The 55,461-nt window shown below is 67.6% G+C and carries 53 protein-coding genes (1 of these 53 only partly in view); 22 read left to right on the top strand and 31 right to left on the bottom strand.

All coding sequences use genetic code 11. The annotated features are described in order from the left end of the window. Both AC0IY1_RS17065 and mnmA read right to left on the bottom strand, forming a co-directional pair. Positions 1-321 carry the 5' end (the start) of a class I SAM-dependent methyltransferase gene (locus AC0IY1_RS17065; RefSeq protein ID WP_055958025.1) on the bottom strand. The gene continues 333 nt to the left of window position 1, outside the view, so the window shows 321 of its 654 coding nt (coding positions 1-321); the start codon lies at positions 319-321; its stop codon lies off the left edge, out of view. Positions 322-373: 52 nt separating this feature from the next. After that, on the bottom strand, positions 374-1,525 hold the full coding sequence (gene mnmA, locus AC0IY1_RS17070) for a tRNA 2-thiouridine(34) synthase MnmA (RefSeq protein WP_055958022.1): 1,152 nt from the start codon (positions 1,523-1,525) through the stop codon (positions 374-376). Positions 1,526-1,799: 274 nt separating this feature from the next. Between mnmA and AC0IY1_RS17075 the strand changes: the two genes are divergently transcribed. From AC0IY1_RS17075 to flbD, 8 genes are all read left to right on the top strand, one after another. Next, a complete protein-coding gene (locus AC0IY1_RS17075; protein WP_471771106.1) occupies positions 1,800-3,263 on the top strand; it encodes a flagellar hook-length control protein FliK in 1,464 nt (487 codons plus the stop codon). A 12-nt stretch (positions 3,264-3,275) separates the two neighbouring features. Then, positions 3,276-3,953: a flagellar hook assembly protein FlgD gene (locus AC0IY1_RS17080; protein ID WP_471771108.1), complete on the top strand. Its 678-nt coding sequence runs from the start codon at positions 3,276-3,278 to the stop codon at positions 3,951-3,953. 101 nt (positions 3,954-4,054) lie between these two features. Beyond that, positions 4,055-4,330, top strand: a complete 276-nt coding sequence (gene sciP / locus AC0IY1_RS17085; RefSeq protein ID WP_018044452.1) for a CtrA inhibitor SciP — start codon at positions 4,055-4,057, stop codon at positions 4,328-4,330. A gap of 226 nt (positions 4,331-4,556) precedes the next feature. After that, positions 4,557-6,170, top strand: coding sequence for a flagellar basal-body MS-ring/collar protein FliF (gene fliF, locus AC0IY1_RS17090; protein ID WP_055958180.1), 1,614 nt, complete (start codon positions 4,557-4,559; stop codon positions 6,168-6,170). A 42-nt stretch (positions 6,171-6,212) separates the two neighbouring features. Next, positions 6,213-7,265 (top strand): flagellar motor switch protein FliG, encoded by a 1,053-nt coding sequence (fliG, locus tag AC0IY1_RS17095; RefSeq protein WP_055958014.1) that lies wholly within the window; start codon positions 6,213-6,215, stop codon positions 7,263-7,265. Beyond that, positions 7,262-7,861, top strand: coding sequence for a FliH/SctL family protein (locus tag AC0IY1_RS17100; protein WP_103709655.1), 600 nt, complete (start codon positions 7,262-7,264; stop codon positions 7,859-7,861). The genes fliG and AC0IY1_RS17100 overlap by 4 nt, the downstream gene beginning before the upstream one ends. 53 nt (positions 7,862-7,914) lie before the next feature. Further along, positions 7,915-8,259 (top strand): flagellar motor switch protein FliN, encoded by a 345-nt coding sequence (gene fliN, locus AC0IY1_RS17105; protein WP_055958008.1) that lies wholly within the window; start codon positions 7,915-7,917, stop codon positions 8,257-8,259. A 65-nt stretch (positions 8,260-8,324) separates the two neighbouring features. Continuing rightward, a complete protein-coding gene (flbD, locus tag AC0IY1_RS17110) occupies positions 8,325-9,692 on the top strand; it encodes a sigma-54-dependent transcriptional regulator FlbD (protein WP_471771111.1) in 1,368 nt (455 codons plus the stop codon). Positions 9,693-9,730: 38 nt separating this feature from the next. Here the strand turns inward: flbD and AC0IY1_RS17115 are convergent, their stop codons facing one another. Both AC0IY1_RS17115 and AC0IY1_RS17120 read right to left on the bottom strand, forming a co-directional pair. Further along, entirely contained in the window at positions 9,731-10,009 is a 279-nt protein-coding gene (locus AC0IY1_RS17115) for a hypothetical protein (RefSeq protein WP_103709657.1), read from the bottom strand. 52 nt (positions 10,010-10,061) lie between these two features. After that, entirely contained in the window at positions 10,062-11,375 is a 1,314-nt protein-coding gene (locus AC0IY1_RS17120; protein ID WP_471771114.1) for a KpsE/RkpR family capsule polysaccharide export protein, read from the bottom strand. Positions 11,376-11,643: 268 nt separating this feature from the next. Here AC0IY1_RS17120 and AC0IY1_RS17125 point away from each other — a divergent pair, with 268 nt between their 5' ends. From AC0IY1_RS17125 to AC0IY1_RS17135, 3 genes are all read left to right on the top strand, one after another. Further along, a complete protein-coding gene (locus AC0IY1_RS17125; RefSeq protein WP_103709659.1) occupies positions 11,644-12,021 on the top strand; it encodes a (2Fe-2S) ferredoxin domain-containing protein in 378 nt (125 codons plus the stop codon). Between the two features lie 100 nt (positions 12,022-12,121). Further along, on the top strand, positions 12,122-13,228 hold the full coding sequence (locus AC0IY1_RS17130) for a lysylphosphatidylglycerol synthase domain-containing protein (protein WP_471771116.1): 1,107 nt from the start codon (positions 12,122-12,124) through the stop codon (positions 13,226-13,228). 10 nt (positions 13,229-13,238) lie between these two features. Further along, on the top strand, positions 13,239-14,153 hold the full coding sequence (locus tag AC0IY1_RS17135) for an EamA family transporter (RefSeq protein ID WP_471771118.1): 915 nt from the start codon (positions 13,239-13,241) through the stop codon (positions 14,151-14,153). A gap of 30 nt (positions 14,154-14,183) precedes the next feature. On the opposite strand, the gene AC0IY1_RS17140 is transcribed toward AC0IY1_RS17135, so the two are convergent. The 10 genes from AC0IY1_RS17140 to AC0IY1_RS17185 all read right to left on the bottom strand — a co-directional run bounded on the left by AC0IY1_RS17140 (position 14,184) and on the right by AC0IY1_RS17185 (position 24,784). Beyond that, positions 14,184-15,581 carry a dihydrolipoyl dehydrogenase gene (locus tag AC0IY1_RS17140; protein ID WP_471771120.1) on the bottom strand — a complete coding sequence of 466 codons (1,398 nt, stop codon included), beginning with the start codon at positions 15,579-15,581 and terminating at the stop codon, positions 14,184-14,186. Positions 15,582-15,681: 100 nt separating this feature from the next. Beyond that, positions 15,682-16,344 carry a guanylate kinase gene (gene gmk, locus AC0IY1_RS17145; RefSeq protein ID WP_055957988.1) on the bottom strand — a complete coding sequence of 221 codons (663 nt, stop codon included), beginning with the start codon at positions 16,342-16,344 and terminating at the stop codon, positions 15,682-15,684. 12 nt (positions 16,345-16,356) lie between these two features. Then, on the bottom strand, positions 16,357-17,235 hold the full coding sequence (locus AC0IY1_RS17150; RefSeq protein ID WP_471771122.1) for a YicC/YloC family endoribonuclease: 879 nt from the start codon (positions 17,233-17,235) through the stop codon (positions 16,357-16,359). Positions 17,236-17,271: 36 nt separating this feature from the next. Further along, entirely contained in the window at positions 17,272-18,633 is a 1,362-nt protein-coding gene (mltG, locus tag AC0IY1_RS17155) for an endolytic transglycosylase MltG (RefSeq protein WP_471771124.1), read from the bottom strand. A 425-nt stretch (positions 18,634-19,058) separates the two neighbouring features. Next, positions 19,059-20,012, bottom strand: a complete 954-nt coding sequence (locus AC0IY1_RS17160; RefSeq protein WP_471771126.1) for a hypothetical protein — start codon at positions 20,010-20,012, stop codon at positions 19,059-19,061. A gap of 204 nt (positions 20,013-20,216) precedes the next feature. After that, positions 20,217-21,479, bottom strand: a complete 1,263-nt coding sequence (gene fabF / locus AC0IY1_RS17165; RefSeq protein WP_471771128.1) for a beta-ketoacyl-ACP synthase II — start codon at positions 21,477-21,479, stop codon at positions 20,217-20,219. A gap of 87 nt (positions 21,480-21,566) precedes the next feature. After that, the gene (locus AC0IY1_RS17170; RefSeq protein WP_018044468.1) at positions 21,567-21,803 is read right to left on the bottom strand and encodes an acyl carrier protein; all 237 of its coding nucleotides are present in this window, start codon (positions 21,801-21,803) and stop codon (positions 21,567-21,569) included. 427 nt (positions 21,804-22,230) lie between these two features. Then, positions 22,231-22,971: a 3-oxoacyl-[acyl-carrier-protein] reductase gene (gene fabG / locus AC0IY1_RS17175; protein ID WP_055957977.1), complete on the bottom strand. Its 741-nt coding sequence runs from the start codon at positions 22,969-22,971 to the stop codon at positions 22,231-22,233. A gap of 30 nt (positions 22,972-23,001) precedes the next feature. Then, on the bottom strand, positions 23,002-23,943 hold the full coding sequence (fabD, locus tag AC0IY1_RS17180; RefSeq protein ID WP_471771130.1) for an ACP S-malonyltransferase: 942 nt from the start codon (positions 23,941-23,943) through the stop codon (positions 23,002-23,004). A 118-nt stretch (positions 23,944-24,061) separates the two neighbouring features. Next, a complete protein-coding gene (locus tag AC0IY1_RS17185; RefSeq protein ID WP_055957971.1) occupies positions 24,062-24,784 on the bottom strand; it encodes a carbonic anhydrase in 723 nt (240 codons plus the stop codon). A 231-nt stretch (positions 24,785-25,015) separates the two neighbouring features. Here AC0IY1_RS17185 and rpoZ point away from each other — a divergent pair, with 231 nt between their 5' ends. The 3 genes from rpoZ (at position 25,016) to AC0IY1_RS17200 (ending at position 28,944) form a co-directional block, all read left to right on the top strand. Next, positions 25,016-25,426 (top strand): DNA-directed RNA polymerase subunit omega, encoded by a 411-nt coding sequence (rpoZ, locus tag AC0IY1_RS17190; RefSeq protein WP_055957968.1) that lies wholly within the window; start codon positions 25,016-25,018, stop codon positions 25,424-25,426. A 184-nt stretch (positions 25,427-25,610) separates the two neighbouring features. Further along, the gene (locus AC0IY1_RS17195; protein ID WP_471771133.1) at positions 25,611-27,854 is read left to right on the top strand and encodes a RelA/SpoT family protein; all 2,244 of its coding nucleotides are present in this window, start codon (positions 25,611-25,613) and stop codon (positions 27,852-27,854) included. 415 nt (positions 27,855-28,269) lie between these two features. After that, on the top strand, positions 28,270-28,944 hold the full coding sequence (locus AC0IY1_RS17200; protein ID WP_471771135.1) for a LabA-like NYN domain-containing protein: 675 nt from the start codon (positions 28,270-28,272) through the stop codon (positions 28,942-28,944). A 318-nt stretch (positions 28,945-29,262) separates the two neighbouring features. On the opposite strand, the gene smpB is transcribed toward AC0IY1_RS17200, so the two are convergent. Both smpB and dapA read right to left on the bottom strand, forming a co-directional pair. Further along, positions 29,263-29,736, bottom strand: coding sequence for an SsrA-binding protein SmpB (gene smpB / locus AC0IY1_RS17205; RefSeq protein ID WP_055957959.1), 474 nt, complete (start codon positions 29,734-29,736; stop codon positions 29,263-29,265). 82 nt (positions 29,737-29,818) lie between these two features. Further along, complete coding sequence (dapA, locus tag AC0IY1_RS17210) at positions 29,819-30,718, bottom strand: 4-hydroxy-tetrahydrodipicolinate synthase (RefSeq protein WP_471771138.1); 900 nt, start codon at positions 30,716-30,718, stop codon at positions 29,819-29,821. 187 nt (positions 30,719-30,905) lie between these two features. On the opposite strand from dapA, the gene AC0IY1_RS17215 reads away from it, so the two are divergent. The 3 genes from AC0IY1_RS17215 to AC0IY1_RS17225 all read left to right on the top strand — a co-directional run bounded on the left by AC0IY1_RS17215 (position 30,906) and on the right by AC0IY1_RS17225 (position 34,920). Continuing rightward, entirely contained in the window at positions 30,906-33,176 is a 2,271-nt protein-coding gene (locus AC0IY1_RS17215; RefSeq protein ID WP_471771140.1) for a lytic transglycosylase domain-containing protein, read from the top strand. A 68-nt stretch (positions 33,177-33,244) separates the two neighbouring features. Beyond that, positions 33,245-34,003, top strand: coding sequence for a competence/damage-inducible protein A (locus AC0IY1_RS17220; protein WP_471771141.1), 759 nt, complete (start codon positions 33,245-33,247; stop codon positions 34,001-34,003). A 71-nt stretch (positions 34,004-34,074) separates the two neighbouring features. Next, the gene (locus AC0IY1_RS17225) at positions 34,075-34,920 is read left to right on the top strand and encodes a formate/nitrite transporter family protein (RefSeq protein ID WP_471771143.1); all 846 of its coding nucleotides are present in this window, start codon (positions 34,075-34,077) and stop codon (positions 34,918-34,920) included. Between the two features lie 7 nt (positions 34,921-34,927). On the opposite strand, the gene AC0IY1_RS17230 is transcribed toward AC0IY1_RS17225, so the two are convergent. Together AC0IY1_RS17230 and AC0IY1_RS17235 are read right to left on the bottom strand one after the other, a co-directional pair. Then, the gene (locus AC0IY1_RS17230) at positions 34,928-35,146 is read right to left on the bottom strand and encodes a hypothetical protein (protein ID WP_471771146.1); all 219 of its coding nucleotides are present in this window, start codon (positions 35,144-35,146) and stop codon (positions 34,928-34,930) included. A gap of 131 nt (positions 35,147-35,277) precedes the next feature. Beyond that, positions 35,278-35,457 (bottom strand): hypothetical protein, encoded by a 180-nt coding sequence (locus AC0IY1_RS17235; RefSeq protein ID WP_055957941.1) that lies wholly within the window; start codon positions 35,455-35,457, stop codon positions 35,278-35,280. Positions 35,458-35,687: 230 nt separating this feature from the next. Here AC0IY1_RS17235 and AC0IY1_RS17240 point away from each other — a divergent pair, with 230 nt between their 5' ends. After that, positions 35,688-36,572, top strand: a complete 885-nt coding sequence (locus AC0IY1_RS17240) for an outer membrane protein (protein WP_471771148.1) — start codon at positions 35,688-35,690, stop codon at positions 36,570-36,572. A 105-nt stretch (positions 36,573-36,677) separates the two neighbouring features. Here the strand turns inward: AC0IY1_RS17240 and AC0IY1_RS17245 are convergent, their stop codons facing one another. The 9 genes from AC0IY1_RS17245 to AC0IY1_RS17285 all read right to left on the bottom strand — a co-directional run bounded on the left by AC0IY1_RS17245 (position 36,678) and on the right by AC0IY1_RS17285 (position 47,662). After that, on the bottom strand, positions 36,678-37,112 hold the full coding sequence (locus AC0IY1_RS17245; RefSeq protein WP_471771151.1) for a GlcG/HbpS family heme-binding protein: 435 nt from the start codon (positions 37,110-37,112) through the stop codon (positions 36,678-36,680). Between the two features lie 221 nt (positions 37,113-37,333). Further along, positions 37,334-38,308, bottom strand: a complete 975-nt coding sequence (locus AC0IY1_RS17250) for an HpcH/HpaI aldolase/citrate lyase family protein (RefSeq protein WP_055957932.1) — start codon at positions 38,306-38,308, stop codon at positions 37,334-37,336. Positions 38,309-38,438: 130 nt separating this feature from the next. Then, entirely contained in the window at positions 38,439-41,198 is a 2,760-nt protein-coding gene (locus AC0IY1_RS17255; protein ID WP_103709671.1) for a phosphoenolpyruvate carboxylase, read from the bottom strand. Positions 41,199-41,430: 232 nt separating this feature from the next. Then, complete coding sequence (gene sucD / locus AC0IY1_RS17260) at positions 41,431-42,324, bottom strand: succinate--CoA ligase subunit alpha (protein WP_471771153.1); 894 nt, start codon at positions 42,322-42,324, stop codon at positions 41,431-41,433. A 20-nt stretch (positions 42,325-42,344) separates the two neighbouring features. After that, on the bottom strand, positions 42,345-43,535 hold the full coding sequence (locus AC0IY1_RS17265) for a malate--CoA ligase subunit beta (protein ID WP_055957924.1): 1,191 nt from the start codon (positions 43,533-43,535) through the stop codon (positions 42,345-42,347). Positions 43,536-43,775: 240 nt separating this feature from the next. Continuing rightward, positions 43,776-44,417, bottom strand: coding sequence for a methenyltetrahydrofolate cyclohydrolase (gene fchA, locus AC0IY1_RS17270; protein WP_471771155.1), 642 nt, complete (start codon positions 44,415-44,417; stop codon positions 43,776-43,778). Positions 44,418-44,422: 5 nt separating this feature from the next. Further along, positions 44,423-45,283, bottom strand: coding sequence for an NADP-dependent methylenetetrahydromethanopterin/methylenetetrahydrofolate dehydrogenase (locus tag AC0IY1_RS17275; protein ID WP_055957917.1), 861 nt, complete (start codon positions 45,281-45,283; stop codon positions 44,423-44,425). A 116-nt stretch (positions 45,284-45,399) separates the two neighbouring features. Then, positions 45,400-46,338 (bottom strand): D-2-hydroxyacid dehydrogenase, encoded by a 939-nt coding sequence (locus AC0IY1_RS17280; protein WP_471771157.1) that lies wholly within the window; start codon positions 46,336-46,338, stop codon positions 45,400-45,402. Positions 46,339-46,453: 115 nt separating this feature from the next. After that, positions 46,454-47,662, bottom strand: coding sequence for an aminotransferase class V-fold PLP-dependent enzyme (locus AC0IY1_RS17285; protein WP_055957910.1), 1,209 nt, complete (start codon positions 47,660-47,662; stop codon positions 46,454-46,456). Positions 47,663-48,253: 591 nt separating this feature from the next. Here AC0IY1_RS17285 and AC0IY1_RS17290 point away from each other — a divergent pair. The 3 genes from AC0IY1_RS17290 (at position 48,254) to AC0IY1_RS17300 (ending at position 50,876) form a co-directional block, all read left to right on the top strand. Continuing rightward, positions 48,254-49,105, top strand: a complete 852-nt coding sequence (locus AC0IY1_RS17290; protein ID WP_471771158.1) for a UDP-2,3-diacylglucosamine diphosphatase — start codon at positions 48,254-48,256, stop codon at positions 49,103-49,105. Next, positions 49,102-50,181: a glycosyltransferase family 4 protein gene (locus tag AC0IY1_RS17295; protein WP_471771160.1), complete on the top strand. Its 1,080-nt coding sequence runs from the start codon at positions 49,102-49,104 to the stop codon at positions 50,179-50,181. The genes AC0IY1_RS17290 and AC0IY1_RS17295 overlap by 4 nt, the downstream gene beginning before the upstream one ends. 65 nt (positions 50,182-50,246) lie before the next feature. Next, the gene (locus tag AC0IY1_RS17300; RefSeq protein ID WP_471771162.1) at positions 50,247-50,876 is read left to right on the top strand and encodes a ribonuclease HII; all 630 of its coding nucleotides are present in this window, start codon (positions 50,247-50,249) and stop codon (positions 50,874-50,876) included. On the opposite strand, the gene AC0IY1_RS17305 is transcribed toward AC0IY1_RS17300, so the two are convergent. Further along, a complete protein-coding gene (locus AC0IY1_RS17305; protein WP_471771164.1) occupies positions 50,842-51,966 on the bottom strand; it encodes a PA0069 family radical SAM protein in 1,125 nt (374 codons plus the stop codon). The two genes, AC0IY1_RS17300 and AC0IY1_RS17305, sit on opposite strands and share 35 nt — an antisense overlap. A 169-nt stretch (positions 51,967-52,135) precedes the next feature. On the opposite strand from AC0IY1_RS17305, the gene AC0IY1_RS17310 reads away from it, so the two are divergent. After that, a complete protein-coding gene (locus AC0IY1_RS17310; protein WP_471771166.1) occupies positions 52,136-52,657 on the top strand; it encodes a glycosyltransferase family protein in 522 nt (173 codons plus the stop codon). 30 nt (positions 52,658-52,687) lie between these two features. On the opposite strand, the gene moaB is transcribed toward AC0IY1_RS17310, so the two are convergent. From moaB to AC0IY1_RS17325, 3 genes are all read right to left on the bottom strand, one after another. Beyond that, positions 52,688-53,245, bottom strand: a complete 558-nt coding sequence (moaB, locus tag AC0IY1_RS17315; RefSeq protein WP_055958170.1) for a molybdenum cofactor biosynthesis protein B — start codon at positions 53,243-53,245, stop codon at positions 52,688-52,690. A gap of 85 nt (positions 53,246-53,330) precedes the next feature. Further along, the gene (gene ypfJ, locus AC0IY1_RS17320; RefSeq protein WP_471771169.1) at positions 53,331-54,242 is read right to left on the bottom strand and encodes a KPN_02809 family neutral zinc metallopeptidase; all 912 of its coding nucleotides are present in this window, start codon (positions 54,240-54,242) and stop codon (positions 53,331-53,333) included. Between the two features lie 103 nt (positions 54,243-54,345). Beyond that, on the bottom strand, positions 54,346-55,233 hold the full coding sequence (locus AC0IY1_RS17325) for a uracil-DNA glycosylase (RefSeq protein WP_471771172.1): 888 nt from the start codon (positions 55,231-55,233) through the stop codon (positions 54,346-54,348). Between the last annotated feature and the right edge of the window lie 228 nt (positions 55,234-55,461).

Below are 55,461 nucleotides of genomic sequence, written 5' to 3' on the forward strand. Positions count from 1 at the left end.
GCGGCAGACATCCATCACCTGGAGGCCGCGCACGTGGCGCAGGCCGCGGCGCAGCACCTTGGCGCGCGCCCGCTTGAGCATGTCCTCGGAGAGATCGACGCCGCAGACGAAGCTCGTCGGCGGATAGTAGCCCAGCGACAGGCCGGTGCCGACGCCGGCCTCGAGGATGCGCGGACCGCAGGCGACGGCCGCTTCCACCGCGTCGCGGGCGGCCGGCTCCGTCAGCTTGTCGTAGACGACGTCGTAGACCGGCGCCCAGCGCGCATAGGCCTTGCGCATCAGGGCGGTGCTCGGACCGGCCTCCCGCGGCTCGCTCAGCATGTCGATCTCGTCGTCCTGTTGTGGGATAGGGGTGGTTCGGGGCGTGATCCGGTCAGGCCGCTTCGGCCGCGCCGGTCGCCAACGCGTCGATGCGCCGAATGGTGCCACCGCCGAGGACGCGGGCGCGCGGGCCGTCATCGGCGTAGATCACGCAGGCCTGTCCGGGCGAGACGCCGTCCTCCGGCGTGGCCAGGACGATCTCGGCTCCGCCGCCCGCGGCCTCGCGGCTGAGGAGCGCCGGTCGCGGCTCCCGGGTCGAGCGCACGCGTACCGCCACGGGCAGGTTCTCGACCGGGCCGGCGCCGCCGAGCCAGTTCAGGTCGGTGATGCGGATGCGGCTGGTGGCCAGCGCCGCGCGCGGGCCGACCACGACCCGGGCGGTCTCGGGCTCGAGACGGATGACGTAGAGCGGCTCGCCCACCGCCAGGCGCAGGCCCCGGCGCTGGCCGACGGTGTAGTGGATGATGCCCTCGTGCTGCCCGAGCACCTGACCGCCGAGATCGACGATCTCCCCGGCCCGGGCCGCGTCCGGCCGCAGGCGCGCGATCACGTCGGCGTAGCGCCCCTGGGGCACGAAGCAGATGTCCTGGCTGTCGGCCTTCTCGGCCACGGCTAGGCCGAGGTCGCGGGCGAGGCGGCGGGTCTCGTCCTTGGGGAGCTCGCCCAGGGGGAAGCGCAGGAAATCCAGCTGTTCCGCCGTGGTGGCGTAGAGGAAGTAGCTCTGGTCCCGGGCCGGATCGAGGGCGCGGTAGAGCCCGCGCCCGCCGGTAGCCTCGGGCCGGCTCGCCACGTAGTGCCCGGTGGCGAGGCAGTCGGCCTCCAGGTCCCGGGCGGTGCGCAGGAGATCGCGGAACTTGATCGAGCGGTTGCACTCGACGCAGGGGATCGGCGTCTCGCCGGCAAGGTAGCTCTCGGCGAAGCGGTCGATCACCGATTCCCGGAAGCGGTCCTCGTAATCGAGGACGTAATGGGGAATGCCCAGGGTCTCGGCCACGCGGCGCGCGTCGTGGATGTCCTGCCCTGCGCAGCAGGCACCCTTGCGATGGGTGGCGGCACCGTGGTCGTAGAGCTGGAGCGTGATGCCGACGACGTCGTAGCCCTGCCGCTTCAGGAGCCCGGCCACGACGGAGGAATCGACGCCGCCCGACATGGCGACGACGACGCGCGTCTCGTGCGGGGCCTTGGGAAGATCGAGGGAATTCATCGCGCCAGGGTGTGCCGGGAGGGACCGGTCCGGCCCCGCGCGTGAGTCTATAGCGATCCTCGCCCGCGAGTTCCAGGGAGGCGGATGCGCCGGGTGTGTCCCCGCGCAGGGCGCCGGCGGACGGGCGAAAGCTGCCGGGCGCCCGGCAGGATTTGCCCTCCTGAGCCAGGGCGGGACAGGCCGCCTGGGAAAAAGCCGTTCTCTCTCAAGGGCTTGCGTTTCGGTTGCGCTGGCCTGCGCCTTGCTGAGGGAGGGATCGTAGAGGATTGTCGCCATGGCTGTCTCATCGATCGAGTGGAACACATCGTCCCGGCGCACGGCTTCGCCGAGCGCGGTTCCGTCACGGGGAGCGGCCGCCGCCGCGTTCCGTCTCGACCCGCCCGCACCCGATCCCCGTCCGCGGGCCGCCGACGCCCGCGCCCGGGACGACCGTGCGGCGGCCGAAGACCGCAACGACCGGATCGCCGCCCAGCGCGCCAACGACGCGGCGGCGACCCGTGAGGCGACGCAGGCCCGCGACAGCGCGAAGGCCGCCGCCGACGCCCGGGCGGCCAAGGCGGACAAGGCCGAGGCGAACCAAACCAAGGCGAACCAAGCCGAGGCGAACCAAACCAAGGCGGGCGAGGCCCGCGCTCCGGCAAATGCCAAGCCGGGCGCTGCCGGCGCCGAGGCCCGCGGCACGAGCGACTCCGCCGGTCCCGGCGTACCCGGCAAGGCGCAGGCCGCGCGCACCGACACGAATGCGGCGCCCGGGGCCAGCGCGGGCCAGGACACGACCGAGACCGGAACGCCCGGTGGCACCACCGCGGGCGTGGAGACCGCGGCCACCGATAAGCCGGACGAGACCCAGGCCGCCGCGCAGGCCGGGACCGCCACGCCGCTCATGTTCTTGCCGAACGCCCCGCCGCCCACCGCCCCGCCTCTCAATGCCCTTGCCTCGGCCGCGCAGGGCGCCGCGGCGGCCAGCGCCGGCGGAGCGGCTGCCGACGCGGACCCGTCCGGCACGGCCGCACCGGTGGTGGCCGTGGGCACGAACCCGAGCGGAAGCGCGGCCCAGGGGCTGCCCGGGCTGAAGGTCAAGGCACCTTCGGACGGCGACGAGGGGGCCGAGAGCGGTGAGCCGGGCAACGGCAAGCCACAGGGCGAATTCGCTGCCGGCCTCGCCCTTACCTCGGATGCCGCTCGCACCGACCTGACGCCCGCAGCCCCGGCGACGCCGTCCGCGGTGACGCCTGCCACGGCGCACGCGAAGGCCGCCGAGGCGTCCGCCCCGAGCGCACCGGGCACGCCGGCACCGGCACCGGTCCCCCTCGGCGCCGTGCCGATGACGATCGGCCTGCGCTCGCTTGCGGGCAGCAACCAGTTCGAGATCCGCCTCGATCCGAAGGATCTCGGCCGCATCGACGTCAATCTCGACATCGACAAGGAGACCGGCGCGGTCCAGGCAAGCCTCGTGGTCGACCGCCCCGAGACCCTGGCGCTGCTCCAGCGCGACGCCGGCAGCCTGCAGCAGGCGCTCAACCAGGCCGGACTGAACGCCGCCGATGGCAGCATCAACCTGTCGCTCCGCGGGGACGGCTCGGCCAATGGCCAGTCGAACGGTTCCGGCGCGGACGGGCAGCGGCCCGACGCGGGCGGGTCTGCGCGCTCCGGCGCCGAATCCCGCGAGCCCACCCCCATTTCCGCCGTTCCGCTGCGCCGCTACGGCGCCGTCCTCGGCATCGACATCCGCATCTGAGGATTGACCACGATGACAACGGGCATCAGCAGCCTCGCCAGCACGGCCTCGGCCGGCGTGGCGAGCACCAGTTCCTCGACGCAGGAGATCGCGGGCAACTTCACCCAGTTCCTGACGCTGCTGACGACGCAGCTGAAGAACCAGAACCCCCTCGACCCGATGGACACCAACCAGTTCACCCAGCAACTGGTGCAATATGCCGGCGTCGAGCAGCAGCTGAAGTCGAACGACCGCCTCGACTCGATCCTGAGCAACGCCAAGTCGTCGAGTGCCGCCTCCGCCACCGGATTCATCGGCCAGACGATCACGGCGGACGGGAAGTCCACCGCCCTCAAGGACGGGGCTGCGACCTGGACGCTAAATCCGGCCCGGGCGGCCAAGCAGGCGACGATGACGATCACCGACGCCAAGGGCAACGTGGTGGCCACGCAGACCAAGGCGCTCAACGCGGGCGAACAGGCCTTCACCTGGGACGGGCGCTCGTCCAGCGGCTTCACCGCGCCCAACGGAACCTACGCGATCAAGGTCGATGCCGTGGACGCCACGGGGTCGAAGGTGACCGTCGACACCAAGGTCAGCGGAACCGTCGACAGCGTCGATCTCAGTGGCACCGAGCCGGTGCTGTTGGTCGGCAAATCAAGGGTGCCGATCTCCACCGTCCGGGACATCGGAGCTGGGTTGTCCACATGACGAACAGGGCGAATCCAATGCGATCGATCCGCTTCAAGATATCTTAAGTGGGTACAAGTAGCTTCCAATCTCGACAGGTCAGTCGAGTTGTAGAGCGTATCATGACCGAACCAAGCCGCCCGAGAGTAAAGTACGTCATCGGGCCTGATGGAAGTCCGTTAACCATTGCGGACCTTCCGCCGACCACCACCCGTCGATGGGTGATCCGTCGCAAGGCCGAAGTGGTCGCCGCCGTCAGAGGCGGATTGCTCAGCCTCGAGGAGGCCTGCCAGCGCTACACCCTCACCACCGAGGAGTTCCTGAGCTGGCAGTTCTCCATCGATCAGCACGGTCTGGCCGGCCTGCGCACCACGCGCATCCAGCACTACCGCCACTGAGCCGGGCGACGGCCGGGGTCCCCGTCGGACCCCGTCGCCTCCCTTGCCGAACCCGGAAGCCGCGTCCCCTCACCCGGGCGCGGCTTTCGCGTTTTCCGGCGTGCATCCGTGCCCGCGACCCTGCTTCGTTCAGGAATGTTAACTCCGCGCTAACCACGACCCAGGCAAATTTTGCCGAGCGGGTGCCGGCAGTCCGGTGCCGCGTCTCGGGTGGGTGCGTCGCGTCGTGAAACCGGTCCTTGACCTCGTGACCAAGTTGGGCCCGGCGCGCCTCGCCGCCATGGCCGCCGTCACGATGACGCTGATCGGCTTCTTCGCCTTCGTGATCCTGCGCGTCTCCAAGCCCGATATGGGCGTGCTCTTCGCCGACCTGTCGATGTCGGATTCCTCGGCCGTGATCCGTGACCTCGACGCGCGCGGCATCAAGTATGAGACCAAGGGGGATGCGGGCCAGACCATCCTGGCCCCCCGGGCCGACCTGCCGCGCCTGCGCATGGACCTCGCCGGCAAGGGCCTGCCGAGCGCCGCGGGCGTCGGCTACGAGATCTTCGACAAGGGCGACGCCTTCTCGTCGACCAACTTCGTGCAGAACGTGAACCACCTGCGCGCCCTGGAGGGCGAGCTGTCCCGCTCCATTCGCGCCATCGGGCGAGTCCAGGCGGCGCGGGTCCACCTCGTCATCCCCGAGCGGCGCCTGTTCGAGCGCGACCGTGAGACGCCGAGCGCCGCCATCGTGCTCAAGCTGATGGGCGACCTCGACCCGTCCCAGGTCCGCGCCATCCGCCACCTCGCGGCCTCCGCCGTCGAGGGCCTGAAGCCGGAGCGGGTCTCCATCGTCGACGAGCGCGGGCGCCTGCTGGCGGACGGCGCCCGCGGGGCCGAGGCCGAGACCGGCGCCGGCATGGAGGAGAAGCAGGTCGGCATCGAGCGCCGCCTGCGCTCGCAGATCGAGGAGATCGTCGCCGGCATCGTCGGCGCCGGGCGCGCCCGCATCCAGGTCAGCGCCGAACTCGACCTGAACCGCATCGAGAGCAAGTCCGAGAGCTTCGATCCCGAGAGCCGGGTGGTGCGCTCGACCCAGACCCGGACCGAGAATTCGCTGACGGGGGGCGCCGAGGGCGCGGTCAGCGTCGGCAACGAACTCCCGGGTGCCAACCAGCCCGGCCAGACGCCGACCCAGAAGGACTCCACGAACAAGAACGAGGAGACCACGAATTACGAGATCTCCCGGGTGACCAAGACGGAGGTCGCCGAGGGCGGCCGGATCAAGCGCCTCTCCGTGGCGGTGGTCGTCGATGGCGCCTACGTGCCCGGCCCGGACGGCAAGCCGGTCTACCAGCCGCGCCCGGCGGCCGAGGTCGATCGCATCGCCGCCCTGGTGCGCTCGGCCATCGGCTTCGACAAGGCGCGCGGCGATCAGGTCGAGGTGGTGAACCTCCGCTTCGCCGAGACGCCGGTCCCGGCCGAGTTCGCCGAGCCGTCCCTGGTCCAGTCGCTGCTGAGCCCCTCGAAGGAGGAGGTGATGCGGATCGTCGAGCTCGGCGTCCTGACGATGCTGACCCTGATCGTCCTGATGGCGGTGGTGCGCCCGCTCCTGAAGAAGGTCCTGGCCTCGGAGCCGATCCAGATCGCCCTGGTCTCGGGCGCCGGAGCGGCCGGAGCGATGGCGGGCGCCGAGGCGCTGATGGTGCCGCCCGACAATCCGACCGCACGCCTCGTGGATTTCGCGCAGCTCAACGGCAAGGTCCAGGCCGAGACCGTCCAGCGCGTGGTCGACATGGTCCGGGCCAGCCCGAGCGAGACCGTGGAAGTGCTCCGCAACTGGATTCACGAAAGCTGATGCGCGTCCTGTTTCCCCACCCGACCGTGAGGCGTTGAGACCATGTCTTCGGGACTGAACATCCAGGCGGAACTCGCCAAGGGCAACAACGGTGCCTTCGGCGCCATGACCGGCGCCCAGCGCGCCGCCGCGCTCCTGCTCCTCCTCGGGGAAAGCGAGGGTGCGCCGATCTGGCAGATGCTCGACGAGGACGAGGTGAAGCTCGTCTCGCACGCCATGGTGCAGCTCGGCTCGCTCGAGGCCGAGACGGTCGAGAAGCTCATCGTCGACTTCGTGTCCCGCCTGTCCTCCGGCGGCGGCATCACCTCGAACTTCGAGCGGACGGAATCCCTGCTCCTCAAGATCTTCCCGACCGATCAGGTCTCCTCGATCATGGCGGAGATCAAGGGCGCCTCGGGCAAGCGCGTCTGGGCGAGCCTGACCCAGATCGATCCGGAGATCCTGGCGTCCTTCCTGCGCAACGAGTACCCGCAGACCGTCGCGGTGGTGCTCTCCAAGGTGCGCTCGGACTACGCGGCCCGGGTGCTCACCATCCTCCCCGAGGAATTCGCCATCGACGTCCTGAACCGGATGCTGCGGATGGAGACGGTGCAGAAGGAGGCCCTGCGCCACATCGAGGAGACCCTGCGGGTCGAGTTCGTCTCGACCATCGCGCAGACCACGCGCCGCGACGCCCACGAGCTGATGGCCGACGTGTTCAACGCCTTCGACCGCCAGACGGAAGGCCGTTTCCTGACGGCCCTCGACCAGGCCAATCGCGGCTCGGCCAAGAAGATCCGCCAGCTGATGTTCACCTTCGAGGACCTCCTCAAGCTCGATGCCGGCAGCGTCCAGACGCTGCTGCGCAAGGTCGACAACGAGACCCTGTGCCGGGCCCTCAAGGGCGCCGACGACCGGGTGCGCAACTTCTTTTTGAAGAATATGTCCACCCGCGCGGCCAAGAACATCACCGACGAGATGGGCTCCCTCGGGCCGATCCGCCTGAAGGACGTGGATGAGGCGCAGGCCAAGATGACCGAACTGGCCAAGGAGCTCGCCGAGAAGGGCGAGATCATGATCGCCAAGTCGAGCGGCGAGGAGGAACTGGTCTATTGAACGCGCGCCGCTTCCTCTTCGACACCGATTTCCGTCCCCGGCCCGACAGCCCGGTCGCCGCCCAGGAGGCGGCCGCCCTGGCGGAGACCGTCGCCCGCGCCGAGGCCGAGGGCTATGCGCGCGGCGTGCGCGAGGGCCAGGCCCTGGCCGAGCAGCAGATCCAGGCGCGCCTGTCCGACGCCCTCACCCGGGTCGGGCTCGCCGCGGCGGGCCTGATCGGGCAGTCGGACGCCCGGGACCAGGCGCGCGAGGACGAGGCGCTCGACTTCGCCATCCTGCTCGCCCGCAAGATCGCCGGCGAGGCCCTGGACGCGCAGCCCCTGGCGGCGATCGGCGACGCCGCCCGTGCCGCGCTCCAGCACCTGCGCGGCGTGCCTCACCTCGTCGTCCGGGTGCACGAGAGCCTGGTCGACGAGTCCGAGGCCCTGGTGAAGCGCCTCGCCCGCGAACGCGGCTTCGAGGGCCGCCTGGTGGTGCTCGGCGAACCCGATCTCGCGCCGGGCGACGCCCGCATGGAATGGGCCGATGGCGGCGTGGTCCGGGACCGGACCCAGATCGAAGCCGCGGTGCTCTCCGCCCTCGGCATTCCCGCCTGATCCGCCCGCCTGATCCGCCCGCCCGACCCGTATCCAGACCGAGAAGCCTCCGCATGTCCGATGATTTCAGCCTGCCCCAGCTCAACGGCGGCGATGCCTCCTTCGACGGCCTCGGCACCGAGTCGATCCGCGAGACGCCCACCACGCCGAAGAGCGCCGCCGACCTGGAGCAGGTCTTCGACGTGCCGGTGGTGGTCTCGGCGGTGCTCGGCTCCTCGCGCATGCCGATCGGCGACCTGCTCCGGCTCCAGCCCGGCGCGGTGCTGGAACTCGACCGCAAGGTCGGCGAGGCCATCGACATCTTCGTCAACAACCGCCTCGTGGCGCGCGGCGAGGTAGTGCTCGTCGAGGATCGCCTCGGCGTGACGATGACCGAGATCATCAAGAGCGATCACTGACCCCCCTCGCCTTTCCGGCCGCCGCGCCCCCGGCGCGAAGCCGAACCTGACGGAGACCCCGAGCCATGCGGCTACTCATCATCGGACGCCTCAACGGCGAGCTGATCACCGCCTCCAAGATCGCCATGAACCGGGGCGCGGCCGTCACCAACGCCGAGAGCCTCGCCCAGGGCCTCGCGGTGCTGCGGGCCAAGGGCGCCGATCTCATCATGATCGACGTGGCCCTGGCGATCCGCGACTTGGTGACGGCCCTGGCCGAGGAGCGCATCCGCACCCCCGTCATCGCCTGCGGCGTCACCACGGACGCCAAGGCGGCGGTGGCCGCGATCCAGGCCGGGGCCCGGGAATACATCCCCCTGCCCCCCGATCCCGAGCTGATCGCAGCGGTGCTGCAGGCGGTCTCCGAGGATGGGCGGGCCTTCGTCTGGCGCGACGCCTCCATGGAGAAGGTGGTCAAGCTCGCCGAGCAGGTGGCGCGCTCCGAGGCCTCCGTGCTCATCACGGGCGAGAGCGGCACCGGCAAGGAGGTCCTGGCCCGCCACCTCCACGGCAAGTCGAACCGCGCCAACCGGCCCTTCGTCTCGGTGAACTGCGCCGCGATCCCCGAGGCGCTGCTGGAATCCGAGCTGTTCGGGCACGAGAAGGGGGCCTTCACGGGCGCCGTGGCGCGCCGCATCGGCCGCTTCGAGGAAGCCCATGGGGGCACGCTCCTCCTCGACGAGATCTCCGAGATGGACGTGCGGCTGCAGTCGAAGCTCCTGCGCGCCCTGCAGGAGCGGGTGATCGACCGGGTCGGCGGGACCGCGCCCGTGAAAGTCGACATCCGCGTGCTCGCCACCTCCAACCGCAACCTGGTGGAGGAGGTGCGCAAGGGCACCTTCCGCGAGGATCTCTACTACCGGCTGAACGTCGTGCACCTGCGCCTGCCGGCCCTGCGCGAGCGCCCCGCCGACATCCTCGCACTGGCGGCGCACTTCGCCAAGAAATACGCCGAGGTGAATGGCGTGCCGGTGCGGCCCCTCAGCGTCGAGGCACAGGGCCTGGTGCGGGCCAATCCCTGGCGCGGCAACGTCCGCGAACTCGAGAACACCCTTCACCGCTCGGTGCTGCTGGCGTCCGGCCCCGAGATCGGACCCGACGCGATCCTCACCCCGGAAGGCGACAGCATCGCACCGGTCTCGGCCGGTCCGGCCGAGCGTGCCGCCCGGGTGGCGGAGGCCGCCACGCGCGGCCTCGTGGGGCAGACCGTGGCGCAGGTCGAGTGCGACCTCATCCTCGACACCCTGGACCATTGCCTCGGCAACCGGACGCATGCCGCCAAGATCCTCGGCATCTCGATCCGGACCCTGCGCAACAAGCTCAACGAGTACGTCGATGCCGGCCTGTCGGTGGCCGAGCCCGGCAGCGCCCGGGCCATGGCGGCCTACGGCTGATCACGGCGATCGGGATGGGGGCCGGACGGGGGCCCGCCCTACTGGCCACTGCTGGCGCGCTCGGCGGCCATCTGGGCTTCGTGGGCGCGCTCCAGCTTCTCCATCGAATGGAACCGGGCGATGTCGGCTTCCACGTCGCGGATCGTCTCCTCGACGAGATGCTGCTGCAGGGCGCTGCGCGGATCGTTCGGCTCCAGGCCGTCGCGGGCCTGCAACCGCTCGACCGCCTGCTTGACGACGCCGTAGACCGCCTCCCGCTCGTCGCGGGACATGGCGGGATTGACCGCGCGGGCGATGAGATCGGAGAATTCGGACATGCGTGCTGGCAGGACGTGCGTGCTGGCGGGAACGACCGGGGCGTGAGGCGAATCAGAGGCGCTGGTCGTTGATGCCCGCGAGGATGAGGGCGAACGAGCTCCAGACCACCAGGCAGCCGAAGAAGACGACCATGATGCTGTAGCCGCGTTGTGGGAAGATCGAATCGTCGGGCAGGGCGGGCTCGACGAAGGTCGCCAGGTAGATCTGCTGCTTGTTGGCGGCGATGCGGGCCCGGTCGACCATCAGGTTCGCGGATTCGTTGAGCTTGGTGGCGATGACGCGCTCGACCTGCAGGCCCTCGTATTCGAGCAGGGCGCGGGTCATGTTGTTCGAGGCGTCGGAGCCCGACAGGCCGTCGCTGGTGAGCTGGTCGGTCAGCTTCTTGATCTGCTGATCGAGGGCCGCCACGGTCGAGGCCAGATTCTGGATGCTGCGGGACTGCTCGCCGAGATTCGAACCGCGCAGGACCGCGAGGTCGGACTCGGCCTTGAGCCGATCCTTCCGCAACGTCGCGATCGTCGTCAGAGTCGATTCGGCGGCCTTGGCCGGATCGATGATGCCCCAGCGGTTCCGGAAGACCTGAAGGGCAAGGTGCGCGTTGCGCAGGCGCTCCTGCGCCTTCGCTGCCTCGGCCTCGGCATGCTTGACCATGTCGGCCTGGGCCCGGCGGGAGATGTCGTTGATGAGCGCTTCGCTGCGCTCCACGATCCCGCGATTGATCGCCAGGGCATCCTCCGGCGTGAAGGCGCGCACGCTCAGCGTGATGATGCCGGAGAGCACCTCGATCCGGGTGCCGACATGCTTGTTCCAGTACTTGACCAGTTCCTCCATGGACTGGTCGACCCGGTAGCGTGTCCAGAAATCCGCTTCCGGGCGGGAGAACATCTTCGAGACGTGAAGGCTCTCTTCCATCTTGGCGACGATCGCGCGGCTCTCGACGAAATCCCGGATGATGAAGCTGTCCTGGCTGTTGTGCTTCATGATCAGGTCGGAGAACTGACCGCCCGAGCTTTCCTCCATCGGCTCGACGTTGCCGCGCACGGCGAACTGCGACACGGCTACGTACTGGTCGGCGGCGAAGACGTAGAAATAGATCCCCGCGAGGGCCGTCGGCAGCAGGACGAAGAAGCCGAACTGCCGAAGCAAGCTACGGACGAGATTCACCGGCTTGCTCGACGGTGGCCGCAGGCCCGGGAGCTGGCGCCAGTCGAGCCGTTCCTGCGCCCGGCGCAGGAGGGCCGGGACGCGGCTCCGCGAAATCGGATCGACCGTCTCGGCGTTGCGACGCAGATCCGGCAGGGAACGCAGGGCGATATCGATCACCCCGCGCACGCGGTCGGTCTGTTTGACCTCGTCGGTACTCATGACGTCATGTTCCCGAGGCTCGGCGCGTTCAGGGTCGACTGCGGACTCACCATCACGGGCAGCAAGTCTGCACGAGCCGGATGACGATGCATATGGTCACGCCTGTGGAGCCCTCTCGCCGTCCTCGTGTTGAGCCCGACGAATCCTTGGTTTTTCGGCCCTTTTTAAGGCGTGCCGCCCTGGTGGCGGGAGCCTGGGCGCCGGGGTCCGCACGGGACACCGGTCACGGCATGGATGACAAGGCAAGGCATGAATGACAAGGCAAGGGATGGATGACAAGGACAAGGACGCCGCACGCCCGGCGCGGATCCGCATGGCACGGGCGGGGTTCACGGAATTGGTGCTCGTCTGCAGCAAGTGCGTCAAGCGCCAGGGTCTGAAGAAGGGCTCGGTGCGGCGGCGCCTCAAGGGTGAACTCAAGCGGCGCGTCACGGCGCGCAAGCTTCGCGTGGTCGAAGTCGGGTGCCTCGGCCCGTGTCCCAAGCGCGCTCTCGCGGTGGTCACCGCGGACAGCCTCGCCAAGCAGCGCATCCACCTGCTTGACCCGCAGGCCACGCCGGCCCAATCCGTGGACGCGCTGTTCCCCGATTTCGGCCCCAAAGGCCGCCTAACCCTGCCGGACGCAGCGGACGCGTCGCGCGGCTGAGCCGGGGCCGCGCGTCGGAACGGGACGTCGGGAGCACTGTCCCGGCACGGCGGATGCGGGAGCGGGGACGCCTTGAGACGGACGATTCGGAACGGGTCCGATGCCTGACGATCCGCGCTTCGCGACGACCCGGATCGCCGAACGCCCCGCTCCTGCGCCATCCTGGCCGGCGCGTCTCGGGCGCCGCGTCCTGCGACGCCTTCCCCTGGTCGGAACCCTCCTCGGCCTGGGCCTCGGCGTCTGGCTCATCGCCACCAACGATCTCGCAGCCGTCGCCGACGCCTTCGGCCGGGTCGGTCCCGGAGGCCTCGCGGCCATCGTGCTGGTGCGGGTGTCAGTGATCCTGTTGTGCGGGCTCGCCTGGGGCTGCGTCATCCAGGGGCTCGAGGGACTGGGACAGGCCCGGACCGGAGCCTTCGTGCTGCTGCGCCTCGTCCGCGAGGGCATCAACGTGCTGCTGCCGGTGGCCTCCGTCGGGGGCGACGTCGTGGGCGGGCGCCTGCTGACCTTCTGGGGGACCACCGGGACCCTGGCGGCGGCCTCGATCCTCGTCGACATGCTGTTTCAGGCCGGGACCCAGGCGGTCTTCGCCCTGGCGGGGGTGGGCCTCCTGCTTCAGGTCGGCGGCGAGGCCGCGCAGGCCTTGGCCACCTGGGTCCTGCGCGCCCTCGCGGTCACCGCCCTCCTGCTGGCGGCGTTCCTGGCGGTCCAGCGCAGCGCCGCGGCGCGGGCAGCCGGGGGCAAGGTGGTCAAGGCCCTGCGCCGCGTCTTTCGTGGCGACCCCGTCGATCCGTCGCCGCTGGGCGGCAGCGTCTACGACGCGCTCGATGCCGTCTGGGCGCCGGGCCGGCGCGGGACGCTCGCGGCGTCCGTCCTGCTGCACCTCGCCGCCTGGGGGCTCGGAGCCCTGGAGATCTGGATCGCCCTCACCTGCATCGGCGTCGATTCGGTGAGCTTCACCGAAGTCATGGTGATCGAGGCCCTGAGCCAGGCCATCAAGTCGGCGGCCTTCCCGGTGCCGAGCGGTCTCGGCGTTCAGGAGGGCGGCTTCGTCCTGCTTGGCAGCCTCTTCGGCATCGATGCGGGAACCGCCCTCGCCCTGTCGCTGATCAAGCGCGTGCCCGACATCGTCCTCGGTCTTCCCGCCCTGCTGCTCTGGCAGGCCCTGGAAGCCCGGCGGGCGATGATCCTGCCGCCGGCGGCCTGACGAACGCACCATGGCGCCCGCACCGCAAGGATCTTCGAGGCCCGCTGGCCTCGCCGCCACGCTGCTTCCCGTCGCCGCCCTCCTGGGCAGCATCGTCTCGCTCAGCGTCGGCACCTCCTACGCCAAGCAGCTGTTCCCGATCCTGGGTGCGGAGGGCACGACCGCCCTGCGGGTCGGCCTCTCGGCGCTGATGCTCGTGGCGATCTGGCGGCCCTGGCGCCTGCGTCCCAGCCGCGCCGACCGCGGCGCCCTGCTGCGCTACGGGGGCGTGCTGGGCGCGATGAACCTGCTGTTCTACCTCTCCCTGCGCACGATCCCGCTCGGCCTCGCCATCGCGATCGAATTCTCCGGGCCGCTGGCCCTCGCCCTCGCGGTCTCGCGCCGGGGAATCGATTTCACCTGGATCGGCTGCGCCATCCTCGGCCTGTCGCTGCTGCTGCCCGTCGGCGACCTCTCCACCGGCCTCGATCCCGTCGGTGTCGCCTGCGCCCTCGGCGCGGCCCTGTGCTGGGCGCTCTACATCGTCTTCGGCCAGCGCGTCGGCCATCTCCACGGCGGACGGGCGGTGGCCCTCGGCATGTCGGTGGCGGCCCTGGTCGTGCTGCCGTTCGGCATCGCGAAGGCGGGGACCCTGCTGCTGCAGCCGGCGATGCTCGGGTTCGGCCTCGCGGTGGCGGCCCTGTCGAGCGCCCTGCCCTACACGCTGGAGATGGTCGCCCTGAAGCGGTTGTCGAAGCAGAGCTTCGGCGTCCTGCTCAGTCTCGAGCCGGCCGTGGGCTCCCTCGCCGGCCTCGCGATCCTCGGCGAGCAGCTCACCCCCACGGAGTGGCTGGCCATCGCCTGCATCGTGGTGGCCTCGGTGGGCAATACGGTGACGAGCCATCGCGGCCGGGTGGCCGCCGCGGCCGCGATGACGCCGGTCTGACGGACGCAAGGCCTCGCGCGCGGTCCCGGCTCATGGGTCGAGCGCCGCCACGATCGCCTCCAGGGCGGTCTTCAGCCCCTCCTCCACCGTCGGGTGGTAGAACGGCCGGTCGAGGAGTGCGCCGGCGGTCAGCCCGTCCGCGATGGCGAGGGCGAGGAACTGCGCGAGATGCTCGCAGGCCGGTCCGAGCATCTCGGCCCCCGTGAGGGTGCCGCTGCGATCGGCGTGCAGGCGCAGGCCGCCGGCATTCTCGGCCATGATCCGCGCCCGGCCCTGGTCGCCGAAATCGACGGTGCCGACGACGCGGGACGCGTCCGCGGGATCGTGGGGCGTGCCGACGCTCGCCGCCTGCGGCTCGGTGAAGACCATGGCGAGGGTGGTCCAGCGCCGGGGCGCTTCGACTCCCGCGCGGCCGGAGGCGATCAGGCGGACGGCGTTGGCGCCGGCGATCCGGCCCTGGCGGGCGGCCTCGTGCAGCACCGGGCGGTCGGCATTGGCGTCCCCCGCGATGAAGACCGGGCCGTCGTGGCAGAGCAGGCTGCGGGCGTCGAACGCCGGCAGGCCGTGTTCGTCGAGGGCGAGGCCGGCGGCCTCCAGGCCGAGATGCCGGACATTGGGCGGACGCCCGGCCGCCGCGAGGACCCGCGCGAAGGTGCCGGTCGCGGGCGTCCCGCTCGCGTCGGTCCAGGTCAGGCGCACGCCCTCCCCGTCGCGCTCGCCCTCGGTGACTCGGCTGCCGAGGTGGAGGGTCATCTCGGCCCCGAAGAGCCGGCGGGCGGTCTCGGCGAGGCCGTCGTCGCGCAGGGAGGCGAGGTGCGTGCCGGAGTCGAACAGGGTGACGGCCACGCCGAGGCGGGCCATGGCCTGGGCCAGTTCGAGGCCGACGGCGCCGCCGCCGAGCACCGCCAGGGAGGCCGGCAGGTCGGCGATCTCGAACACCGTATCGCTGGTGAGCAGCCGGTCGCCGAGATCGCGCAGGGGCTCAGGAATGGCCGGGCTCGAGCCGGTGGCGACGATCGCGGCGCGGACGCGCAGGGTGGTGTGGTCGTCGACCGCCAGGGTGTCGGGGCCGGTGAAGCGGGCGCGGCCGGCGATGCGGGCCTCGGCGGGCAAGGCGTCGACGCCCGCGCGGACGCCGGCCACGAAGCGGTCGCGCTCGCGCCGGACGCGGTCCATCACCCGCCGGCCATCCACCCGCACCGGGCCGGCGTCGATGCCGAAGACTCCGGCGTGACGCGCCGCGTGGGCGGCGTTGGCGGCGGTGATCAGCAGCTTGGAGGGCATGCAGCCGACGCGGGCGCAGGTGGTGCCGCCGGGCCCGGCCTCGATCAGGACGGCGTCGGCGCCGCCGTCGCGGGCGGCGTGGACGGCAGCGAGGCCGGCGGTGCCGGCGCCGATCACGGCGATGTCACAGGATCTCTCGCGCATCGCGACGGCTCTCGGGTTCGCGCCTCTCGACCCCGACCACCGGAATCGCGGGCCAACCCCCGTCGCACGACGAACGTTCCTGTCTGCGGCAACCCGCGCGTCAGTCGGGCTCGGCCAGCAGGCCCTCGACGAAGGTGGTCAGGCCGGTGCGGCGGGCGCGCTTCAGCCGCTCGGCGATGAGGATGCCCTCCAGGGAGCGGAAGGCGTCGTCGAGGTCGTCGTTGACGATGACGTAGTCGTATTCGCTCCAGCGCTGGATCTCCAGCCGGGCGTTGGCGAGGCGCTTCTCGATGGTGTCGGGGGAATCCTCGGCCCGGCGCTCCAGGCGGTGGCGGAGCTCGGCCAGCGACGGCGGCAGGATGAACACCGTGACCACGTCGTCGGCGAGCTTGGCCCGCACCTGCCGGGTGCCCTGGTAGTCGATGTCGAAGATCATGTCCCGGCCGGCGCCCAGCACCTTCTCCACCGGGCGCCGCGGGGTACCGTAGAAATTGCCGTGGACCTCGGCCCATTCGAGCAGGTTGTCGGCGCTGCGCAGGGCGTCGAAGGCCTCGCGGTCGATGAACTGGTAGTGCTTGCCGTCGATCTCGGAGGGGCGGCGCTGCCGGGTCGTCACCGAGATCGAGAGGTCGAGGCCCCATTTCGGGTCGGCGGCCACGGCCCGGGTCAGGGTCGTCTTTCCCGCGCCGGAGGGCGAGGACAGGATGAGGATGAACCCGCGCCGCGCGATCACCCCGGCCTCCATCGTCAAAGCGTCCCGCATCGCTGAAAAAACCTACTCGACGTTCTGAACCTGCTCCCGGAATTGCTCCACCACGGCCTTCAAGTCGAGTCCGATCCGCGACAGCGCGATGTCATTCGCCTTGGCACACAGGGTATTGGCCTCGCGCCCGAGTTCCTGGGCCAGGAAGTCGAGCTTGCGCCCGATGGCGCCGCCGGCGGCCAGGAGCTCGGCCGCGCTGGCGAAGTGGGCCTGGAGCCGGTCGAGCTCCTCGCGCACGTCGGCCTTGGCGGCCAGCAGCACCGCCTCCTGGTGCAGGCGGTCGGGGTCGAGGTGTCCGGCCTCCAGCAGCGTCGCGACGGCGGCGGCGAGGCGCGCCTTCACCGCCTCGGGCTTGCGGGCCGGGCAGGCCTCGGCGGCGGCGGTGAGCCGGGCCATCTCGGCGAGCTGGGCCTCGATGACCCCGCGCAGGGCCCGGCCCTCGGCGCGGCGCGCCTCCACGAGGTCGGCGACGAGGCGGACCACGCCCGCGGCGAGGTCGTGCGCCAGGACCTCCGCATCGGCCCCCGGCTCCTCGTCGGATTCGATGACGCCGCGGATGCCCAGGAGCCCGTCGAGGGTGGCGGGCGCAAGCCCCTCGGGCCGGGGCACCCGCGCGATGGCGGCGGCGAGCTGGCCGAGCAGCGCCTCGTTGATCCGGACGCGGGGCGCCGCCTCCGGCCGGGTGAGGCTGAGGGAGAGCTGGCACTGGCCCCGCGCCAGGCTCTTCTGCAGGGCGCTGCGGGCGACCTCCCCGACGGCGTCGTAGCCGTTCGGCACCCGCAGGCGCACGTCGAGCCCGCGCCCGTTGACGCTGCGGACCTCCCAGGCCCACTGGACCGGCCCGGTGGTGCCGGCGGCGCGGGCAAAGCCCGTCATGCTGGAGAGGATCATGGCTGTCTTCGCGTTCGGTTCGACGCCTCCCTCCGCCTACGGCTGCTTCAGCACCGGTACGGTCTTGGGCGAGTTCAGGTCGAAGGTCTTGTTGCGCAGGGGGTCGAGGCGGGTGCCCTCCGAGGCGTCGAAGGCCTTCACGCGGCCGCCGGGGCCGTCGGGGCTGGCGGCCATGTTGGTGCCGTCGGGGGCGTAGGCCGAGGCGGTGCCGGGGACGGCGGAGGCGCCCGGCGGGTCGGCCTTGTCGACCACCGCGTCCGGCGTCGGCGTCTGGCGGGCGCGCTCGACCTGGCGCCAGCGGGCGACGTTGCGGGAATGGCCCTCGAGGGTCTCGGCGAAGGCGTGGCCGCCGGTGCCGTCGGCCACGAAGAACAGGTCCTTGGTGCGCGAGGGGTTGGCCACCGCCTCCAGGGCGGCCCGGCCCGGATTGGCGATGGGGCCCGGGGGCAGGCCCTCGATCACGTAGGTGTTGTAGGGCGTCGCGCGCTCGATCTCGGCGCGCTGGATGCCGCGCCCGAGGGTGCCGCGCCCGCCCACCAGCCCGTACACGATGGTCGGGTCCGATTGCAGCTTCATGCGCTTGTTGAGGCGGTTGACGAACACCCCGGCGACCCGGGGCCGCTCGTCGGCCCGGCCGGTCTCCTTCTCGACGATGGAGGCCAGCGTCACCATCTCGGCCGGCGTCTTCACCGGAATCTCGGCCGAGCGCCGCAGCCAGATCTGGTTCAGAACCTCGCGCTGCTTGGCGCGCATCAGGTTGACGATCTGCTGGCGCGTGGCGCCGCGCTCGAACTTGTAGGTGTCGGGCAGCAGCGAGCCCTCGGGCGGGATCTCGTTGATGTCGCCGGTGAGCACGTCGTTGTCGTTGAGGCGCATCACGATCTGCTCGGAGGTCAAGCCTTCCGGGAAGGTGATGGCGTGCTGCACCTGCCGGCCGGAGGCCAGGGTGTCGATGGCCTCGCCGATGCTGGCATGGGCCTTGAAGGTGTACTCGCCGGCCTTCAGGGCCTTGCCCGAGAAGCGGGCGGCCCACTCGAACAGGGCGGTGTGGGTGATGACGCCCTCGCGGCTCAGCGCCTCGGCGATCTCGGTGGTGCCGCTGCGGGGCGGGATGACCACGACCTTGTCGGCGGGCAGCGGACCCGGCTCCTTGGTCTGGCGCTCGAACAGGGTCACGCCGATCATCACGGCGATGGCCAGAACGACCGAGGCGGTGAGCAGGCCGGAGATGCGGGCCAGCAGGCCGCCGCGCTCACGGACCGGACGGTCGGGCGGCGGCGGCGCGGCCGTGGGCTTGATCGCCTCGCTCGGGCTGCGGGGCGAGAGACGGTTGGGCAGGGCCGGCTCGTCGGAGGGCACCGGCGTCTGCGCCGGATCTGGGCGTTTGCGGAAGAACATGGACATCCTGTTCGGGCCTCAGGTCCCCGCCCCGGCCGCCGCCGGATTTTTTAGGGGAGTCCGTACGCCCGAGTCGAGGGGGGCGCACGAGACGGGCAGTTTGGCGCGCGAACTTGGTGGGTTTTGTGGCGAACTGGGATGGGCCGAGCCAGCGGAGGGATTAGGCTCAGGTAACCCTTCCCGAGGGTTCTGGAACAGGCGAAAGCAAGTGTTTCACATTGTACTTGAGCCCAGCGCTCGACGTGTAGCGGCTCGCCTAGGATAGGGGATGACTCTATCCAATCACACAAAAACTATTCGGGTTGGCCTTCGATATGACTTTAGGCTATAGATCGGAAATTTTGCGCCTTATGAAGTATATTTTAGGCTACGTGACCCTAGCACCGGAATTTAGCTGGAATCGATTTAAATAATTTGGTTATTCTTTAAAAACGCGTTAGTAAATCATCTTCAGAACAGCAAACATTTTCTACATTTATCGCAAATTTTTCAAGCATGTATTTTGTTCGCCTATCACAACAAAATACATCAACATAGGGCTGATAGATTGTGTGCATCACGTCGCCAAAATCACCTTGCTTAAGGCGGGAAGGTTTTAGATAATCGATTTCTTTCGCTGGATCAGCGTGAGCTTGCAATTTTTTCAAGGTTAGCTGAGCAATCATGCCCAGGAGGTTTTTGGTCCCAGGAACGAGAGAGGGGTCCACCGGCGACCCGGAGTTAATTTTCGTGAGAGTTTCTTCAAAAAATTCTTTAGACACAAAATATTCAATTAACGATTCATTGAATTTCTTGAAATTTAAGGTGGAATTCGTTTGAATTATTGTAGCCTCTGTAATTTGCGCTGCTATTACAGCAACCAGTTTGTCTGCTTGATCCCAGAAAAAATTTGAAATCGGTGTCACTTCGAATTCAGGGTGGAATGAGAGCTTTGCTATCACCGTAGGATGAAGAATTGTTTCCAAAGCCAACATCTTAAATGTAGCGTGATTTGATCTTCCTAAAATTGCGTCAAACAAACCTCCAGGTCCAAATATCGGAGCTATTTCTGGAAGCTTTAGCTGTGCCTCTCGCAGCAGCCTTTCTTGATTCGGTCCAAGAACCTTTCCAAGTTGATCAGCTCTGAAATTTCCACGAAGAATATATTTGGCTCTCTCTTTTCGTCTTTCGTTTATGTCGGGAATAGTATTTAGGTGTCTGAGTAAGGCTTCTTTTGCATAAGCCTTCACATCCGAAACGGAAAATGTATCATTATCAACTATAAGTATCTCATGCCATTCGCAATATAATTTATTTCTTAAGTCCACACTTTTCGACGACAATTCAAGGTCGATAACTTTTGAGAACGGCAGCAATGGAATTGCGTGTTCTCTATTCATAATAATACGCAATCTTTCGATAGATAAATCTATCGAAGAAACATTTTTAGGAAGAGCTTCAATTATATGACATATTGAAGAGGTAACTTTTACATTAGGTTTATCTCTAATGTATTGAATGATGTCCGATTTCTTGCACGTAGAATTAGTGATGAACGATGAGTCGAGGTAAATTATCATCGTTGAGAAGTAGCCAAGAATATACTAATCCACCCGCCGCATCACCAAGCTCGCATTCGTCCCGCCAAATCCGAACGAATTCGACAGCACCGTATCCACCCGCTTGCGCTTGGCCTCGTGCGGCACGAGGTCGATCGCGGTCTCGACGGAGGGGTTGTCGAGATTGAGGGTCGGGGGCAGGACGCCGTCGCGGATGGCCAAAATCGAGAAGATCGCTTCCACGGAGCCGGCGGCGCCGAGCAGGTGGCCGATCGAGGACTTGGTGGAGGACATCGAGGCCTTGGCGGCGTGGTCGCCCAGCAGGCGCTCCACGGCCTTCAGCTCCAGTTCGTCGCCCATGGGCGTCGAGGTGCCGTGGGCGTTGATGTAGTCGAGGTCGCTGGCCTGGATGCCGGCGCGCTTCACGGCGGCGCTCATGCAGCGGAAGGCGCCGTCGCCGTCCGGGGCCGGCGAGGTGATGTGGTAGGCGTCGCCGGTGAGGCCGTAGCCGATCACCTCGGCGTAGATCTTGGCGCCGCGGGCCTTGGCGTGCTCGTACTCCTCGAGCACGACGACGCCGGCGCCCTCGCCCATGACGAAGCCATCGCGGTCGCGGTCGTAGGGGCGCGAGGCCTTGGTCGGGTCCTCGTTGAAGCCGGTGGAGAGGGCGCGGCAGGCGGCGAAGCCCGCGAGCGCGAGGCGGTTCACCGGCGATTCGGCGCCGCCCGCCACCATGACGTCGGCATCGCCGAACTGGATCAGCCGGGCCGCGTCGCCGATGGCGTGGGCGCCGGTGGAGCAGGCCGTCACCACCGCGTGGTTCGGGCCCTTGAGGCCGTGCGCGATCGAGATCTGGCCGGAGGCCAGGTTGATGATGCGGCCGGGAATGAAGAAGGGGGAGATCCGGCGCGGACCCTTGTCGTGCAGGGTCACCGAGGCGTCGTAGATGCCGCCGATGCCGCCGATGCCCGAGCCGACCATGACGCCCGTGGCGCACTGGTCCTCGTAGGAGGTCGGATGCCAGTCGGCGTCGTTCAGGGCCTCGCCGGCGGCCGCCATCGCGTAGACGATGAACGGGTCGACCTTGCGCTGCTCCTTCACCTCCATGAAGGTGTCGGGATTGAAGCTGCCGTCGCTGCCGTCGCCGAAGGGCACGGAACACGCGATGCGGCAGGCGAGGTCGTCGACGGGAAACGCCGTCACGACCTTGGCTGCCGATTCGCCGGCGATCAACCGGCTCCAGGTGGCTTCGACCCCGCTGGCCAGCGGCGTCACCATCCCCAAGCCCGTCACCACTACCCGACGCATCGCGCTATCCCGAACCGGTCCTGTCATCACAACGAATGGCGCGCGGGGTCCGTTTCACCGGACCCCGCTGACGCACGACCCGTGGCCTTAAGCGGAGTTCTTCTCGAGGAACTTCACCGCGTCGCCGACCGTCTGGATGGTCTCGGCGGCATCGTCGGGGATCTCGACGTTGAACTCTTCCTCGAACGCCATCACGAGCTCGACGGTGTCGAGGCTGTCGGCGCCGAGATCATCGATGAAGTTCGCGCCCTCGACCACCTTCTCCGGCTCAACGCCGAGGTGCTCGACAACGATCTTCTTCACGCGCTCAGCGATATCGCTCATCGGTCTTGGTCCTTAGCTCTTCAAGGTCGTGATGGTGCAAGGATCTTGTTGGTGAAGAGTCTTGCTGGTGGAAGGTCGGTGAAGGTGCCGTGGCCGCCGTCCCGTCCTCGGGACTGACTGTTCAGATTGAGCGGCCGGTGTGTTCGATCGCGCGTTTCGGGCAAGTCACCGCACTTGTCCAGTCCGTGACCCACGTTTTTCAAACATCCGCAACACGCTGAATCGGCACCCCCCTCGCACGGCAGCCGGGGTGTTAACACAGGGTTCCGACGCTGGCGAGAGGCTGTTCACAACCCGTTCATCGGTGTGGCCTTTTCGAGCCAATCGCCTGTTTTTTGGTCGGTGCGCCGCAGCGACGTTCGACCGTCTCAATCCTGCTCCGCCCCGGAATACACGGGAATGCATCCGGGGGGCGCAGGCGCGACCGTCAATACATCGCCATGCCGCCGTTCACGTGCAGGGTCTGTCCGGTGACGTAGGCGGCCTCGTCGGAGGCGAGGTAGATCGTGGCGGCGGCGATGTCGGTGCCGGTGCCGAGCCGCCCCATGGGGACGCGGCCGAGGATGCCCTCGCGCTGCTTGTCGTTCAGGGCATCGGTCATCGGCGAGGTGATGAAGCCGGGGGCGATGCAGTTGACCGTGAGGTTGCGGGTGGCGACCTCGGCGGCCAGGGCCTTGGTCATGCCCACGAGGCCGGCCTTGGCGGCGGCGTAGTTGACCTGCCCCGGATTGCCGGTGGCGCCCACCACCGAGCCGATGTTCACGATGCGGCCGTGGCGGCGCTTCATCATGCCCTTCACGGCGGCCCGCGAGAGCCGGAACGCCGCCGACAGGTTGACGGCGATCACCGCGTCCCACTCGTCGTCTTTCATCCGCAGCACGAGGTTGTCGCGGGTGATGCCGGCATTGTTCACCAGGATGTCGAGGCCGCCCAGGGCCGCCTCCGCCGCCGGCACCAGGCCTTCCACCGAGGCCTTGTCGGAGAGGTCGCCCGGCACGAGGTGGACGCGCTCGCCGCCCAGCTCCGCCGCGAAGGCCTCCAGGGCCGCCTGGCGGGTGCCCGAGATGGCGAGGGTCGCACCCTGCGCGTGCAGGCCCCGGGCGATGGCGCCGCCGAGGCCGCCGGTGGCGCCGGTGACGAGGGCCTTGCGGCCGGTCAGGTCGAACATGGACTGTCCTGTGATTCGGGCGCCTGCGGTTCAGGCGAAGGCAGGGAACGCGGCGATGTCGTCGGGGGTGCCGACCGCGCTCGCCGACGCGCCGGCGGCAATCCGCTTGACGAGTCCGGTGAGCACCTTGCCGGTGCCGATCTCAGTGAACTGGTCGACCCCGTCGGCCGCCATGGCGGCGACGCATTCGCGCCAGCGCACGGTTCCGGTGACCTGGGCGACCAGCGCCTCGCGAATCCGGGCCGGATCGGTCAGGGGCGCGGCCAGCACGTTGGCGTAGACCGGGACCACGGGGCTGTGCATCGCGACCTCGACAAGTGCTCTCTGCATACGAGCGGCGGCCGGCGCCATCAGCGAGCAGTGGAACGGGGCCGAGACGTTGAGCAGGATCGCGCGCTTGATGCCGCGCGCCTGGGCCAGGGCCACCGCCCGCTCCACCGCGGGCTTGTCGCCGGAGAGCACCACCTGGCCGCCGCCATTGTCGTTGGCGACCTCGCAGACCGCGCCCTCGGCGGCGTCCGCGGCGATCGCCTGCGCGGTCTCGGCCTCGGCCCCGATCAGGGCCGCCATGGCCCCGGCCCCGGGGGCCACCGCGTCCTGCATGGCGGTGCCGCGGATCCGCAGCAGCCGGGCGGCATCCGCGATGGAGAAGGTGCCGGCGGCGGCCAGCGCCGTGTACTCGCCCAGCGAATGGCCGGCGACGCAGGCGACGTCCCGCTTCAGGTCGAGGCCGCGCTCGGCCTCCAGCACGCGCAGGGTCGCGAGGCTCGCGGCCATCAGGGCCGGCTGGGCGTTGGCCGTGAGCGTCAGCTCTTCGATCGGCCCCTCGAACATCAGGCGGGAGAGCGGCTGGCCCAGGGCCTCATCGACCTCGGCGAACACGTCGCGAGCCTGGTGGAAGTGCTCGGCCAGCGCCCGTCCCATGCCGACGGCCTGACTGCCCTGCCCGGGGAAGATGCAAGCGCGCGCCATGTGGAAGTCCTCGTCTCGCCGGGTCGCCCCGAGAGGCTCGGCCCGGGACAGGAAGGGCGGCGCAGTCGCACCGCCCGCCCCCTGTGTCAACATGGCACCGCAGCGAGGCTCGGCGCTTTTACCCCTCGTTGAAGAAGTCGACCGTGCCCGAATCGAGGCTGTAGGACGCCCCGACGATCCGCAGTTTACCGACCTTCAGCGGGTCGAGGAGCGACGGCTCGGAAGCGCTGCGCAGGCGCTCCACCACCCGGTTGACGTTGGCGCGGACGCAGTTCTCGGTGAAGTCGCCCGGCTTGTCGCGCTGCGACAGCACCGCGGGGACGATCGGCTCGATCATTCGGCCGATCGAGCCCGGAAACACGGTGTTGTTCTTGACCACATCGATCGCCGCTTCCACCGCACCGCAGCGGCTGTGACCCATCACCAGCACCAGCGGCACCCCGAGCTGTGAGACGCCGTACTCGATCGACCCCAGGGCGGCGGTGTCGACGCAGTTGCCGGCGTTGCGCACGATGAAGAGCTCGCCGAGGCCGCGCCCGAACAGGATCTCCGGCGACACGCGCGAATCGGAGCAGCTCACCAGCACCACGAAAGGGGTCTGTCCCAGCGCGATCTCGATGCGGCGCTCGCGACCCTGGACGGCACGCACGGGACTGTCGGTCTGGTAGAGGCGGTTGCCCTCCTTCAGGGCCTCCAGCGCCTGGTCGGCAGTCAGGGTCGTCTTCTTCGTCGAGGGCGCGGCCGCGAAGGCGAGGCTCGGCAGCGCGGTGGCCGCGAAGCATCCGGCCCCGAGACGGCATCCACAGCCGAGCAGGCTGCGACGACTGAGTGGCGTGGTCATGGTCGAACGATCCCCCTGGCCCGGCCGAGGAACCGCCGCGCTTGGATCTTCTAGACCGTGCTGCCGCCCCGCGTCGCTGAGGCGTTATGCGGGACCTCGACAGGGGATTGCCGGAGGATCGTCGAACGTGCGCAACGGGATAGACCCGCCACGACGCTTGTTGCCCGGCGCCAAGGGGTGTATGAGGCGGGCTCAGCCCAGAAATTCCGTCCGAGGAAGGAGCCGTCCGCCATGGCTCGCGTCACCGTTGAAGACTGCATCGACAAGGTCGAGAACCGCTTCGAGCTGGTTCTGCTGGCCAGCCACCGCGCGCGCCTGCTCGCCGCCGGCGCGCCGCTGACGATCGATCGCGACCGCGACAAGAACCCCGTCTGCGCCCTGCGCGAGATCGGCGACGAGACGATCACCGCGGACGACCTGAAGGAACAGCTCATCCACTCGATGCAGAAGTACGTCGAGGTCGACGAGCCGGAGGCCGAGACCGTGCCGCTGCTGTCGAGCTCGCCGGCCGCTGCCGCGGTGGCGCCGCCCTCGTCCAGCGACGACGGCGCGGTTCAGTTCGATCGCATGAGCGAGGAAGACCTCCTGCGCGGCCTCGAGAACCTGGCGCCGCCCACCGAGACGGATGACGAGGCCGAGTAAGCCTCTCCCGCTCGACGTGAACTGACGAAGAACCCGGCCGCCGCGCCGGGTTTTTTCGTCTCGGAACCCCGGATTTGCCGCTGATGCGACGCCGTGGGGCTGGCGTGCCCGCGTGCGATGCGGGACACATCAGGGGAGCGGTCCCGGTGCCGGGGTTGTCGAGCGTGAAAGGGTCTTCCGGCGGATGATGCGCCAATATGAACTTGTCGAGCGGGTGAAGCGCTACAATCCCGCCGCGAACGAGGCCCTGCTGAACCGCGCCTACGTCTATGCCATGCGCGCCCACGGCACCCAGAAGCGGGCCTCGGGCGACCCCTTCTTCGCCCACCCCCTCGAAGTCGCCGCGATCCTCACGGACCTCCGGCTCGACGACGCCACGATCGTGGCAGCCGTGCTGCACGATACCGTTGAGGATACGGCTGCCACCCTCGACGAGATCCGCGAACTCTTCAGCCCCGAGATTGGTGCCCTCGTCGACGGGCTGACCAAGCTGAAGCGCCTCGACCTCGTGTCGAAGCGGGCGGCACAGGGAGAGAATTTTCGAAAACTGCTCCTGGCGGTGGCGGCCGACGTCCGCGTGCTCCTCGTCAAGCTCGCCGACCGGCTGCACAACATGCGCACGCTCCACCACATGCGGGCGGACAAGCGCGAACGGATCGCACAGGAGACCCTCGACATCTACGCGCCGCTCGCCGGACGCATGGGCATGCAGGAATTGCGCGAGGAACTCGAGGATCTCGCGCTCCGCAACCTCAAGCCGGAGATCTACGCCACCATTGACCAGCGGCTCACCGATCTTTCCGCCAAATCGGAACGCCTCGTCGAAAGCATCGAGCACGATCTGACCGCCAAGCTCGCCGCGCAGGGCATCAAGGCCGTCGTCACGGGGAGGCAGAAGCGGCCCTACTCCATCTCGGCCAAGATGGAGCGCAAGTCGGTCGCCTTCGAGCAATTGTCCGACATCTTCGGCTTCCGTGTCGTCGTCGAGACCCTGGCCGATTGCTACGGTGCTCTCGGCGTCGTTCACACCAGCTGGCCGATGGTCCCAGGCCGGTACAAGGACTACATCTCGACGCCGAAGCAGAACGATTACCGCTCGATTCATACCACGGTGATCGGCCCGAAGAGCCAGCGCGTCGAACTGCAGATTCGCACGGCCGCGATGGATGAGATCGCCGAATATGGTATCGCCGCCCATGCTCACTACAAGGAGAGCGGTGGGAAGGACGACATTGGCGGCGGGCATCCACGCCTGGCCACCGAGAGCGGCGCCTATCAGTGGCTGCGTCGCACCATCGAACTTCTGGCCGAGGGCGACAGCCCGGAAGAATTTCTGGAGCACACGAAGCTCGAGCTCTTCCAGGATCAGGTATTCTGCTTCACGCCGAAAGGGCGCCTGATCGCCCTCCCCCGCGGCGCGACCCCGATCGACTTCGCCTACGCCGTTCACACGGATGTCGGGAACTCGGCGGTCGGCGCCAAGATCAACGGCCGGATGGCGCCGCTGCTGCACGAACTCGTCAACGGTGACGAGGTCGAGATCGCCCGCTCGGACGGTGCATCCCCCCCGGCAGCATGGGAATCCCTGGTGGTCACCGGCAAAGCGCGCTCCGCGATACGGCGTGCGACGCGCTCGGCTGTCCGGCGCCAATATGCCGGCCTGGGGCGCCAGATCCTTGATCGTGCCTTCGAGCGGGCGGCCAAGAGCTTCTCGGAGGACAAGCTGCGCGGGGCGCTGCCCCGTCTCGCCCGGCAGAGCACCGAGGACGTCTTCGCCGCCGTCGGACGAGGCGAGATGTTCTCGGGCGACGTCGTGCGGGCTGTCTATCCGGACCACAAGGACGAGCGTCGCGGAGCGCCAGCACCCTTGCCGCAGCCGACCTCGACCGACGGAGCGGGGCGCCTCAGCCTGGCCAAGGATCAGACCATGCGCCTGACGTTCCCGGAAGGGAGAAGCGCGGAGCATGGCCGCTCGGACGGAATCCCGATCCGCGGTCTCGACAGCGACTTGCCGGTCAGCTTCGCGCCCATCGGAGGTGCCGTCCCGGGCGACCGTATCGTCGGCATTCTGACCCCGGGCGTCGGCGTCACGATCTACCCGATCCAATCGGCGGCCCTCGCCGACTTCGACAACGAGCCCGACCGCTGGCTCGATGTGCGCTGGGACGTCGAGGCCGGGACGAGCGAGCGCTTTCCGGCACGCCTCGCCCTGCAATCAATCAACGAGCCCGGCGTCCTCGCACAGATCGCCCAGGTCATCGCTGACCATGACGGCAATATCGACAATGTCTCGATGAAGCGAAAGACGCAGGACTTCACGCAGATCGTAATCGATCTCTCAGTTTGGGACCTGAAGCACCTGAACGCCATCATCTCTGAGCTTCGTGGGAAGCGGACGGTGAACAAAGTCGAGCGCGTCAACGGCTGAGCTGAACGGAGGAAAAGGCGTCAGCGCTAAACGCGCAGTGACAAGGCGTCTGCTCATCGCCCCGCCCTCGCCGAGGCGCCCGCGGGAGGCAGCATCCCGCTTCGCGAGCCCTGGCGTGCGAAGAATCCGCTACGACCGCCGCCGGCGGTTGCGCTTCGGAAAATAAACCTGCGTAGATTGTTGTCGAACTCACCTCAGATCAGGCAAAAGTTGACTTTTGCGATGATACGCCTTTAAACAATCATAAGGTATTTCAGTCACAAATCTTCATTGCGCGATCAGTCTGTTCTTTTTTGCTTCAGTCCCATTCAGAGCATTTAATACGAAAACCTAGAAGCAAGTAGCAGCTTCGGTGGCGTCTATCATTCTTCCGAAAAATAGTCGTTTTTTATCCTCCTCTTAAGCGGGTCACCACATGAGCGCACAACGGCGCAGCGCCTTGTTTATCGATGGCGCGAATCTTTATGCAGCAACCAAGGCGCTCGGGTTCGATATCGATTACAGGCGTCTTCTAAGGGAATTCCAGTCAAGAGACTCGCTTCTTCGAGCCTTTTATTATACGGCTATTGTTGAAGATCAGGAATATTCGTCCATTCGGCCGTTGATCGACTGGCTCGATTACAACGGCTTCCGCGTCGTCACCAAGCCTGCAAAGGAATTCGTCGACTCGATGGGTAGGCGGAAGGTGAAGGGCAACATGGATATCGAGTTGGCGATAGACGCCCTCGAACTCGCCTCCCATATCGACCATATGGTGCTCTTCTCCGGCGACGGGGATTTCCGGTCCCTGGTCGAGGCGATGCAGCGCCGCGGCGTTCGCGTGACGGTCGTCAGCACGATTCAGACGCAGCCCGCGATGATCGCGGACGACCTGCGCCGGCAGGCCGACGAATTCGTGGATCTTGCGCAGCTGATCTCGCGGATCGGCCGCGATCCTGGCGAGCGTGGCTCGCGCGCCCCGGACAACCGGCATTCCGGTGACACAGCGACCCGTTTCCGCGGCGAGACGCCGGAGCGATCCCCGCGACCGAGTCCCGCCCTGGAAAGCCGCTACGGCATTCGTCAAAATGACGAGGTCGTCGAGCCCTGAAACGCCGGCAAACCGGCGCCTTATGTAGAGACGAACGTTGAGGCCGGGCGATCACATTGCCCGGTCTCATTCATACCGACAATTTTTTGCCTGGGAGAGCCGTCTGACCCGACACGCGGCGGGATGTTCGGACCGCTCCACTGCGTGCCTCCCCGTTCCGGCCAATGTCGGCGCAGTTTCGCCGTCATGGCGATTGTTCGCCGGTCGCCTCAGGACCTTCGGATCATACCCGGGCTGTCGGAGAAACGATCGGCATTCAGGCCCGCGGACGCCTCCTGCGACCGGAGTGCTCCCTCAGCCCGCGAATAACCCTCGCCCTCAGCCCTTGTCGCGCATGATGCGGGCGCGGTCGCGCTGCCAATCGCGCTCCTTCGAGGCTTCGCGCTTGTCGTGCAGCTTCTTACCCCGGCCGAGTCCAAGTTCGATCTTCGCGCGGCCGCGTTCATTGAAATAGATCTTCAGCGGAACGACGGTGAAGCCTTCGCGCTGGGTGGCGCCGATCAGCTTGTTGATCTGCTTCCGATGGAGCAAGAGCCGGCGCGGCCGCTTGGTCTCATGGTTGAAGCGGTTCGCTTCGACATATTCCGGGATGTACGCGTTGAAGAGCATCAGATCGGTGCCGGACGGACCGGCGTAAGCCTCCCCGATCGTCGCCTTGCCTTTGCGCAGGGATTTGACCTCGGTCCCCGTTAGGGCGAGTCCCGCCTCGAGCGTGTCGGTAATCTCATAATGGTAGCGGGCGGCGCGGTTATCGGCGACGACGCGGCGGTTCGATTCGGGTTTGGGAGCCATCACAACGTCGGGTCAGGCCGGTCGCGCCATCGCGACCGGGCCGAGGGATATGGTTCTGCGCGGACTGCTTTGCCAGTCTGGCTCAGGCGTCGAGCAGGCCCGCATGTCGCAAGGCGGCGTCGACCAGCGCTTTCGTCTCGGCGCTCACGGTGAGAAGCGGCAGCCGCACCTCGTCGGTCATCAGGCCGAGCCGCGCGAGGGCGTACTTCACCGGCGACGGGTTCGGTTCCACAAACATGCTGGCGTGCAACGGCATCAGCCGGTCTTGGATCTGGAGCGCCTTGGCGTAGTCGCCGCCCAGGGTCGCCTCCTGGAGCTCGGCGCAGAGTCGCGGCGCGACGTTCGACACCACCGAGATGCAGCCGCGGCCGCCATGGGCGTTGAAGCCGAGCGCCGTCGCATCTTCGCCCGAAAGCTGGATGAAGTCTTCGCCCATGGCCTGGCGCTGGAGGCTGACCCGGTCGAGCTTGGCCGTGGCGTCCTTCACACCGGCGATATTCGTGAGTTCGTACAGGCGCGCCATCGTCTCGACGCTCATGTCGACGATGGAGCGCCCGGGAATGTTGTAGAGGATGATCGGAATGCCGATGGCGTCGTTCACGGCCTTGAAATGCGCGTAGAGGCCGGCCTGGGTCGGCTTGTTGTAGTACGGCGTGACCACCAGCACGGCATCCGCTCCCGCCTTCTCGGCGTGGCGGGCGCGTTCGACCGCCTCGGCGGTGGAATTAGAGCCGGCACCGGCGATCACAGGCACGCGGCCGCGGGCCTCCTCGATGCAGATCTCGACCACGCGGTCGTGCTCGGCATGACTCAAGGTCGGGCTTTCGCCGGTGGTGCCGGTGGGAACGAGCCCGTGGATACCCTCAGCGATCTGCCAGTTCACGAACTTGCGAAAGGCTGCCTCGTCGAAGGCACCGTCCTTGAACGGAGTCACGAGGGCGGACATCGCGCCCCTGAGGCGTCGTGTGGAGGTCTCGGTCATCCTGGCGTTCCCAGCCGTCGGTCTCGTCATGCGCCGGTTGTCCGGCAGCGGCACCGCTTCGCGCGGACGGGCAGACATAGGCTCTCGTCCGCACCGGCGCAAACGCTGCGTTCATGGGGTTAATGCCTTCTTAATGCCCTTCGGGTGAGCTTGAAGGTCTGTCCACGGTGATGGGACTGGAAGAACCATGGTGTTCTCGACGCAACGCGCAGCCCTGATGCTGGCTCTGAGCCTCGTGTCGGCCGGAGCGCTCGCGGCCTCCGCCGGACTGGACGGCGACGCGCCGAGCCTTCGCCCCGCCAGCGACGCGGTCGCTCCCTCGTCCGCCTTGCCCGAGGCCAAGGTCGCAGATCCCATCGCGGCCGATGCTCTCAAGATCGAGGCGAAGACTCCGGAAGCCGCTCCCAGCCAGGGTCTGCCCCCTGCGGCCAAGGCCTATGCCTCGGCTGATCCCGAGGCCGCCATCGCCTTTCCTCTACCCGACGCAGCCGTGTCACCGGCCGCGCCCGTCCCGGAGGTCGTGGATCCGGCACGCGCGGCACAAGCGGCGCCCGACGTCGATCTTCCCGCACTGCGGCAGGCGATCGATGCCTATCGCAAAGGCCGCGTTTCGGACGGTGATCGCCTGCGGGACGCCTTCGCGGACCCCGCCGCGCGCGCACTTCTCGAATGGGTTGCGATCCGAGCCGGTGCCGGCATCGGTTTCGACCGCACCGTCGCTTTCACGCGCAGCAATCCCGACTGGCCTGCCGGCCCCCTGCTCCGCCGCCGCGCCGAGGAGGCCCTGCTCACCGAACGCAGGAACTCCACCACGGTGCGGGCCTTCTTCGCCGCCTCGCGGCCGGCCAGCGCGCCAGGCAAGTTCGCCCTGGCGCTGGCCCTCCGGGCCGACGGCCTCGACGAGGACGCCGCCGTTCTCGTGCGCGACCTGTGGCGCTCGGAAACCTTCGGCCGGAACCTCGAGACGAAGGTCCTCGAGGCTTTCCCCACGGTCCTGACCCGGATCGACCACCGTTTCCGCATGGAGCGCGCCCTCCTGAAGGAGGATTACGACAGCGCTGGACGGGCGGCGACCCTGGCCGGGGGCAGCTACGCGACCCTGGTCCGCGCCCGTCGGGCCGTGGAAGACAAGAGTTTGGCCGCACCGGCCGCCCTCAACGCGGTACCGCCATCGCTACGCGGCGACTCGTCCTACATTCTGTCCCGAGCGCAGTACCTGCGCCGGCACGACAAGTTCGTGGAGGCGGCAGCGGTCCTCGCCACGGCACCCGCTCATCCCGATGTGCTGGTGGACGGCGACGAGTGGTGGGTCGAGCGCCGGATCGTCGCCCGCAAGCTCATTGATGCCAACGACCCGGTCGCTGCCTACGCGGTGGCGCGCGCACCCTGTGCCCGCACCGTCGAGAAGCGGATCGAGGCCGAGTTCCACGCGGGCTGGATCGCCTTGCGCTTCCAGGACGATGCGGCGAAGGCGGCGCAGCACTTCGCTGAGGCTGCCCGGATTGCCGAGACGCCGATCTCGCTCGCCCGGACCGCCTATTGGCAGGGCCGCGCTGCGGAGGCCTTGGGCCAGGCGGAGGCCGCGAAGACCTTCTACGAGCGCGCCGCGCTCCAGCCCATCGCGTATTATGGACAGCTGGCGCGGACGAAGCTCGGACGATCCAGCCTGTCCCTGCGCAGCATTCCCGGTCTCGACGCCGCCCAACAGGCTGCCTTCGACCGGCGCCTTTACGTCCGCGCCCTGAAGATGCTGGAGGCTGCAGCGATCCGCGACCTCGCACTGCCGCTCTACATCGACAGCGCGAACCGCCTCACGGATGCGGCCGAACTCGAGGCGCTCGGAAACGTCGCCGCCGAGCAGCGCAACTCCCGCGCCCTCGTCGCCATCGGCAAGATCGCGGTGCAGCGCGGCCTGCCGCTCGATGCCCATGCCTACCCGACGATCGGCATCCCGAACTACGAGGCCTCCGCCGCCGTGCCCCTGGTCGAGAAAGCGATGGTCTATGCCATCGCCCGGCAGGAGAGCCAGTTCGACCCGCAGGCGCAGTCCAGCGTCGGTGCCCGCGGTCTCATGCAGATGATGCCCGCCACCGCCCAGCGCACGGCGCGCCGGGTCAGCGCCAGCTTTGACCCTGACCGTCTGACCAGCGACCCCGCCTACAATGCCCGCCTCGGTCAGGCCCATCTCGGTGAGTTGATGGAAGATTGGCGCGGCTCGTACATCCTCGCTTTCGCCTCCTACAATGCCGGTGGCGGCAACGTGAAGAAGTGGATCGACGCGTACGGCGATCCGCGCAAGGGCGGAGTCGACCCCATCGACTGGGTCGAGCGCATCCCGTTCACCGAGACGCGCAACTACGTCCAGCGGGTGATGGAGAATCTGCAGGTCTACCGCAATCGCCTGGACGGCAAGAGCGCCCTCCTTATCGACGGCGACCTTCAGCGCGGGGCACGCTGAGGACGCGTGGTCAGGCGGGGCTCGCCGCGCTACTTGGCAGAAACCCTCCCGCTTGCCCCGGATCCGCCGTGCCCGAACCGACCGAAACCGCCGCCGTCACCGCCGCCGTCCTGGTCATCGGTGACGAAATCCTGTCCGGGCGCACCAAGGACAAGAACATCGGCACGATCGCGGATTACTGCAGCGCCGTCGGTATCGACCTGAAGGAAGTGCGCATCGTACCCGACGAGGCCGATCGCATCGTCGCCGCCATCAATGCCCTTCGGGATTCCTACACCTATCTCTTCACCACCGGCGGCATCGGTCCAACGCATGACGACATCACCGCCGACTGCGTCGCCGCGGCCTTCGGCGTCGCGATCGACGTCGATCCGCGCGCGAAGGCGATGCTGCTGGAGCGCCACAAGCCCGAGGATCTGAACGAGGCGCGCCTGCGCATGGCGCGCATCCCGGACGGGGCCGACCTCATTGCCAACCCGATCTCCAAGGCGCCGGGCTTCCGCATCGGCAACGTCATCGTCATGGCGGGCGTGCCGGGGATCATGCAGGCGATGCTCGACAATGTCGGACCGACGCTGGTGACCGGCGCCAAGGTGCTGTCGGAGACGATCGAGGCCGACAACCTGCCTGAGGGCACTTATGCGAGCGGTCTCGCAACCATCGCCAAGGCCCACCCGAAGGTCTCGATCGGCTCCTATCCGTCGATGACGCCGAACGGTTTCGCCAATCGCATCGTGGTGCGCGGCCGGGAAGCCTCAGCGCTGGCCGCCGCCCGGGCTGAGGTGGACGCGCTCGTCGACCGCTTGCGCGGCGGCGCGCCTGCCTGAACAACCCCAGCCCCGGTCCGCTTCCATCCAAGCGACCCCTTTCCATGCGGGCGACACCGGGAGCGGAAACGATGGCCGATGAGCGCGAGGACGGGTCCGATCCGAAAGCCGCGGCCGTCGCGGAAATCGGACGTCCCGACGCCTTCGTCCTCCACGAGGTCATCCGGCTCGAGGGCGATGAAGAGCTGCGGCGTCGGGGTAGCGCACTTCTCCTGTCGGCCATCGCCGCGGGCCTCACCATGGGCTTCTCCCTGATCGTGCCGGGTGTGCTGAAGACCCACCTGCCCGAGGCGCCATGGACCAGCTTGATCACGAGTCTCGGCTACGCCACCGGCTTCCTCATCGTCATCCTGGGACGCCAGCAACTGTTCACCGAGAACACCGTGACGCCGATCCTGCCGCTGTTGCACGACCGCAGTCGGTCGACGCTGTGGCGGGTCCTGCGGCTCTGGGGAATCGTGCTGACCGGCAATATCGCGGCGACGGCCGTCATCGCGGCGGTGCTTGCCTATTCGGACGCCTTCGCGCCGGGTGTTCATACCGCCTTCGCGGCGCTCAGCCACCACGCCGTCGCCTCGGGCTTCGGTACCACGGTGATCAAGGCCGTCTTCGCCGGTTGGCTCATCGCCCTGCTGGTGTGGATGCTGCCGGCAACGGGATCGGCGGCCGCCTTGGTGATCATCCTCATCACCTGGCTCGTCTCGATGTGCGATCTCACCCACATCGTCGCCGGCTCGGTCGACACGTTCTATCTCGTGTTTTCCGGCCAAGCGACGATGGTCGACTATGCTTGGCGCTTCTTCCTGCCGACCTTGATCGGGAACGTTTTCGGCGGAACCGCCCTGGTGGCGGTTCTGAACTTCGGGCAGGTCGCGCCGGAGGTCGAGGAGCAAAAAGCCTCCGACGGCGAGGTGTGAGCCGTCCCTACGCGTCTCGATCGGGCCGACCGCGGACGTAGCCGTGGGAAATCAGGCGATCGCGGCGCAGGGTCCGACGCTCGGCTTCGCACAGGTCGGTCAGAGCATCGGCCACCGCGCGATGGAGGGCGAGGATCGCATCGCCGTCGGCCTCTTCCAGATAGGAGGCCACGATCGCCTCCGCCGGCGCGATCCGTGCAGGCGCGGGGGTGGGACGAGACTGCATCGGTGATCCTGATTGAGAACACAACAGGAACATGCGTATGAAGTCTTGCAACGGTCAACGGGGCTGCCGAGCTTTTCCCAAGCCTCCCGCCTTCTCTGGCGCCGGCACACGCAGATGTGCCGGCGCTGAAATCAGGCTCGGATCAAGGTCTTGCCTTTGACGGCTGCTGCGAGGGCTTTCAGGTTACGGTTGAGATCCGCAATCTCATTCAGGGCGATCGTCTTGTGGCCGTCCTTGACCGCGCGCTCGATGTCGCTGACCTGATCGGTGGCGATGCGCTTCAGTTCTGCGGCGAGCTGGTCCCGTGTCATCGTCGCTCCTGTCACGGCTGGAGGGGTGCCGGATCGGAGTAGCGCAACGTGCTTAACCGGCCGTTGTCACCTGCCGTGGCGCGCCATGGATCGCACTCCGACGCACGGTCCGACCGAATTTCGTACGCCAGCTGACGCTTCCGAAGCAGGTGTGGCTTGTGGGGCATAGTCGGCTTGGACAACCGCGAGTAGCTTGACGGCAACTCTCCGACCCTGGGACAGACACCCCGATGATTGCAAAGACTTTCCTGGCTGGCCTCGCGTCGCTCGCCGCCATCGGCGCAGCAAATGCCGCCGACCTTCCGCGCCGTCAGGCGCCGCCGCCGGTCTTCGTGCCGGTGCCGGTCTTCACCTGGACCGGTTTGTACGTGGGAACGCACAGCTCCTACACCTTCAGCGACAACCAGACCATTCGCACCATCGGCAACAACGATGCTACGGGCGGTCTGACCGACACCCGCCTCAACGTGGCCCGCGAGCGTCGTCCCTCGAGCTTCAAGGCCGAGCAGGACGGCATCGGCAACATCGGCGGCGGCATCGGGTATAACTACCAGTTCACCCCGGGCTCCGGCTTCGTCGTCGGCGCCGAGGCCGACGTGACCTGGACCGATATCGGCAAGCGTCGCGACTATTTCAGCGCTCCCAGCGTGTTCAACGGCGGTGTTCCTGACCCGAGCAGCTTCCGGAACCGCCTGAACTACCTCGGCACTGTGCAGGGCCGCCTCGGCTACGCCTTCGACCGGTTCCTGGTCTACGGGACCGGCGGCTTCGCCTACGGCGAGGTCAAGTATCAGGCCGACTTCTTCAACGGTGCCAACCAGCTCGCCTACCTGGGCCGCTACAAGGGCATGGAGACGGGCTACGTCTACGGCGGCGGCATCGAGTACGCGATCCCCACCGACAGCTTCCTGAACCGCTTCAACTTCATCGGCGGTCTCATCGGCGCCAGCGCCATCACGCTGAAGGCCGAGTACCTCCGCTACGACCTCGGCAGCCGCAACGTCCTCGTGAACACGACCGGCCTGACCCCCGCGACCGGCTCGTACACCTCGCGCTTCAACACCGAGGGCAACCTGATCAAGGCCGGCTTCAACTACAAGTTCGGCTCCCTCTAAGGGCCGATCCGGCGGCCCTCCTGGGCCGCCGCCTTCGAAGGTCGCACGGAAAAGCCCCGCTCTCGCGAGCGGGGCTTTTCTGTGTTGGAAGGGCAATCGAGCGGGTCAGGTCCGCCAGGGATGCGCCGGCAGCTCCGTCGAGCCGACGCAGCTCGCGCCGGCCAGCGCCACTGCGTGGTCGTTCTCCACCGTCGATCCGCTGACGCCGATCGCTCCAGACATCTCGCCGTCCTGATCCACGATCGGGATGCCGCCCGGGAAGGTGATCAGACCGTCGTTCGAGTGCTCGATTCCGTAGAGCGGTCCGCCCGGCTGAGAGAGCTGGCCGATCTGACCGGTCATCATGCCGAAGAACACGGAGGTCTTCGCCTTCTTGTGCGAGATGTCGATCGAGCCGACCCAGGCGCCGTCCATCCGGTAGAAGGCCTTCAGGTTTCCGCCGGAATCCACGACGGCGATGCACATCTGCGTGCCCAGTTCCACGGCCTTCGCGCGAGCGGCCTCGATGGCCTTGTGCGCGTCTTCGATGGTCACGTGCATGATCGGATCTCCCTGGATACCTGGTGAGGGTCTTGTGTCATGCGCCCGCCGATCGGCTTCATCTTGCACGTTTGCCGCAACGCTTGCCGCTGGCGGGCGTGGGCTAACGGATGACGGGCGGTCTTGGTGCCGGTCACTCCGAGGACCGGCCGCCAAACAAAAGGGCCGCCCCCCACAGGGGCGGCCGAGTTGCGGGTTTCGTCAGGCGTCGTGCCGAGGCGTCAGCTCGCCGCCATCGCGTTGGCCTTCTCGATCAGCGCTTCGGCCATACGGATCGAGGCGATGTCGATGAGGCGGCCGTCGAGGGAGACGGCGCCCTTGCCGGCCTTGGCGGCCTCTTCCATGGCCGCCAGAATGCGGCGGGCCTTGTCGACCTCGGCCGCCGAGGGGGTGAACACCTCGTTGGCCAGATCGATCTGCGAGGGGTGGATCGCCCACTTACCTTCGAAGCCGAGGGCGGCGCAGCGGCGGGCGGCGGAGATGTAGCCGTCCGGATCGGAGAAGTCGCCGAAGGGACCATCGATCGGGCGCAGGCCATAGGCGCGGCAGGCGACCATCATGCGGGCCTGGGCGAACAGCCACGGGTCCTGCCAATGGGTCTCGCGGTTGCCAGACTCGTCCTTGTCGGTGAGGACCGAATAATCCTTGTTCACGCCGCCGATGACGGTGGAGCGAGCGCGGGTCGAAGCCGCGTAATCGGCCACGCCGAAGGACATCGCCTCGAGGCGCTTGGACGACTGGGCGATGGCTTCAACGTTCGCCATGCCGAGAGCGGTCTCGATCAGGACCTCGAAGCCGATCTTCTTCTCGCGCTTCTTGGCCTGCTCGATCTGGGTCACCATCACGTCGATGGCGTAGACGTCCGCCGGCACGCCGACCTTGGGAATGAGGATCATGTCGAGGCGGGGACAGGCCTCAACGATGTCGACGACGTCGCGGTACATGTAGTGGGTGTCGAGACCATTGATGCGGATCATCATGGTCTTGTTGCCCCAGTCGATCTCATTGAGCGCCTGGATGATGTTCTTGCGGGCCTGTTCCTTGTCGTCCGGCGCCACCGCATCCTCGAGATCGAGGAAGATGACGTCGGCCTTCGAGCTGGCCGACTTCTCCATGAAGGTCGGGTTGGAGCCGGGAACGGCGAGTTCCGAGCGGTGAAGGCGCGGGGTCGCCTGCTGAATCAGGGTGAAGCTCATTGGGTATCCTTCCTGTTCGACGTCTTCTGGTTGTTCATGAGACCCGCACGACGGGTCACCATACCGGGCGGGACGAACCCGCGTGTGAGACCGGGGGCCGTCGCGGGCCCGCGGGATCCTGAGAAAGCCGCTATCCCGTGGCTCCGAAGCCCACGGCGATGCAGTTGATCGAGAGCAGCAGGGCCGACTTCACCGCCTCGCGCTGGTCCTCATCCTCCTCGGAGCGGAACCGGCGCAGCAATTCGACCTGTTCCCGGCTGACCTGGTTGATCGTCGGCAGGCGTCCGTTGAGGCGATCGCGGAAGAGCGGAAAACGTTCGGCGAGTTCGGTACCGCCGCTGACCCGGAGGGCCATCTCACGGGTAAGGGCGTACTCGGCCTCGATCAGCGGGAAGATGCTGTTGCGCGCACCCTCGTCGGGCACCAGCCCGGCGTAGTCGCGCGCGATCTCCAGATCGACCATCAGCAGCGTCTTCTCGACTTCGTCGAGGATGAGGCGGAACGGCTTCGATTCGGCGAAGAGCCGCTGCAGCTGCGCCTCGCCCTGCTTGCCGCGCACGTCGAGGAAACTCTTCAGTCCCGAGCCGACGCCGTACCAACCGGTGATGACGTGCCGATTCTGCGACCAGGCGAAGACCCAGGGGATCGCCCGAAGATCGGACAGCGAGCGCGCGCCGAAGCGGCGGGCGGGACGCGACCCGATGTTGAGGAGCGCGATCTCGTCCAGCGGGCTCGCGGCCCCGAAATAGGTCACGAGGTCGGGGTGCTGGATCAGGTTGACGTAGGCCGCGCGCGAGGCGCCCGACAGGGCCTCCAGGCAGTCGTCGAACTCGCTGCGGGGCAGCTTGGCGGCCTCGCGCTCCGACTTCAGGGCGTGCTGGAAGACCGATGAGGCGAGAAGCTCCATCTGGTAGGCGGCGGTGCCCCGGTTGGCGTACTTGAACGAGACGACCTCGCCCTGTTCCGTGGTGCGGAAGCGGCCGTTGATCGAGCCGGGGGGCTGGGCCGCGATGGCACGGGCCGTCGGTGCCCCGCCGCGGCTCACGGAACCGCCGCGGCCGTGGAAGAAGGCGATCGGCACGCCCGAAGCCTTGCCGAGCTGGGTCAGCTTGTCCTGGGCCTTGTAGAGCTCCCAGTTCGAGGCAACGAAGCCGCCATCCTTGTTCGAGTCCGAGTAGCCGATCATGACCTCCTGCACGCCGCCCTGCCAGCGCGTGGACCGGCGCACGAGGGGGATCGAGAACAGCTCCTTCATGATGGCCGGAGCCGCACGCAGGTCGTCGATGGTCTCGAAGAGCGGCACGATCGGCAGGCAGCAGATCTCGGTGCCGGCCGCGTCGAGGAAGTTACCCGCCTCCTTGGCCAGCAGGTAGGCGCCGAGAATGTCCTGCACCGAGCGGGTCATCGACAGGATGAACGAGCCGAATGCCTCGCGGTCGAGCTGCTCGCGCATCTCGCCGACGAGCGCGAAGGTCTCCAGGGTCTCGCGCGCATCGTCGGGCAGATCCTCGAAGCTGCGCTCGGTCGTCCGTGGCCGGGCCAGCTCCTCGATGATCCACTTCTTCCACTCGGGCGAGTCGACGTCCGGGGGCGTGCGGTTCTGACCGTTCGCCTGGATCCACAGGGCCTGCAGGGTCTTGGTGGTTCGGGTGGTGTTCTCGCGCAGGTCGAGGCGGACGGTGGAGAAGCGGAAGATCTCGACCATGCGCCGGACCGGGCGCACGAGATCGACGGCCAACGACGGGCACTTCGCGTCGGCCAGCCCTTGCTCCAGGGTGCGCAGATCGTTGATGAGGCCGTCCGCGCTCGGATAGTCCGGCCCGGTCGAGCGCTGGCCCTTGTTGCGCAGGATCGTCGCCTCGAGCTTGCGCAGGACGCAGGTGAGGAACTGCCGATAGGCCTCGCCCGGGTTCCTGTTGGCGATGGCGCGGCCGTCGCCGCTCTCGGTCAGCATCTGCGCCAAGGCCGCCCTGAAGGTCTCCGGCACCGGCAGCGAGCGCTCGGTCAGGGAGAGCGTGCGGCCCAGCGACGTGACGCCGTCGCGATAGCGCCGCAGGGAGGCGAGCGCGTTGCGCTGCAGGGTGGCGCGGGTGACGGACGAGGTCACATAGGGATTGCCGTCGCGATCGCCGCCGATCCAGGAGCCGAACTGGAAGAACGGCGGCACCTCGAACTTCTCATCCGGATAGTACTCCGCCAGGCTCTCCTCCAGGGAGTAGAGCACCTCCGGCAGCATCTCGAACAGCGTCTCGTCGAAGAAGTGCAGGCCCCAGGCGACCTCGCGCTCGACGGTGGCCTTCTCCAAGTGCAGCTCACCCGTCATCCAGACGAGCTCGATCTGATCGCGCAGCTCGTTCATCAGGCCGTTGCGCTCGCGCTCGGTCCAGCGCGGCAGCTCCAGCTCACGCAGCACGAGATAGATGCGGCGGAATTTCTCCAGCACCGTGACGCGCTTGCCCTCGGTGGGGTGCGCCGTGATCGTCGGACGGATTCGCAGATCCTTCAGGAGGGCGTGGATCTCGGGGGCCTTGATGCCGCTCGCCGCCGCATCGGCCAGGACGGCGCTGAAGCTGCCGCCCAACGCCTCGCGGCCCTTGGTGCGCTCGACCTGACGGCGCCGGCGCATGGCGGCGTTCTGCTCGGCGATGGAGAGCAGCTGGAACCAGATACCCTGCACCTGGAGCGCCCGCGCGAGGAGTTCGGGTGAGAATTCCGAGATGTTGGCGCGTCCGTGCAGCACGTCCTCGAGCTCGGGCTCGTGCCGGCGGGCCACGGCGAGCAGGGCGTGGAACAGGATGTCGAGGGCTTCCTTCGACGAAGTTCCCGTGATGACGGGGGGCGCGAAGGTGTGGTCGACGGCTCCGACCGGGGCGTGAAGGGTATCCGTCATCGAAGGCCACCTTGAAAGAAATTCTTCGCCGATCGACCGCGACGGAAGCGGGCAACGGATGTGTGGGGGGTCCCGTGTGTTCCCTCGCCTCAAATCAGGCGAAGGATGCCCGGCATCCGGGTCGGGTCGGCGCGAAGTCCCGCGAGAGGGGGCGCGGCTTTCCGAGAAAGGGCTCCCTCTCAGGGGCGCTTCCCAACCACCCTCCCCCCACACGGAGGGAGGGTGTCGCGGATCAGGCCGCCAGCTTGCGCATCACCTGCGCCACCGTGGAGCCGAACTCGCCGGGGCTCGGGGCCACGGTCAGGCCGTAGGAACGCATGATCTCGGCCTTCTCGGCGGCCGAGTCGCCGGTGGCCGAGATGATCGCACCGGCATGACCCATGCGGCGACCCTTCGGAGCGGTGAGGCCGGCGACGAAGCCGACCACCGGCTTCGACATGTTCTCCTTGATCCAGGCCGAGGCCTCGGCCTCCTGGGGACCGCCGATCTCGCCGATCATCAGGACGGCCCGGGTGTCCGGGTCCTGCTCGAACAGGGCGAGGTGGTCGAGGAAGGACGAGCCGTTGATCGGATCGCCGCCGATACCCACGGAGGTGGAGATGCCGATACCCTCGGCCATCATCTGCGCGGCCGCCTCGTAGCCGAGCGTGCCGGAGCGCGAGATCACCCCGACATTGCCCTTGAGGTAGATGTGACCGGGCATGATGCCGAGCATCGACTTGCCGGGCGAGATGATGCCCGCGCAATTCGGGCCGACCACCATGGTGCGTCGCTCCTTGGGGTAGCGACGCAGGTAGCGCTTCACCCGCATCATGTCTTGGGCCGGGATGCCGTCGGTGATCGAGCAGATCAGCGCGAGGCCGGCATCGGCCCCCTCCATGATGGCGTCGGCCGCGAAGGGCGGCGCGACGAAGGTGATCGAGGTCGTGGCACCCGTGGCCTCGACGGCCTCCTTGACGGTGTTGAACACCGGGACACCCAGATGGATCTTGCCGCCCTTGCCGGGGGTGACGCCACCCACGACGTTGGAGCCGTACGCCATCATCTCCTTGGCGTGGAAGGTGCCCTTGTCGCCCGTGATGCCCTGGATCAGGATCGGGGTTTTCTCGTCGATCAGAATGCTCATGACGTATCCTCCCCTGCGTCTCAGTGGCTGGTCTTGGGGCTGTTCTTGGCCGCTTCGCAGGCCTGGACGGCCTTGGCGGCAGCATCCGAGAGGCTGTCGGCGGTGATGAGGTCGAGACCGCTCTCGGCCAGGATCTTCTGACCCGCCTCCACATTGGTACCGGCGAGCCGGACCACGAGCGGCACGTCGATCTTCACCTCGCGCGCCGCCTGAATCACGCCCTGGGCGACCCAGTCGCAGCGGTTGATGCCGGCGAAGATGTTGACGAGGATCGCCTTCACGTTGCGGTCGGAGAGGACGAGGCGGAAGGCCGTCGCGACCCGGTCCGGCGAGGCGCCTCCACCGACATCGAGGAAGTTCGCGGGCTCACCGCCCGCATGCTTGATCATGTCCATGGTGGCCATGGCGAGACCGGCCCCGTTGACGATGCAGCCGATCTCACCCTCGAGCCCGATGTAGGAAAGGTTGTGCTCGGCGGCCTGGGCCTCGCGCGGATCACCCTGCGAGGGATCATGCATGTCGGCGATGTTGCGCCGGCGGAACATGGCGTTGTCGTCGAAGGACATCTTGGCGTCGAGCGCCAGGACCCGGTCGTCCTTCGTGACGACGAGGGGGTTGATCTCCAGCATGGTGCCGTCGCAATCGCGGAACGCCCGGTAGGCGTTCATGATCGTCTTCACGGCCGCTGAGACCTGCTTGATGTTGAGGCCGAGCTGGAAGGCGATCTCGCGCGCCTGGAACTGCTGCAAGCCGACGGCCGGCTCGACCACGACCTGGATCAAAGCCTCGGGCTCGTTCGCGGCGATCTCCTCGATATCCATGCCGCCGCGCTGGGAAGCGATGACGCGGACCCGCTCCGCTTTCCGGTCGAGGACGTAGCCGAGATAGAGTTCGCGCTCGAAGGGGTCTGCGGTCTCGACGTAGACGCGCTGCACCGGCTTGCCTTCGGGGCCGGTCTGCAGGGTCACAAGGCGCTTGCCGAGGAGATCCTTGGCGGCGTCACGGACCTCGTTGTAGGTCCGGCACAGCTTGATTCCACCGGCCTTGCCGCGCGCGCCCGCGTGGATCTGGGCCTTGACCGCCCAGAAGGAGCCGCCGAGCTCCGTGGCTGCGTAGACGGCTTGATCGGCGCTGAAAGCCACTGCTCCCTTCGGAACCGCCACGCCGAAGCCGGCAAGCAGTTCCTTGGCCTGGTACTCGTGCACGTCCATGGGCGTTCTCCTCGGCGTTTCTTCCTTGCCGCGACTGTCTCGTAAATTTCACTTCACGGAAAGTGCTTTGCGACTTATATTTTTTTACAGCCTGTTTCACTCTGCCTTGAGGGACGTGAAACTGTATTCATTTTGCAGAAAAGCTGCCCCGATGGCGTCGGGAACAGCTCTTGCTGTGGTGCGATACATACTTTGTCTTCGTGCGGTGCGAAACCCGCACGAAACGGGCGGCCGAATGGCTCAGTTCACCTTCGCCTTGACGACCTCATAGATCGACTCGTTCAGCGAACCGGCCGAGCCCAGGAGGGTTTCGAGCTCGCCGAGACGCTCGTCTGCGAAAGCTCGGTCATCCAGGCCCTTGGCGTTGACGTAGACGTTCAGCGCCGCGCTGCGTAGGCCGGCATGCGCCGACAGGACCGCGACGCCGGCATCCGAGATGACGTTGAGGTTGCCCTTGTCGGCGACGGTCTGCGCGAGGTCGATGACCTTGCGACAGGCGCGGCAGCAGGCGAGCGGCACGTCGGTGGCGACCTTGAGGGCAGCCTGGATCTTCTCCGCCCGTGCGGCCTTCTCCTCGTCGGTGCCTTTGGGAAGCCCGTAGGCGCCCATCACGGCGTCGAATGCCTCGACGTCGTCGGCGATCATGCCGGTGAGTTCGGTACGCAGCGCCTCGGACTGAGCGAGGATCTGCTTCAGCTCGTCTTCGACCTCGACGTACTTCTTCTTCCCGATGGTGAGATTGCACACCATGCTCAGGAGGGCGGCACCCATGGCGCCGGAGATGGCGGCCGCGCCACCCCCGCCGGGGGTGGGCGCCGAACTGGCCAGACCGTCGAGGAAGGTCTGGATGGTCTCGTTGGCGGCGTTCTCTTTCGCGGCCATGGCGATCAGGCCATCTTCTTGGCGAGGGCGTAGATCGCCTCGGCGTCCAGCACCTGCTCGGTGTTGTCGAAGAGCTGACCGACGCAGGCGCGGTGCAGCTTCAGCTTGAGGCCGCCGATGCCGAGGGCGCCGAACACCTTCTTGCCGTGGCGGTCCTTGCCCTTGTCCATGGCCTCGATGCCACCGAAGCCGAGGGGCGGCTGCGCATTGTAGTCGGCCACGAACTCGATGCTGGCCTCATCCTTCCAGGCGTCCTCGGGCAGGAGTTCGAGGCCGATCGCGCCAGCGGAGAACACGAGGTTCTGGCCCTTGACGATCTGCGCACGGGACGCCGCGTCGGGGGTCTCGGCAGCCTTGATGTTGACCTTGAAGCGGGTGTTGATCTGATCGGCGGCGGCCTGCGCCTTGTCGAGGGAGCGGCCGCACAGGATGACCTCGGCGCCTTCCTGGGCCAGGAGCGCGGCCGAACGCATGCCGACGGGGCCGGTGCCGGCGAGTACCACGGCCTTCTTGCCCTGGAGCGAACCGGCCGCCTTCTGGACCAGGGCGACGCCCGCGGCCGCCGTGGTGTTCGAGCCGTTGGAATCGAGCATGATCGAGACGCGGAACGGGCCGAAGAAACGCTTCTTCACCGCCTCGAACACGGCCTCGCCGGCCGCCATGCTGCCGCCGCCGACGAAGATCGCCGTCGACTTCTTCTCGGAACCGCCGCGGGTGTAGATCGTGCCGTCGACGAGGGCGCCGACATTGTCCGGGGTGACGTTGCCGTAGCCGGTGATGTGATCCGCGCCGCCATCGTAGCCGACGACCACGTCGAACACGCTCGGGACGGCGTCGGTGTCGAATTGGAACAGCAGCTTCTTCATTGTCTCAGGATCCCTGTCGGTCCCGCGCTCGGCGCGGCTGGCGTTTGATCTCGGTTTGGTCGATCGCTTCGGCGATCACGATGCGCCCCCGCGACGGCGGGGAGCGCGGACCTGCGTCACACCACGTTCTGGGGCTTGCCGGCGACGAAAGCCTCGACGTTGTCGACGAGCTGATCGGCGAGGATCTGCATCGCCTCCTTGCTGGCCCAGGCCACGTGCGGCGTGACGATGAGGTTCGGCAGGTCGAGCTCGCAGAGAATGTTGCCGTTCTTCGGCGGCTCGGTCATCACCACGTCGAAGCCGGCGCCGCCGATCGTGCCGGCCTTCAGGGCCTCGGCCAGGGCCTCCTCGTCCACGAGGCCGCCGCGGGCGGTGTTGATGAGGAGCGCGTGCTTCTTCATCTTCGCGAGCTGTTCACGCCCGATCATGTTGCGGGTCTCGGGCGTCAGCGGCGCGTGCAGCGTGATGACGTCGGATTCCGTGAGGATCGTCTCGAAGTCGACGAGACCCTCCTGGGGGAACACGTCGTAGGCGATGACCTTCATGCCCAGTGCTTCCGCCCGCTTGGCGATCGACTTGCCGAGCGCGCCGTAGCCGACGATGCCGAGGGTCGAGCCGGCGATGTCGTGAATCGGGTAGTCGAAGTAGCAGAATTGCGTCGATTTCGCCCAATCCCCCCGGCGCACCGAGTTGGCGTAGGGCACGATCGCCCGGCGCAGGGCGAACATGAGGCCGATCACGTGCTCGGGCACGGTGTTGAAGGCATAGTTGCGGATGTTGACGACGGTGATGCCCTGGGCCTTGGCGGCATCCTTGTCGACCACGTCGGTGCCGGTGGCGGCCACCGCGATGAGCTTCAAATCGGGCAACTGCTTCAGGGTCTCGGCCCGCATCGGGACCTTGTTGATCAGTGCGATCTCGGCCCCCTTGAGGCGCTCGACGATCTCTTCCGGCGTCCAGGTCGACTCGTACTCGACGTACGCGTGCGGAAAAGAGAACGCACGGACTTTGGCGTCCAGGGACTCGCGGTCGAGGAACACGATCTTCTTCGTCATGGAATCCTCTGGCCGATCCGGCCAAGACACGTACTAGACACGCCGCGGTGCGGGCACGTCACGGATAAGGACTTCGGGTGTGCCGGAGCGGGCGTGTCCGCTCCGGCACGTCAGCTCAGGACTTCGAGAGCGGGTTCTCGCGCAGGTAGCTCGACGCGGCAGCGACGCCGGAGCCGGGCTGGACCTTCACCCCGTGGTCGAGCATGGCCATCTCGGCACCCGCGATGGCGCCCAGGAGCGATAGCTCGTTCATGTCACCGACGTGGCCGATGCGGAACACCTTGCCGGCGACCTGGCTCAAGCCGGCGCCGAGCGCCAGGTTGTAGCGCACGTAGGCGTGCTTGATGATCGCGGCGGCATCGACGCCCTCCGGCACGAGGATGGCCGTCACGGTGTCGGAGTTCCACTTGGGCTCCTTGGCACAGGTCTTCAGGCCCCAGGCCGCCACGGCCTGGCGGGTCGCCTCGCCGAGCACGTGATGGCGATGGTAGACGTTCTCGAGCCCTTCCTCGTTGAGGCAGGCGAGGGCTTCGCGCAGGCCGTAGAGCAGCGGCAGCGGCGGGGTGTAGGGGAAGTAGCCGGCCGGGTTCTGCTTCTGGTGGTCGGCCCAGTCGAAGTAGACATGCGCCAGGCGATCGTTCTGGCCCGACGAGGTGTCGGCGGCCTTGAGCGCCTTCTGGCTGACGCAGATCACGCCGAGACCGGCGGGGAGCATCAGGCCCTTCTGCGAGCCGGCAATCGCGCAATCGACCTTCCACTCGTCCATCTTGAACGGCAGCGATCCGATCGAGGAGACGCCGTCGACGAAGAGCAGGGCCGGGTGGCCGGCCGCGTCGATCGCCTTGCGCACGGCGCCGATATCGCTGGTGACGCCGGTGGCGGTCTCGTTGTGGACCACCATGACGGCCTTGATCTCATGGTTCTTGTCGGCGCGCAGGGCCTCGCCGATCCGCTCCGGGTTCGCACCCGTGCCCCACTCCTCGTCCTGCACCACGACCTCGAGGCCGAGGCGCTGGGCCATGTCGATCCAGAGGTGGCTGAACTGGCCGAAGCGGGCGGCCAGCACCTTGTCGCCGCGCGACAGGGTGTTCGACAGCGCGGATTCCCAGATGCCCGTGCCGGAGGCCGGGAACAGGAAGATGGTGCCGTCCTTCGAGCCGTAGACCGCCTTGCTCTCCTCGAACAGAGGCTTCGTCAGCGCCGGGAAATCCACCGAGCGGTGGTCCTCGGACTGGACCATCATCGCGCGCATCACGCGATCCGGAATGTTCGTCGGGCCCGGGACGAACAGATGGTTCCGGCCGGGACGTCGCGTTGCCGCCATGGTGTTTTCTCCGTTTCTCAGAATAGCGCCGACACGCAGCTGGCGTGCGGCGACAATGGTGCGCCGAGGGTTGTGGCGGATCGCACGGAGCGCCCCGGGACGATCCCGGGTGCTCCTGACGGCCGCTGGTCAGATGAATCGCGGGACGAACTCGTTCGCGCGCGACATGGGGACGAAAACGGGACCGGGGACGAAAACGGGACCCGGGAGGAAAACGGGACCCATGTCCGTCCGCGCCGAAGGTTGCCCTCCGACGCCCGTCGCCGCGCGCGCCACCGAATACCTCAAGCCTCTTCTCCATGGGCCGGGTCGCGCGACACGCGCTGACCGCTGGGCCGTTTCAGCGTCGTCGTCCCCGGGGACGGCACCCTTAGTTCGCCTCGATGGGCTCCGGTCATGCGTTCGCGAACGCCGCCCGGTGGGGCACCTTGAGCGGGACTATGCCCGGCTTCTGCCAGAAAGGAAAACCCGAAATACTTGGTCTCAAATCAAAATTTTTTTTGTGGAAGAAGAGCTTACGTCGCGGCGCAGAAGGCGCGCGGTCTCGCGGGGCCAACGTCATCAAACTGATACGGGAATCCGGTTTGGCTCATGACGTTGGAGGCTGTCCCGGAGGCGAACGTGGGCGAAGACACTGAGACGACCCGCGTCCGGACCCTGTTCCTGTCCGACATGCATCTGGGCACCAAGGGGTGCCAGGCCGATCTGCTGCTCGAATTTCTGCGTGATTACGATGCGGACGTCATCTACCTCGTCGGTGACATCGTGGATGGCTGGCAACTCAAGTCCGGCTGGTACTGGCCGCAGAGCCACAACGACGTCGTGCAGAAGCTCATGCGCAAGGTGCGCAAGGGTTCGACGCTGGTGTACGTGCCGGGCAACCACGACGAATTCCTGCGTGACTACATCGGCATGACCTTCGGCGGCATCGAGATCGCCGACCAGCGGGTGCACGAGGCCGCCGATGGGAAGCGGTACCTCGTCATTCACGGCGACCAGTTCGACATGGTGGTCCGCCATGCCAAGTGGCTCGCGTTCCTGGGCGACGGCGCCTACACCTTCGCGCTCTTCGTGAACACCTACGTCAACACCGTGCGCCGCCGCCTCGGCCTCGCCTATTGGTCGCTTTCGGCCTGGGCCAAGCTGAAGGTAAAGAACGCCGTCAGCTTCATCGGCAAGTTCGAGGAACTGCTGAGCGCCGAGGCCAAGCGCGTCGGAGCCGATGGGGTGATCTGCGGCCACATCCACCACGCGGCCAACCGGCAGATCAACGGTCTGACCTACCTGAACACCGGCGACTGGGTGGAATCCTGTACCGCCATCGTCGAACATTACGACGGCACCATGGAGGTGCTGCACTATCCGAGCCTGCTTCGCGCCCGTGCCGCGCGCACCGAGCTGGTCGGCCATCCGCGGCCCGAAGGGGCCCGGGCGGTCGCGTGAGGCTCCTCATCGCGACGGATGCCTGGCATCCGCAGGTCAACGGTGTCGTCCGCTCCCTGGAGAACATGGCCGCGGCGGGGGCCGCCTACGGCTTCGACCCGGTGTTCCTGACCCACCAGGACTTCGCGTCCCTTCCCCTCCCGGGATATCCCGAGATCCGGCTCGCCTACGCCACCAAGCGGCACGTGGCCCGCCTCTGGGACGATCTGCGGCCCAGCCACGTCCACATCTCCACCGAGGGGACCGTCGGCTATGCCACGCGGCGATACTGCCTCGCCCACGGCCGGCCGTTCACCACGAGCTATCATACCCGTTTCCCGGAATATCTTTCCGCCCGGGCCCCCGTGCCGGAAGCCTGGAGCTATGCCTGGCTGCGCCGGTTTCACGGAGCGGCCAACGGCACCATGGTCTCCACCCCTTCCCTGGAGCGCGACCTCGACGCCCGCGGCTTCACGAATCTGATGCGCTGGACGCGCGGCGTCGATACCGAGCTGTTCCGCCCGCGCCCGCCGGAGGCGCCGGACTTGGCGGACCTCGCCGGTCTGCCACGGCCGATCTTCCTTTCCGTGGGACGGGTCGCGGTGGAGAAGAACCTCGAAGCGTTCCTGCGCCTCGACCTGCCCGGCACGAAGGTCGTCGTCGGCGACGGCCCGGACCGAGCACGCCTCTCAGGTATCGCGCCGGAGGCCCGTTTCCTGGGCACCCGTACGGGCGCCGCGCTGGCCGACCTCTACGCCGCCGCCGACGTCTTCGTGTTTCCGAGCCTGACCGATACCTTCGGAATCGTGCTCCTCGAAGCCCTCGCCTGTGGTGTGCCGGTGGCCGCCTACCCCGTCACAGGTCCCCTCGACGTCATCGGCCGGACCGGTGCCGGCGTCCTCGATCAGGATCTGCGAGCGGCCGCCCTGGCCGCGCTGGCAATTCCGCGCGAGCGCTGTCGCGGCGAAGCCCTGCGCTACACCTGGGCCGAGAGTGCGCGCCAGTTCTACGACAACATTGCCCACGCCCATGGCAGCACGCCGGCCCCGGCCCGGGCAGCGGGGACGGCTCCGCGGGGCATCGTCGAACTCGGCTGACGCGTGGACCCGTCTCCCCACGCAGGCTAGGGGAAGAGGGCAACCCCTGCCCCGGACCCCTCCCGATGCCGCCCTTCGACCCACGCCTGGCGGAGACCTACCCGGCCGTGATCGGCTGCGACGAGGTCGGGCGCGGCGCACTCTGCGGTCCGGTGATCGTTGCAGCGGTGTGGTTCGCGCCGACCGCGTTTCCGCCCGAGCTGCTGGCGCGCCTCGACGACAGCAAGCGCGTGAAGGCGGCCGAGCGCGAGGCGCTGACCCCCCTGATCCGGGCGCGAGCCCGCGTCGCGGTGGCGGCCGGGTCGCGCGCCCTGGTGGACCGGATCAACGTCCGCGCCGCCACCCTCGACGCCATGCGGCGCGCGGTCCTCGCCCTGCACCTCGACGCACCGGTCTGGGTCGACGGCCGCGACGCGATTCCCGGTCTCACCCTTCCGGGCCGCGCCGTGGTGGGCGGCGACCGTCTGGTGCCGCAGATCGCCGCCGCCTCCATCGTGGCCAAGACCCTCCGCGATACCCTGATGCGTCGGCTCGCCGGGCGCTACCCGGATTACGGCTGGGCCAGCAATGTCGGCTACGGCACGCGCACGCACCTCGCCGGCCTCGCACGCCGCGGCCGCTCACCCCATCATCGCCTCAGCTTCACGCGCGCCTATGACCTCAGAACAGGCTCAGCTGGTCCGTCGGAACCCTGAACAGGTCAGTCCGCAGGCGCCGCCGGACTTCGGGATAGCCGAGGCGCAGCCGGGCAAGCCGCATGCGCTGGCGGATCAGGTCGGCATAGGCGCCGGTGCCGGTCATCCGCGTGCCGAAGGCGGCGTCATAGGCCTTGCCGCCCCGCGCAGCGCGGACCAGCGACATGACGTGGTGTTGCCGGCCCGGATAATGCTCGGCGAACCAGTCATTCACCAGGTCATCGAGCTCGAGCGGAAGGCGCAGGAGCACGTGGCTGGCCTCCTGGGCGCCGAGGGCACGGGCCTGACCGAGGATCGCCTCGAGCTCGTGGTCGTTGAGCGAGGGGATGATCGGCGCGGCAATGACCATCACGGGGATACCGGCCGCGCTCAATCGGCCGATCGCATCCAGGCGCTTTTGCGGATGCGGCGCCCGCGGCTCGAGCCGGCGCGCCAGGACGGGATCCAGGGTCGTCACCGAGATTGCGACTTTGACCAGACCATCCCGCGCGAGGTCGGTGAGGAGGTCGAGGTCGCGCACGACGAGGTTCGATTTCGTCACGATGCCGACCGGGTGGCGGAAACGCGCCAGCACCTCCAGCACCGCGCGGGTGACGCGATGCTCCCGTTCGATGGGCTGGTAGGGATCGGTGGCGGTGCCCAGGGCGATGGTAGCAGGGCGGTAACCCGGCGCCGACAGCTCCGCTTCGAGCAGGGCGCCGGCATTCACCTTCCGGAACAGCTTGGTCTCGAAATCCAGGCCCGGCGAGAGGCCGACATAGGCATGGTTCGGACGGGCGAAGCAGTAGACGCAGCCGTGCTCGCAGCCTCGATAGGGATTGATCGAGCGATCGAACGAGATGTCGGGCGAGGTGTTGCGGGTGATCAGCGTACGGGCATGCTCCGGCCTCACCTCGGTCCGCAAAGCGACCGCCTCCTCCTCTGCGGACCAGCCGTCGTCGAAGGATTCCCGGCGGGCCGCCTCATACCGTCCGCTCGGATTGGCCGTGGCACCCCGGCCCCGCCGCCCCGACGGCTGCGGCGTCGTCTCACCGAGACGTCGCGCCGCCTCGATGTCGGCGAATGATGAGCGGAAGGCGTCTGCAGGCATGGGCCGAGTTCATCCAGAGGGATTGGATGAGAACGTATCACGAACAAACGTCGGGACAGTTGCAGATATTTCAGGCAGAACGCCCGTCCCTCAGCATTTCTACCCGCCTGTTAGCATTGCGCCGCCGTGAGATGGCTTTGCGCAACGCAAAAATGCGGTATGCGCGCGCATGCTTTCGGCTCTCATCTCCGTGACCCGGCCTGCCGACCCCGAATCCGTCGATCAACTCGCCGACACGCTCGGCGCGCTGGTGGCCGGCGTCGCGGCGGGGCTCGTCGGCGATGCGGTGATCATCGTGCCAACCGCGAATACGACGATCGAGACCGTGGCCGAAGCGACCGGTGCGAAGGTCGTTCTGCGCGGACGCGGGTCGTCGCCGTGGTCGGCAGGGGCGAAGGTCGCACGCCGGGACTGGGTCCTTTGCCTGGAGGCCGGCGATATTCCCGCCGAGGGCTGGATCCGTCTTCTCGACCGCTTCATCGGGACGGCGCGGCCGGAGGTCTCGCTGGCACGCCTGCGCCGGCCCCATACCGGCCTGCCCACGCGCCTGGCTGCCCGGGGCGAGCGCGTCATCGGCGTGAACGCACCGCGTCCGGGCGATCTGGTGCGACGCGACCGCCTCCTCGCCGGACCGAAATTTATCCGCCGACTGAAGGCCCGCCCGCTCGCGGCGCGGCTCGACCGGGCCTGACCACCGCGGACAATCCCCAGTCGGTGTGAATCAGACCGAGATCGATGCGCCGCGACGCAGGTGCTCGTCGAGACGGGGCATGATCTCGACGAAGTTGCAGGGGCGATGGCGATAGTCCAGCTGCGCGGCGAGGATACCGTCCCAGGCGTCGCGACAGGCCCCGGGAGAGCCGGGCAGCACGAAGATGTAGGTGGCGTTCGCGACGCCGGCCGTCGCGCGCGACTGCAGGGTCGAGGTTCCGATCTTGTCGTAGGAGATGCGGTGGAAGACGGCCGAGAAGCCGTCCATGCGCTTCTCGAACAGCGGCTCGATCGCCTCGGGCGTCACGTCCCGACCGGTGAAGCCTGTGCCGCCCGTCGTGATGACGACGTCGACGGCCGGGTCCCGGCTCCAGTTCTCGACCTGTCCGCGGATCGCCGCCACTTCGTCGGGGACGATCGCGCGAGCGGCCAGGGTATGGCCCGCAGCCTCAAGGCGCTCGACGAGGGTGTCGCCGGAGCGGTCGTCCTCCGCGCTCCGGGTATCCGACACCGTGAGGACCGCGATGGCTAGCGGGATGAAGCTGCGGGTCTTGTCGGATGCGACCATCATGGAATGCCTTCAGCCGAGCGCGGGCGGGACATCAGCGATCTTACGCGAAAGCCCCGCCCCCCGACAGCGCGCCGGCTGCACCTCAGTTACGCGCTGCCCGGAACGTGTCGCAGGACTTCGTCTGTCCGCTGCGATAGCCGGTCATGAACCAGCGCATCCGCTGTTCGGACGAACCGTGGGTGAAGGAATCCGGCACCGCGTAGCCCTGCGACTGCTTCTGAAGCTTGTCGTCGCCGATGGCGCTCGCCGCCTGCATCGCCTCTTCGATGTCGCCCTGCTCCAGGGCATTGTACTTGTCGTTCGAGTTCTTGGCCCAGACGCCCGCGAGGCAGTCGGCCATGAGCTCGATGCGCACGGAGAGCTGGTTCGCTTCCGTCTTGCTCGACGCGTTCTGCTGGCGCCCCTGCACCTTGCCGAGAATCCCGAGCTCATCCTGTACGTGGTGCCCGACTTCGTGGGCAATGACGTAGGCGTAGGCGAAATCACCCTTCACGCCGAACTTCTGCTCCATCTCCTTGAAGAAGGAGGTGTCGAGATAGACCTTCTTGTCGATCGGGCAGTAGAACGGCCCCATCGCCGCTTGCGCAGAACCGCAGCCGCTGCGGGTGCCGCCGGTGTAGAGCACCATCGCGGTCGGCCGGTACTGGCGACCGGTCTGGTTCGGAAGGACCTCTTTCCACACGTCCTCGGTGTTGCCGAGGATCGCAGCGGCGAAGCGGCCGCTCTCGTCGGTCGGCTTGGTCTTGCGCTGAGTCTGGGTCTGCGGATCGACCTGCTCCTGGCGGGGGCGTCCGCTGCCGGACATCTGCTCGGCACCGCCGATCAAGACGGCCGGGTTGATGCCTGTGACCCAACCGATGATGCACAGGATCACGATGGTGCCGATGCCGAGGCCACCGGCTCCACCGCCGGGAAAGCCGAACCCACCGCCGCCGCCACCTTCGCCGCGCCGATCCTCGACATTGTCCGACGAGCGGAAATCTTCCCAGCGCATGATCTCGTTACACCTTGTCCGGCCACGCGGCGTCACACACGACCGCGTGAAGTAAGTCGTAGGCGCGGGATACGGTTCCGCTTGGGCGCTGGCCCTAGCGGGCTCAGGCCTTCCCGTCGAGAGCCGCGCGCAGCGTCCGGAAATCCCGCCAGGCGAGGCGCTTCTGCAGGGGTTGGCGCAGGAGATAGGCCGGATGCAGGGTCGCCAGAGCACGGATCTCGCGGCTCCCAACCCGATACGGGTAGAAGCGCCCGCGGGCCTTCAGAATGCCGTCCTTGGTGCCGGTGATCGCCTGCGTCGCCGGGCTGCCGAGGCAGACGATCAGGTCTGGATCGGCGAGCTCGATCTGGCGCTCGATGAACGGCCTGCAGATCGACACCTCCTGCGGCGTCGGATTGCGGTTCCCCGGCGGCCGCCACGGCACGATGTTGGTGACGTACGCATTCGTACGGTCGAGGCCGATGGCCGCCATCATGCGGTCGAGGAGCTTGCCCGAGCGGCCCATGAAGGGTTTGCCGACCCGGTCCTCGTCGGCCCCCGGCGCCTCGCCGATGAACATCAGCTTCGCCGCCGGATTGCCGTCGGCGAAGACGAGGTTCTTGGCGGTGAACTTCAGGGGGCAGCCGTCGAAGCCGGCGAGCAGCGCCTCCAGTTCCTCCAGGCTCTGGACGTCCTTCGCGCGCGCTCGGGCATCGCCGGCGGCTTCGCCGGGCTTGGCCGAAGCCGATTGTCCGAAGGTCCGGGCCGGTGGCGGCGTCGAACCGCGCGGGGGCAGTTCGGTGCGGAAGGTGTCGTCGAGGGCGGGACGGGCACGCTCGGGGGATTGTCTCTCCGGGGCTGGACGGCTCGGGGCGGCGCGCGCCAGCTCCGGTGAATCGGTCTCGGAGAAGCGATCGTGGGGCGCTTCGTCCAGAAACAGGTCGAGCCCGGCCTCGACGTGGAAGTCGAGGTTCGCGATCAGATCCCGTTGTCGGTCTTCACCCTGGCTCATGCGGCTGATGTGGCGCCTCAGCGAGCTGTGGACAACGGGGCATGCGACGTCGCGCACCACCTTTTGCCCTGCGCGACATCGTCAGCACGGGGCATCCCCGGGCAGAGTCGCGCCTGCATTCCCAAGTTGGGTTGCGTTCCCAAGTTGGAATGGGTTGAGACTGATCGTCAAACATGGGATCGCACGACCAACGCGCCCGCGAAAAGCGGATGCACGACAGGAGGATGA

This window comes from Methylobacterium sp. AC690 (genome assembly GCF_979256535.1).

Excerpts from the sequence above, each read along its gene's own strand:
- mnmA (WP_055958022.1), bottom strand. The coding sequence starts at position 1,525 with ATGAATTCCCTCGATCTTCCCAAGGCCCCGCACGAGACGCGCGTCGTC.
- AC0IY1_RS17075 (WP_471771106.1), top strand. The coding sequence starts at position 1,800 with ATGGCTGTCTCATCGATCGAGTGGAACACATCGTCCCGGCGCACGGCT.
- AC0IY1_RS17080 (WP_471771108.1), top strand. The coding sequence starts at position 3,276 with ATGACAACGGGCATCAGCAGCCTCGCCAGCACGGCCTCGGCCGGCGTG.
- sciP (WP_018044452.1), top strand. The coding sequence starts at position 4,055 with ATGACCGAACCAAGCCGCCCGAGAGTAAAGTACGTCATCGGGCCTGAT.
- fliG (WP_055958014.1), top strand. The coding sequence starts at position 6,213 with ATGTCTTCGGGACTGAACATCCAGGCGGAACTCGCCAAGGGCAACAAC.
- fliN (WP_055958008.1), top strand. The coding sequence starts at position 7,915 with ATGTCCGATGATTTCAGCCTGCCCCAGCTCAACGGCGGCGATGCCTCC.
- flbD (WP_471771111.1), top strand. The coding sequence starts at position 8,325 with ATGCGGCTACTCATCATCGGACGCCTCAACGGCGAGCTGATCACCGCC.
- AC0IY1_RS17115 (WP_103709657.1), bottom strand. The coding sequence starts at position 10,009 with ATGTCCGAATTCTCCGATCTCATCGCCCGCGCGGTCAATCCCGCCATG.
- AC0IY1_RS17120 (WP_471771114.1), bottom strand. The coding sequence starts at position 11,375 with ATGAGTACCGACGAGGTCAAACAGACCGACCGCGTGCGCGGGGTGATC.
- AC0IY1_RS17125 (WP_103709659.1), top strand. The coding sequence starts at position 11,644 with ATGGATGACAAGGACAAGGACGCCGCACGCCCGGCGCGGATCCGCATG.
- AC0IY1_RS17130 (WP_471771116.1), top strand. The coding sequence starts at position 12,122 with ATGCCTGACGATCCGCGCTTCGCGACGACCCGGATCGCCGAACGCCCC.
- AC0IY1_RS17135 (WP_471771118.1), top strand. The coding sequence starts at position 13,239 with ATGGCGCCCGCACCGCAAGGATCTTCGAGGCCCGCTGGCCTCGCCGCC.
- AC0IY1_RS17140 (WP_471771120.1), bottom strand. The coding sequence starts at position 15,581 with ATGCGCGAGAGATCCTGTGACATCGCCGTGATCGGCGCCGGCACCGCC.
- gmk (WP_055957988.1), bottom strand. The coding sequence starts at position 16,344 with ATGCGGGACGCTTTGACGATGGAGGCCGGGGTGATCGCGCGGCGCGGG.
- AC0IY1_RS17150 (WP_471771122.1), bottom strand. The coding sequence starts at position 17,235 with ATGATCCTCTCCAGCATGACGGGCTTTGCCCGCGCCGCCGGCACCACC.
- mltG (WP_471771124.1), bottom strand. The coding sequence starts at position 18,633 with ATGTTCTTCCGCAAACGCCCAGATCCGGCGCAGACGCCGGTGCCCTCC.
- AC0IY1_RS17160 (WP_471771126.1), bottom strand. The coding sequence starts at position 20,012 with ATGAATAGAGAACACGCAATTCCATTGCTGCCGTTCTCAAAAGTTATC.
- fabF (WP_471771128.1), bottom strand. The coding sequence starts at position 21,479 with ATGCGTCGGGTAGTGGTGACGGGCTTGGGGATGGTGACGCCGCTGGCC.
- AC0IY1_RS17170 (WP_018044468.1), bottom strand. The coding sequence starts at position 21,803 with ATGAGCGATATCGCTGAGCGCGTGAAGAAGATCGTTGTCGAGCACCTC.
- fabG (WP_055957977.1), bottom strand. The coding sequence starts at position 22,971 with ATGTTCGACCTGACCGGCCGCAAGGCCCTCGTCACCGGCGCCACCGGC.
- fabD (WP_471771130.1), bottom strand. The coding sequence starts at position 23,943 with ATGGCGCGCGCTTGCATCTTCCCCGGGCAGGGCAGTCAGGCCGTCGGC.
- AC0IY1_RS17185 (WP_055957971.1), bottom strand. The coding sequence starts at position 24,784 with ATGACCACGCCACTCAGTCGTCGCAGCCTGCTCGGCTGTGGATGCCGT.
- rpoZ (WP_055957968.1), top strand. The coding sequence starts at position 25,016 with ATGGCTCGCGTCACCGTTGAAGACTGCATCGACAAGGTCGAGAACCGC.
- AC0IY1_RS17195 (WP_471771133.1), top strand. The coding sequence starts at position 25,611 with ATGATGCGCCAATATGAACTTGTCGAGCGGGTGAAGCGCTACAATCCC.
- AC0IY1_RS17200 (WP_471771135.1), top strand. The coding sequence starts at position 28,270 with ATGAGCGCACAACGGCGCAGCGCCTTGTTTATCGATGGCGCGAATCTT.
- smpB (WP_055957959.1), bottom strand. The coding sequence starts at position 29,736 with ATGGCTCCCAAACCCGAATCGAACCGCCGCGTCGTCGCCGATAACCGC.
- dapA (WP_471771138.1), bottom strand. The coding sequence starts at position 30,718 with ATGACCGAGACCTCCACACGACGCCTCAGGGGCGCGATGTCCGCCCTC.
- AC0IY1_RS17215 (WP_471771140.1), top strand. The coding sequence starts at position 30,906 with ATGGTGTTCTCGACGCAACGCGCAGCCCTGATGCTGGCTCTGAGCCTC.
- AC0IY1_RS17225 (WP_471771143.1), top strand. The coding sequence starts at position 34,075 with ATGGCCGATGAGCGCGAGGACGGGTCCGATCCGAAAGCCGCGGCCGTC.
- AC0IY1_RS17230 (WP_471771146.1), bottom strand. The coding sequence starts at position 35,146 with ATGCAGTCTCGTCCCACCCCCGCGCCTGCACGGATCGCGCCGGCGGAG.
- AC0IY1_RS17235 (WP_055957941.1), bottom strand. The coding sequence starts at position 35,457 with ATGACACGGGACCAGCTCGCCGCAGAACTGAAGCGCATCGCCACCGAT.
- AC0IY1_RS17240 (WP_471771148.1), top strand. The coding sequence starts at position 35,688 with ATGATTGCAAAGACTTTCCTGGCTGGCCTCGCGTCGCTCGCCGCCATC.
- AC0IY1_RS17245 (WP_471771151.1), bottom strand. The coding sequence starts at position 37,112 with ATGCACGTGACCATCGAAGACGCGCACAAGGCCATCGAGGCCGCTCGC.
- AC0IY1_RS17250 (WP_055957932.1), bottom strand. The coding sequence starts at position 38,308 with ATGAGCTTCACCCTGATTCAGCAGGCGACCCCGCGCCTTCACCGCTCG.
- AC0IY1_RS17255 (WP_103709671.1), bottom strand. The coding sequence starts at position 41,198 with ATGACGGATACCCTTCACGCCCCGGTCGGAGCCGTCGACCACACCTTC.
- sucD (WP_471771153.1), bottom strand. The coding sequence starts at position 42,324 with ATGAGCATTCTGATCGACGAGAAAACCCCGATCCTGATCCAGGGCATC.
- AC0IY1_RS17265 (WP_055957924.1), bottom strand. The coding sequence starts at position 43,535 with ATGGACGTGCACGAGTACCAGGCCAAGGAACTGCTTGCCGGCTTCGGC.
- fchA (WP_471771155.1), bottom strand. The coding sequence starts at position 44,417 with ATGGCCGCGAAAGAGAACGCCGCCAACGAGACCATCCAGACCTTCCTC.
- AC0IY1_RS17275 (WP_055957917.1), bottom strand. The coding sequence starts at position 45,283 with ATGAAGAAGCTGCTGTTCCAATTCGACACCGACGCCGTCCCGAGCGTG.
- AC0IY1_RS17280 (WP_471771157.1), bottom strand. The coding sequence starts at position 46,338 with ATGACGAAGAAGATCGTGTTCCTCGACCGCGAGTCCCTGGACGCCAAA.
- AC0IY1_RS17285 (WP_055957910.1), bottom strand. The coding sequence starts at position 47,662 with ATGGCGGCAACGCGACGTCCCGGCCGGAACCATCTGTTCGTCCCGGGC.
- AC0IY1_RS17290 (WP_471771158.1), top strand. The coding sequence starts at position 48,254 with ATGACGTTGGAGGCTGTCCCGGAGGCGAACGTGGGCGAAGACACTGAG.
- AC0IY1_RS17300 (WP_471771162.1), top strand. The coding sequence starts at position 50,247 with ATGCCGCCCTTCGACCCACGCCTGGCGGAGACCTACCCGGCCGTGATC.
- AC0IY1_RS17305 (WP_471771164.1), bottom strand. The coding sequence starts at position 51,966 with ATGCCTGCAGACGCCTTCCGCTCATCATTCGCCGACATCGAGGCGGCG.
- AC0IY1_RS17310 (WP_471771166.1), top strand. The coding sequence starts at position 52,136 with ATGCTTTCGGCTCTCATCTCCGTGACCCGGCCTGCCGACCCCGAATCC.
- moaB (WP_055958170.1), bottom strand. The coding sequence starts at position 53,245 with ATGGTCGCATCCGACAAGACCCGCAGCTTCATCCCGCTAGCCATCGCG.
- ypfJ (WP_471771169.1), bottom strand. The coding sequence starts at position 54,242 with ATGCGCTGGGAAGATTTCCGCTCGTCGGACAATGTCGAGGATCGGCGC.
- AC0IY1_RS17325 (WP_471771172.1), bottom strand. The coding sequence starts at position 55,233 with ATGAGCCAGGGTGAAGACCGACAACGGGATCTGATCGCGAACCTCGAC.